Genomic DNA, 57671 nt, shown 5'->3' on the forward strand with positions numbered 1-57671 from the left:
TGCGCGGGGACCTCCGGCAGCCGTACCAGGTCGTGGTGGAACACCACCGGACCGTCGGCGGAGCCGTCGCCTCCGCCGGGTTCCGCCCGGGTGAACCCGCAGGACGGGTAGAAGTCCCGGGCGCGGTGGTTGCGGGCGGTGGGCACGTACCGGGCGCTCACCGAGGTCAGCCCGAGCTCCCGCGCCCGGGCCAGCAGCACCGCGAGGCAGGCCTGTTCCACGCCGCGGCCGAGCACCCGGCAGCTGAGCCACATGCCGTCCAGCCGGAGCACCCCCTCGGTGATGGTTGCGAGCACCGCGCCGACCAGGCCGTTGTCACCGAACCGGTCCGCGCTGCGCGCCACGAGCAGGAGCCGCCCCGGAGCGGCCGCCTGCAGGGCCAGCTCGTCCTCCGTGTGGCCTCCGCCGGTCAGGTTGAACTGGTTGGTCCGCAGGGTCAATTGGGACACGCGGGCGAATTCGTGACGGCGGGGCGGGCCGAGCCCCACGCTCACCTCCAGGGCCCGCAGGAACTCCTCGTACGAGCCCGAGCCCGCCCGCAGCGCGCCGCGCTCGCGCCGCCTGCGGTACTCGCCGGCCCGGGCACGGTCCTCGTCGGTCAGCCGCAGGGTGTCGAACCAGCCGTCGGCGAGCAGCCGGGTGACGTGCAGCGCGGGTTCCCCGTCGAGCGCCACGACGGCGACCTCGGGCGCGCCGAGCCGGACCTGGGCGCGCTCGGCCGGGGAGTCGTCGGCGAAGACGAGGGCGTCGGGGGCGAGGTCCAGGGTGCGGGCGATGTCGGCGAGATTGCGGTCCTTGGGCTGCCAGTTGGCGTTGACCGCGGCGAAGTCCGGCTCGCGCAGGACGAGGTCGGGGTGGGAGGCGAGCGCCTCCCGTACGGGGCCCTCGTCGTTCTTGCTGCTCACGGCGAGGAGCACGCCCTGGGAGGCGAGCTGTTTGACGCACTTCTGGAAGGCTCCGAACGCCTCCCCGCGCAGCGTGCCGGCCGCCGCGATCCCGTCGGGCCCGTCCTCGCCGAGCACCCCGTCCCACAGGGTGTTGTCGAGGTCCAGCACGAGGCATTTGCGGACCCGGCCGCGCAGGGCGCGGGCCAGGTGTCCGATCTCGCGGGCGTAGGCGGCGAGGAGTCCGCCGCCGAGCTGGACGTTGGCGTGGCGGGCCAGCCGGGGGTCGGTGACCGGCCCGCCCTCGGTGATCAGCGGTTCCAGGTCGATCACCACGAGCCGGGGGGCGGACTCGGTCAGCCGCAGCAGCCGGGCGTTGAACTCCCGCCACACGGCTCCCAGTCGGGCCCGCGAGCGGTGGTCGACGAGCTGGTGGCTGCAGGAGCGGGGCAGCGGGACGGTGTTGAGGACCAGGGTCCCGGGGACCTCGGCCGCGAGGGCGGCGCACCGGCCCAGCGCCTCCTCTCCCGCACGCTCGACGTCCTCGGGTCCCCACACCGCGGGTACCTGGGAGAAGAGGGTTTCGGCGTCCAGCAGGCACAGGGTGAGGTCCGGTGCGGCCGTCCGCAGCTCGCCGGCCGGGTCGGTGAGGTCGCGCAGGTAGGTGCCGTGCTCCCCGAGCACCGGGCGCAGCAGCATTCCGTGGCGGGCCAGTTCGCCCCTGAGGGGGTCGACGACGTGGCCGACGGTGGACTGGCCGGTGACCGCCACCGTCACCACGGGGGTGTGCGGGTGGTGCTCCAGTACGGCGTCGTGGTCGAGGCCGGCGAGCATCCGGCCCGCCGCCGCGGCGCCGGGTCCGTCCTCCTCGGCGAGCAGTGCCGGCACCTGGTCGTAGGCCTTCTCCAGCAGTCCTCGCCCGCGCAGTGCGCGCAAGCGGTCCGGTCCCTTCGTCATCGGGTTCCTCACACCTTCTCCAGGGCGAACCCGGCCCTGATCCACCGGCTGGACTCCACGCACAGGGCCAGCGCCCGGTCCCCGGGGGCGAACTCCGGAAGCAGGCGGTCGACTTGCAGGAAGGGCAGGGCGTTGCCCGTGTTGCCGGTCTCGGAGACGCAGGAGATCTCCCGGGCGGGTCCGGCCGGCAGCCGCTCGACGATGCGGGCGGTCATCCGCTCGGACAGCTGCGGCGGCAGCAGGAAGGCGAGGTCGTCCAGGCTCCACCCGAGCCCGCCGAGCAGCTCCCAGAGGATCTCCACGGAGATCGCGGGCACGTGCTCCTCGATGGCCTTGTAGTCCTCGGCCAGCATCCGCCGCGGCGAGTCCCGGTCGGTGGTGCCGTACCAGTCGAGGAGCTGGCCGGGCGGACGGCCGCGCCCCGCCCAGGAGTTGAGTACCGAGCGCAGGGCGATCCGCTCGCCCTCGGGTTCGTCCGTGAGGACGGCGGCGCCGGCCCCGTCCCCGAACAGGACGTGGTTGACCAGTTCCTCGGTGGGCATCCGGGCGGTGTCCCGGCGCGGCGACAGGAACCGGTGGGTGACGTCCCCGCCGAGGACCAGGCCGGCCCGCCGGCCCCCGAGGACCAGGGTGCGGCCGAGGTCGAGGGCCTGGACGGCGCCGGAGCAGCCGGCCTGGATCTGGTAGACCGGCAGGTGGTCGAGGCCGAGCCGGTCGGCCACCTCGCTCGCGGTGGTGGGCAGCAGGGTGTCGGGGGTCGCGGTCGCCAGGACCACGAACTCGACGTCGGCGGAGCCGAGTCCGGCGGCGTCCATGGCCCGGGCCCCGGCCTCGGCGCACAGGTCGGCGAGCGAGCCGCGGACCTCGCCCGTGACGGGGTCCCAGCCGAAGTGCCGGGTCCGCGTGCCGACGAAGAGGTCGATCCACTCCTCGCTGACGCCGAGCAGCCTGCCGAGCGCGGTGTTGTCCACCGGGTCGCCGGGCAGTGCCGTACCGGTCGAGGCGAGGTACACCGCTCCGCGGTCGCCCGCGGCGGGCGCCCGTGTCACGAGGACCTCGCCATGAGCACGTCCGAGAGGAAATCGGCCAGCGCCCCGACGGACCGCAGTGCGGGCAGCATCTGCTGCACGGACACCTCTCCGACCCGGGGCAGCCGGGCCTCCACCTGGTTCTTGAGCTGCATGATCATCACCGAGTCGAAGCCGAGGTCCTCGTAGAAGCGGGCCTCGCGCACGACGCGTTCCGGCGGGTGGCCGCCGACCTCGGCGACGGCCTGCACCACCGCGTGCAGCACCGGGTCGTCGCCGTCGCGGCCGTCCCCCGCGCCGCGGCCGGGGCGGGGGGCGTCGGGGACGGTCGCGGTGGCCGGCCGGGCCGGCTGTACGAAGGACTCCCGGTCCCAGGAGCGCCGCGCCGACGAGAAGACGTACGGGGCCAGCGGCTCGACGCCGCGGTGCCCGGGCGCGTACAGCTCCTCCCACCGCGGGTCGAGCCCGGCGCGGTACAGGGCCGCGACGGCCTCGGCGAGCTCCAGGCCGGTGGAAGCGGGGCCCGGCGCCGGGTGCAGGTACTCCACGCCGGGCGCCCGCCCGCCCCGGGCGGCGATCTGCAGGAGCACGCCGCGCGGGCCGATCTCGATCAGATGGGTGGGGGCGACCTCGGCGACGAGCGCCGCCAGCGCGCCGTCCATGAGGACCGGCTCCTCGATCTGGCCGGCCCAGTAGCCGGCGTCCATGAGGTCGTGGCGCAGCACCCGGCCGTGCCGGGTCGAGGCGAGCGGCACGGCGGGCGGGGCGCACCGCACCGTCCCGGTGCGCAGGCCGGCGGCGGCCGGGGCCATCAGGGGCGAGTGGAAGGCGTGGGTGACGGGCAGCCGTGCGACCCGTACGCCGCGGCCGGTGAGCTGCCGCGTGATCCGTTCCAGGGCGTCCAGGGGGCCGGAGACCACGGTGTCCGAGGGGCCGTTGAGGGCCGCCACGGCCGTGCCCGGCTCGGCCGCCAGGAGACCGGCGAGTTCCCCGGGGCCGGCGCCCGTGGCGATCATGCCGCCTCCGGCCGGCAGTTCGGCCGTCAGCGCGCCGCGGCGGGCGACGAGCCGGGCGGCCTCCTCCAGGCCGAGGGCGCCGGCGGTGACGGCCGCGGCGTACTCGCCCAGGCTGTGTCCGAGGACGGCGGCCGGGCCGACGCCGAGCGAGGTGAGCGTGCGCGCCAGGGCGTATCCGACGGCGAACAGGGCGGGTTGCGCGAACCGCGGCCGGTGCACCCGCTCGTCGCCGCCGAGGACGAGGTCGCGCACCGACTCGCCGAGGTGCGGGGCGAGCGCCTCGTCGGCCTCGGCGAGGTGGCGGCGGTAGAGCGGGGACTCGCGGTGCAGGCCCGCCGTCATGCCCGGGTACTCGCTGCCCTGGCCGGTGAAGAGGAAGGCCACGACGGGCCGGCCCCACGGACGTCCCTGCTCGGCGGCCGTGTCCGTGGGCGCCGCCGCCCGGCGCAGGGCGTCGACGAGTTCGCCGGTGTCGCGCACGGCGGCCGCGAAGCGGTGCGGCAGCCCGGTCTTGACGAGGTTGCTGCTCCGGCACAGGGCCGCCGCCGCGCCGCGCGGCCGTCCGGCGACCGCGTCGGCCTGTGCGGCGAGGTTGCGGCGCAAGGCCTCGGGGGTGTCGGCGCTGACGGTGAAGACGCCGACGGCGTCGCGTGCGGGGCGGCTGCGGGCGCCGTCGGTTCCCGCGCCGCGCGGGGTCCGCGGCGCCGAGCCGAGGACGGCGTGGGCGTTCGTCCCACCCATGCCGAAGCTGCTGACCCCGGCGAGGGTCTCCCCGCGGGGCAGCCGCATCGGCGCCTTCAGCAGCCGCAGGCCCCGCTCGCCGAGCCGCAGCTGCGGGTTCTCCCGGTCGGCGAAGAGGCTGGCGGGGACGATGCGGTGGTGCAGGGCCAGTGCGGTCTTGATGAGGCCGGCGATGCCCGCCGCGCCTTCGGTGTGGCCGAGGTTGCCCTTGACGGAGCCGATGGCGCACGGGGTGTCGCGGGGGACCGCGTGGACCGCGCCGAGCGCCGCGCACTCGATGGCGTCGCCCAGTACGGTCCCGGTGCCGTGCGCCTCCACGAACGCGACCCGGTCCGGGGCCACCCCGGCGCGCCGGTAGGCGGAGTTCAGGACGCGCTGCTGCGACCACCGGTTGGGGGCGATCACGCCGTTGCTGCGGCCGTCCTGGTTGACGGCGCTGCCGCGCAGCACGGCGTAGATCCGCTGGCCGTCGGCGAGGGCGTCCGCCAGCCGGCGCAGCACGACCAGGCCGACGCCGTCGCTGCGGCCGATCCCGTCGGCGTCCGCGCTGAAGGGCTTGCAGCGCCCGTCGGCGGCGGCCAGGCCGAGCTGTCCGTAGACCATGCCCAGCGACGGCGAGAGCACGACGTTGACGCCGCCGGCCAGGGCGGTGTCGCACTCCTCGGCCAGCAGGGAGCCCGCCGCGAGGTGGACGGCGACGAGCGAGGACGAGCAGGCCGTGTCGACGGCGAGGCTCGGTCCGGTGAAGTTGAAGTGGTAGGAGATCCGGTTGGCCGCCATGCCGGTGCTGCTGCCGGAGCCGAGCAGCGCGGTGGTGCGCGCGGGGTCGCTCATCGTGAGGCGGCCCCACTCGCCGCCCATCACCCCGACGAACACCCCGGTCTCGGTGCCCGCGAGGTCGCCGGGGGCCCGGCCGGAGTCCTCCAGGGCCCGCCAGGCGCAGGGCAGCAGGAGCCGGTGGTGCGGGTCCATCGCGGCGGCCTCGCGGGGGGTGACGGAGAAGAAGTCGCTGTCGAAGACGTCGGCGTCGTCGATGAAGCCGCCGCTGCCGCCGACGGCGGGGAAGTCCCGGGCCGCCCAGCGCTGCGCGGGGACCGGGGCGATACCGTCGCCGCCGCGCATGAGCAGGTCCCAGTAGGCCTGCACGCCCGCCGCCCCGGGGAACGCGCAGTCGATCCCGACGATGGCGACGTCCCCCATCAGTGCCCGTCCCGCGCGTGGGCCGGGGCGGCGGCCGGGAGCACCGAGGCGAGGTGGGCGAGGAGACTCTCGACGGTGGGGTGGTCCCACAGCAGCGTCGGTTCCACCTCCAGGCCGAACTCGTCCTCGAGGTCGCCGCACAGGCTCAGGGCCGCCACCGAGTCCATGCCGTACTCGGCGAAGGGCACGGTGGGGTCGATGGTCCCGGGTGCGCGCCGCAGGTACAGCGAGAGCCGGGCGTACAGCCACTCGTGCGGCAGGACGCCGTCGGCGGTGGCGGGCCGGCCGGTGTGAACGGTCATCGTGGGGCTCCTTCGGTGCGTGCGGCGCATCCGCCGGCCGGCCGGGTGCCGGTCAGCCGGGGATGGGAGTGGAGTAGAGGTCGTAGCTGATCTGCGTGCTGAAGCGGAGCTGGACCTCGTGCCGGATCCGGGTCTCGCACTCCGCCGGCAGATCGGCGACGCGCGTGCCCAGCCGGCGGGCGATGCGGTGCAGTGCCGCGGCCGCCCAGGACGGGTCGGCGAGGAACGGGTCGGGGCCGTAGCGGGCCTGGTCCCACAGGCCGAGCACGGCGGCGGCGGCGAGGAGCAGCGCGTACCGGTCCATGAGGGCGAACCTCGCGGGTCGGGCGGTACCGGCCGCACCCGCCGCCTCCAGTGCGAGCACCCGGCGGCGTACGTCGCGCAGCTCCTCGACGAGCCCGTCGGCGAGCGTGCGCAGGGCCCGCTCGACGGGGCCGGCGCCGTCGATGCCCGCGGCGACGGCGAGCATGGTCGCGCTGAGGGAGTCGCGTCCGCAGGCGAGGCTGAGCCGTTCGGTCCGCAGCGGCGGCAGGTCGCCGTGCAGCCGGAACAGGCCTGCGGGCGCCTCGTCCTCCACGAACCAGGAGGACCGGGCCAGGCGCGGCATCTGCGGGATGACCGTGGCCTGGCAGGCGACCGTCCCGGCATGGCCGAGGCTGAGGACCGGTACGTCCCTGACGTGTTTCTGGAAGATGCCCAGGGTGCCCTCGCGGGTGTAGAGGCCGGAGCCCAGCACGATGGACAGGTCGTACATGGTCTCGGTCAGCACGCGGGGCAGCAGGTACTTGAGGGCCGCCGAGTACACGCTGGTCTCGGCGGGCAGCAGGTGCAGGGCGCGGGTCGCGACGACGGCGAGGGCGTCGTACAGCAGCAGGTTGACGAAGGCGTTGGTGAGCGCCGCGCCGGTGCGGCCGCCGTCCCGGCCGCCGGTCTGCCATCCGCCGGAGCGCTCCCGGTCGAAGCGGACGGCGGTGCGCAGGCTGGTGTCGAGGGCCGCGACGGCTGTCGCGGCGATCACGGTCCGGCTGATCTGGAAGGACCGCAGGGCGGTCGTGATCCCGCTGCCCTGCGGCCCCAGCAGGGCCGAGCCGGGCACGGGGCAGTCGTCGAACTCCACCCCGGCGAACCGGCAGCCGCGCAGCCCGACGGGGGTCCGGCGGGCGGTCACCGCCGCCCGGGCGCCGGTCAGCTGGCCGGGCTCCAGCAGCAGCACCGAGTGGCTGCCGCTGCCCGGGGCGGGATCGGTACGGCAGAACAGGACCAGTGCGCCGGCCCGCTCCAGGTTGTTGACCATCGGCTTGCCGCCGCTGATCAGGTAGCCGCCGCCGCTGCGGCGGGCGGTGACCTGGCTGCGGACGAAGTCGTTGCTGTGGGCGGTCTCGTGCTGGGCGATGGCCGCCTTGCCGCCGTCGCGCAGCAGCCGGGCGAGCCAGTGGCGCTGCCGGGAGCTGCCTGCGGTCCAGACGTCGGAGGCCGCCATGAAGGTGGTCATGCCGTGGCCCATGGCCAGTCCCACGTCCCGGCGGAAGACCGGGCGCATGATCCTGACCAGGGTGTCCATCCCGTCCAGCCGCCCGCCGAGGGCGTGCGGCACGTATTCGTCGGCGATCCGGAAGTCGTCGAGCAGTGCCTCGCCCGCGGCGAAGGGCACCGCGGCCCGGTCGGCCTCCAGCAGGGCGGTGTAGCCGACCGGGTTGGCCGGGTCGGTGGGGTCGCCGAACCGTGCCTCCAGCTCGGCCACCCGGGCCCGGACGGCGTGCTCGCGCTGCTGCGTCGCGGCCGCCCGCTCGCCGAGGAGCGACGTCACCACCGTCTTCCTCCGTCGGCTCCCTCCGGACGCAGCAGGTCCTCGCCGAACAGCACGTCCTGCGGCCGTGCCAGCGCCCGTACGTCCGGGGTGAGGACCTCGTAGTCGCCGCGCAGCACGCCGTCGAGGAACAGCCCGCGCATCAGGGTGCGCTGGACCTTGCCGCTGCTGGTGCGGCGTACGGTGCCGGGGCGCACGAGCAGCACGTTGCCGGCGGGGATCTCGAACTCCTTGCCGATCAGGGCCTGGATGCGCTGGGCTACCGTGCGCAGCTCGGCGCCGCTCGCACCGCGGACCTCCTGGACGAGGACGAGCTGCTCGCCCCCGGCGTCCACGGAGAACGCGGCGCCCGCGCCGAAGGTCAGCGCGGGGCTGACCGTGCGGGCGGCCCATTCGACGTCCTGCGGGTAGACGTTGCGGCCGTTGACGATGACGACTTCCTTGAGCCGGCCGGTGACGAACAGCTCGCCGTCCTCCAGCATGCCCAGGTCGCCGGTGCGCAGGAAGTTGCTCTCCTCGTCGTTGAGGCTGGCGCGGAAGGTGTGGGCGGTCTCGGTGGGTCGGCGCCAGTAGCCGCGGGCCACGCTGTGGCCGCGCAGCCAGATCTCGCCGACGGCGCCCGCCGGGAGTTCGTGGTGGGTCAGCGGGTCGACGACGCGGACCTCCACGTCGACCGGGGTGCCGCAGCCGACCAGCGTCTGCGCGCGGCCGTCCGCCGCCGCGCGGAGCACCTGGTCGCGTTCCAGGGCGGTCCGGTCGAAGTCCTTGCGGACGTGAGGGGTGCCGGGGACGCCGCCGGAGACCACCAGGGTGGCCTCGGCCAGTCCGTAGCAGGGGTAGAGGGCCTCGGGGCGGAACCCGGCGGGGGCGAAGCGGCGGGCGAACTCGTCGAGGCTCCCGGGCCGTACGGGTTCGGCGCCGTTGAGGGCCAGGCGCCAGCGGGACAGGTCGAGTTCGGCGATCTGCTCGTCCTTGACGCGGCGTACGCACAGGTCGTAGCTGAAGTTGGGGCCGCCGCCCACGGTGACGCCGTAGCGGTCGACGGCCTGGAGCCAGCGCAGCGGCCGTTTGACGAAGGACAGCGGGGTGACCTGGACGCAGTGGCTGCCGAGCCAGACCGGGTGCAGCAGGTGGGCCACCAGTCCCATGTCGTGGAAGTAGGGCAGCCAGCTGCCGAAGCGGTCCTCGCGGGTGGTGCGCAGCACCTTCTGCAGGGCGGCCTGGTTGGCGAGGAGGTTGCGGTGCGAGACGGTCACGCCGCGCGGTTCGCTGACGGAGCCGGAGGTGTACTGGAGGAACACCAGGTCGTCCGGGCGGGCGGTGACGGGCTGCCACGCTTCGGCGTCGCCCACCTCGGGCACGTCGGTGACCAGGCAGGCGGCGTCGGGGCGGGAGTTGCGGGCGAGCCACAGCGCGACCTCGGGGGCGGCGGCCGTCTCGGTGAGCACGAGGCTCGCGCCGGTGTCCGCCAGGACCGCGGTGGTGCGGTTGAGCCGCTTGTCCCGGCCGGCCTCGCCGGGCATCGGTACGGGTACCGCGACCGCTCCGGCGTAGAGGCAGCCCGCGAAGGCCTTGAGGAACTCGACGGTCGAGGAGTAGGCGAGCAGTACGGGCCGGCCGGCCGCCCCGTACTCCTGGAGGCAGGCGGCGATGCGTCTCGCCTCGCGGTCCAGTGCCCCGTAGGTGAGGTGTTCGGCCTCCACCCCGTCCGCCGCCTCGCGGAGGAGGACGTGCACGTCCCCGTCGGCGAGTTCGGCCGCCCTGGCCCGGAGGAGTTCGGTGAAGGTGGCGAAGCGTGGCTCTGACATCCGCGGCGTCCCCTCGGGTCTGCGGGCCCGTGGAGTGGCGGACCTCGATTCCCCGGATCATGCGGGCGTCTGCTTAAGGGGCGCTTGCGCCCGCCCGCCCGGCGCGGCCGGCGCGGCCGGCGCGGCCGGCGGGTCACCCCGTGACCCCTATCCCGGTCAGGGGGTGGTCGCTGTTCTCGGCGCGCGCCGCCGGTGCCTTCAATGGCAGGCACTGTCCAGGGCCGCCGCGGGCGCCCCCCGACGGCCGAGGAAACGGGTGGAGCATGACAGGTGCCGATGTCGGTGTCCGAGTGGCCGAACTGAGAGCGATCAAGGAGTCCGTCGAGCTGGGGCCGTCGCCGGGCGCCTCCGAGGCGCAGCACTCCCGCGGCAAGCTGACCGTGCGCGAGCGGCTGGACCTGTTGTTCGATCCGGGTACCTTCCGTGAGATCGAGCAGTTGCGCCGGCACCGGGCCACGGGCTTCGGCCTGGAGGACCGCCGGCCGCACACGGACGGTGTCGTGACCGGCTGGGGCAAGGTGGACGGCCGCAGGGTGTTCGTGTACGCGCACGACTTCCGCATCTTCGGCGGTTCGCTCGGCGAGGCCCACGCCCAGAAGATCCACAAGGTGATGGACCTCGCGCTGGCGGCCGGAGCCCCGCTGGTGTCGCTCAGCGACGGCGCGGGCGCCCGGATCCAGGAGGGCGTCACCGCGCTCGCCGGCTACGGCGGCATCTTCCGCCGCAACGTCGCGGCGTCCGGGGTGATCCCGCAGATCAGCGTGATGCTCGGGCCGTGCGCCGGCGGGGCGGCGTACTCGCCCGCGCTGACGGACTACGTCTTCATGGTGCGCGACATCGCGCAGATGTACATCACCGGCCCCGACGTGGTGCAGGCGGTGACGGGCGAGCGGATCAGCCACGACGACCTGGGCGGCGCGCAGGTCCACTCCACGGTCTCCGGTGCCAGCGCCTTCCTGTACGACACCGAGGAGGAGTGCCTGGAGGAGGTGCGGCACCTGCTGTCGCTCCTGCCGTCCAACAACCGCGAGCTGCCGCCCGCGGTCGTCCCCTCGGACCCGGCCGGCCGGCGCACCGCGGCGCTGTCCGAGCTGGTCCCCGCCGACCCGGCCCGCTCGTACGACATGCACGCCGTGATCGAGGAGATCGTCGACGACGGCGACCTGTTCGAGGTCCACGCCCACTGGGCGACCAACATCATCTGCGGTCTGGGCCGGCTGGACGGCCACGTGGTCGGGATCGTCGCGAACCAGCCCGCCTCGCTCGCCGGGGTGCTCGACATCAACGCCTCGGAGAAGGCGGCCCGGTTCGTGCAGACCTGCGACGCCTTCAGCATCCCGCTGGTGACGCTGGTGGACGTGCCGGGCTTCCTGCCGGGCAGCGGCCAGGAGCACGACGGTGTCATCCGGCACGGCGCGAAACTGCTGTACGCGTACTGCGCGGCCACCGTGCCCCGGGTGCAGGTGATCCTGCGCAAGGCGTACGGCGGGGCCTACATCGTGATGGACTCCCGGTCGATCGGCGCGGACCTGTCCTTCGCCTGGCCCACCAACGAGATCGCCGTCATGGGCGCCGAGGGCGCGGCGAACGTGGTCTTCCGCCGGGAGATCGCCGCCTCGGACGACCCGGATGCGGCACGGGCGCAGCGCGTCAAGCAGTACCGCCAGGAACTCATGCACCCCTACTACGCCGCCGAACGCGGCCTGGTGGACGACGTCATCGACCCGGCCGGTACCCGGCAGGTGCTGGTGGACGCGCTGGAGGTGCTGCGGGCCAAGCACGTGGCGCTGCCCGAACGCAAGCACGGCAACCCGCCGTTCTGACCGTGCCCCCCACTCCCCCGCCCCTGAAGATCGTGCGCGGCGACCCGGACAGCACGGAACTGGCGGCCGCCCTCCTCGCCCTCCTCACCGTGGCCGGGCAGCCGGACGACGCCGGCGAGGACGCCGCGCCGGCTCCCCGCGCCCGCTGGCGTCCCGCGCACGGCTGGCGGCCGCCGGGCTCCTGGACCGCTCCGTGAGCGGCACCGCCCCACCGAAAGGACACCGACCGACGATGATCCGTACGACCCCCGCCCCCGCCTTCGCCCCGCCCGCGGCCGGCGACTGGCTGCGCCGTTTCCACCCCGCCGACGACGCCCCCGTACGGCTGTTCTGCTTCCCGCACGCGGGCGGCGCGGCCAGCTACTACTTCCCGATGTCCCGGGCCCTGTCCCCGTACGCCGACGTGGTGCCCGTGCAGTACCCGGGCCGCCAGGACCGCCGGGGCGAGAGGTGCGTCGACGACCTGATGGAGCTCGCGGACCGGGTCACCCGCGAGCTGCTGCCCCGGTGCGACCGGCCGGTGGCGCTGTTCGGGCACAGCCTGGGCGCGTCCCTGGCCTTCGAGGTGGCGCTGCGGCTCCAGGAGGCCGGCGAACCGGCTCCCGTGGCCCTGTTCGCCTCGGGCCGCCGGGCCCCCTCGCACCACCGTGAGAACCAGCTGGTCCATCTCGCCCCCGACGAGCAGCTGCTCGCCGAGATCAAGGGGCTCAGCGGCACCGACCCGGCGGTCCTGGCCGACGACGAGCTGCTGCGGTCGGTTCTCCCGGCGATCCGCGGCGACTACAAGGCCGCCGAGACCTACCGCTACCGGCCGGGGCCCGCCCTGACCTGCCCGATCACGGTCCTCACCGGGGACGCCGACCCGGCGGTGACGGCGGAGGAGGCCGCGGGCTGGGCCGACCACACCGAGGGCCCCTTCGCCCTCCACCGCTTCACCGGCGGCCACTTCTACCTCAACCAGCACGCCGCCGAGGTGAACGACCTGGTGCGACGGCAACTGTCGTAGGGCCGTCCGTCCCCACCGCCATTCGGAGGGTGGGGGCGCGCGCGTCGGCGCGTTGGGGCGCGCGCAGTGGTGAAACCCGATCGGCTTTGGGGCGTTAGGGAAGGTGGGCCGCCGTTCGCCCGTGGTGCACGCGAGAGTACGAGGAGCACGATGACAGACCCCAGGCCCGCCGGACGCGGCCGGATGAAACTGGCTGCCCGGTGCCGGGTGGCCACCGAGGCGCCCGCCTTCGGCATGGTCGTCTTCTGCGTCATCCTGCTCAACGCCGCGCTGATGGGTGTCGAGACGTACAGCGGGCTCGCCGCGGAGTACCAGCGACTGCTGCGGACCGCCGAGCAGTGCTGCCTGGCCCTGTTCAGCCTGGAGATGCTGCTGCGCGCCGGCGCCTTCGCGGACCGGCCGAAAGCATTCTTCCGCGACCCGTGGAACCTCTTCGACCTCGCGGTCGTCGCCTCGGCCTTCGTCCCGTTCGTCCGTGAGAACACCACCCTGCTGCGGCTGCTGCGGCTGGCCCGGGTGCTGCGCACCGCCCGTTTCCTCCCGCACCTGCGCATCCTGCTGATCGCGGTCGGCCGCAGCCTGCCCGGCACCGCCAGCTTCCTGTTCGTGGGCGGGCTGGTGCTGTACGTGTACGCCATGGTCGGCTGGGTCTGCTTCGCCGAGTCGGACCCGGGGCACTACGGCTCCGTGGGCCGCGCGATGCTCACGCTGTTCCTGCTGACCACCCTGGACGGGCTGACCGACGCCGTCCGCGCGGGACTGCAGATCTCCCGTCTCAGCATCGTCTACTACGCCTCCTACGCGCTGCTCGCCTCCTTCGTCCTGGTCAACGTCCTGATCGGGGTGGTGCTCAACTCCCTCGACGAGGCACGCGAGATCGAGGACGCGGCCAACCGCGACCGCAAGCAGCCGGGGCCGCCGCCGGCCGCGGGCCCCGACCCGGACGTCCGCGACCGCATCGCGACGGCACGCCGCGCCCTGGACGAGATCGAGGCGAGCCTGCCCGCCCCGGACGGCCGCCCCGCACGCCACCTGGAGACCTCCCGCAGCGGATCCTGAACGGCGGGCGCCGCCGGTTCACTGGTCCCCGATGCCCGGAAGTCGGATGTCCCAGGTGCCGTCCGGGCGCTGGTGGACGGCCCAGCGCCCGGACCGGTCCGCGAAGGCGGACCCGGGCGGCTCCTGGAGGCGCAGCTGCTCCAGCCGGACCCGGCCCCGGAACGTGGCTCCGCCGAAGTTCACCGGTCCTTCGAACACGGCACCGGTGGACACCAGTCCCAGTTCCCACGTCGTGGAGGCGAAGGAGACCGCTCCCGCGAAGGAAGCCCCGCTCAGCCCGGTCAGGCCGCAGAACACCGCGCGCGAGAAGTCCGCCGCCGCGGCCACCCGCATCCCGTTCAGGTCCGCCGAGGCCTCCAGCACGGCCCGGGCGAAGGACACGTCGTCCAGGAAGGCACTGTCCGAGAAGCCCGCCAGGCCCCGGAACTGCGCACGGCGGAAATCGGCCTCCCCGTGGAACCGGCTGTGGTCGAAGTCGCCGACGCCGAGGAACACCGCCCCGTCGAAGGACACCGGTCCGGCGAAGGTGGACTTCCCGAGCCTGGCCCGTCCGGCGAAGACGGCCCGGGTGAACGAGGCACCGGCCAGGAACTCGATGCCGCCCTCGTTCCAGTCGTCCACGAAGGTCGCGCGGTCGAAAGCGGCCTCGCCCAGGGTGACGGGCTGCGAGCGCGATGCCCGCAGGGCGTCCAGGAGCCGCTGGAGCAGTCCCTCCTTGAAGGTGGTGCCCCGGAGGTCCAGCGGGGAGCCGGGCCTGAGGGTCCGCAGGTACGCGTGCTCCTCGTCGGGCTCGAGATGGGCGAGGCACCGGTCGTGGCCCGGCAGCCGAGCCCCCGTGCACGGGGCGCGCGGGGGCTCGGCGGAACGACGGCCGCACGTCGGCCAGTCGACGCCCACGCCCCGGAGGTCGGCGGCCTCCGTCAGGGCCAGGCCCAGCTCGGCGCAGTCCCCGGTGCACAACCAGCCTTCCGTGTCACCGCCGAGCGGCACGAGCGTGCGCAGCGCCGTGGGACCGACCAGCGCGCCGAGTTCCTCGTACACGGGGTGGGCCAGGGCCACGGCGAGCGACCCCGGAGACGAGCGGCTCCGGTTCACCGTCCCGGGATGCCGGAGCAGCCGGCCGGCCTCGGACGCGGCCTGCCCGGTGACGCCGCGCCTCTCCGGGAGCGATTCCACGGGCCCCGCCGCCACGGCGACGTCGAGCGAGAAGGGTCCGTCCCCCATTCTCCGGTCCGCGAACAGTGCGGCTGTACGGGGGAGTTCGGACAGCAGCCGGCCCGCCTTGCGCAGGGCCCCGGGATCCTCCAGCAGCACCACCTGCACGGGCTGCTGGTCCTGCACACCCCCGGCCAGCCTCATGGCGACGTCCGTGTCCGCCATGAGGTTCATCAGGAGATTGACCACCTCCGCACCCGGCGAACTTCCGGTGGGGTGGACGCAGTCGTCACCGAACCGCACGGCCAGGCACACGGTGCCTCCCGCAGAACTGACCTGTCCGTGCTCGGCCATCGCCGCCCGGAAGCCCGGCTGTTCCATCAGGGCGCGGCCCGAGAGGAACACCATGCGGTCCGGCCAGACGCCGTGGACGACGCCCAGCAGCGCGCCCTCGTGGGAGACGGGGCCGCCCCGGAAGTGGGTCCAGGCCTCCGGTTCCGGGGAGAGCCGGACGAGCTCGCCGTTGCGGTCGCCCTCGCACGGGAGCGCCTCCCCCGTCAGCGCGACGCGGTGGCCCTGGTCCGTCGCGCCGTCGACCCGGACCCGGAGCACCTGGGGTTCCGCCTCCGCCCAGGGCAGGGGCGTCGCACCCGGCCAGCGGGCCGGGTCCACCAGGTCCTCGTGGGCCAGCAGGAGGAACACCCGGGGCAGCGCTTCGTCCGCCCACACCGCACGGCACGCGACCTCCCGGTCGCCGGCCCGCACCCAGGCGGCCGTCCCGGCGGGCAGCGGTGCGTCACCGACCGTGAGAACGAGGCGCGGCGTCAGCAGGGTGCCCACCTCCTGCGGCTCCGGCATCGGGTCGTAGCGAACGCGGACGATCCGGTCCGTGAGCCCCCGCTCCTGGGGCGGCTGCGTCGCGAACGGCAGGGTCCCCTCCGCCACCGGTCGGCGGCCCTCGCGCCCGTCGGTGACCCGGGTCGCGGAGAAGTCCGGCCCGGTGCCGCGGTTGCGGGACATGTACTCCCACACGCGCCGGCGGACCAGTTCCCGTACGGCGGCCACCTCCCCGCGCAGTTGCGAGCCGAGCAGCGCCTCCCGTACGCCCGGCAGGAACTCGAACTCCACCTCCTCGGCGTCCCGTTCGTGGTCCCACGGCGCGAACAGCCCGCCGAGGGCGACCTCCGCGAGGTGTCCGTGCTCGGAATCGCGCAGCAGGGAGCGCCGGACCAGGTTCATGACGGGCAGGGTCAGCGGTACGGCGGCCAGGTGGGCGGCGAGCTGCTGGGCGGTCGGGGAGGCGCTCGCGCGGAAGCGTTCCACCACCTCCAGCGCGCTGCGCACGCCGCCGGCCGGGGCTTCGCGGCCGCCCGCGCTCTCCGGCTCCGCGTCCAGCCGCAGACAGGCGAGGCGCCGCCAGCGGCCGTCCCCGGAGACCACCCGCACCAGCCGGGCCAGGCTGCCCGGGGCGACACCGACGACGGGGACGACATCGGCGGTGCGCAGACGCCCGGCGCGGGAGCGGCGGGCGGTCGCGGCCCGCTGCCAGGAGCGGGTGGCGGCGGCCGGACGGTCGGCGCGGACGGCGAAGGGCACGGGCCGCACGGCGCCGCGCGTCCAGAGCCGTTCGGGCAGGACGTTGAGCACGGCCACGGCGTTGTGCGTGCACCAGTGCCGGAGCACGCCCTGCACGGAGGCCTCGCGCCAGCCTCCCGCCACGGTGTCGGAGAGTACGAGGATCAGTCTGCGGCCGGCGGGGTCGGCCAGTTCCAGCGGGTTGCGGGGCGCGCCGGAGCGGCCGCGGGTGAGCATCGGGGTGGCGCCGGAGCCGGTGCCGGTCAGCTGCCAGGTGCGTACGTCGCGGAAGACGCCGCTGCGGGTCAGCACGCGGCGCAGTTCGTCCACGAGGTCCGCCCAGAGCAGCATCGAGTGGTGCGTGTCGACGACCAGCGCCAGGTCCAGCCAGCGGCTCTCGGCCGGCCGCAGGACGGGCGTGGGCACCATCCGCTCGATGCTGCGCTCGACGGTGAGCTGCTCGTCCAGTTCCTCCCCGGGGCCGCCGATGGAGCGCCGCCCGACGGGGCGCAGGGCCCGCATCAGGGCGAGCGGGTCGTCGAGGGAGGCGGCCCGGGGCAGCCGCACGGGCGAGCCCCGGCGGCCCGCGCCGTCGTCGGCCGGTTTCCCGGCGGGGGCGGCCACGGAGGCGGGCAGGAGCTTGACGGCCGGCTGCCCGTCGGCCGGGCCGCCGGAGACCGCCGCGGCCTCGGGTGCCGGCGGGTCGGCGACCGGTGGCGGCCCGGCTTCGGCGTCGCCGGGCGGCACCGGGGGCGGGCGGAGCCCGGCGGGGTCCACGCGGGCGGCCAGCCACAGGATGTCGGCGATCTCCTCCGCCCCGATGCCGGGACGCGGGCCCGCGTCCCGGGCGCCGTCGGCGAGGGCCGCGAGCAGGTCCTCGATCACGCCGTGGGCCCGGTCAGGTGCTGCATGACGGTCTTGAGGAAGCGGTCGCGGTCCGCGGGGGCGGACCAGGCTCCGGCGAGGCGGAGCTGGATGGCGTTGAGGAGCTGGTCGGTGGCGAGGTCACCGTCCCCGGAACGGTCGATGAAGTCCTGGACGAGTTCCTGGTACTCGCCGCCCGCCTCGACGTCGACGCCGAGCCGGCGGCGCACGATGCGGGCGAGCTTCTCCGGGCCGGGCGGCTCCAGGTGCAGGCGGACGCAGCGGCGCAGGAAGGCGGGCGGGAAGTCGCGTTCGCCGTTGCTGGTGAGGACGACGACGGGGAAGTACCGGCACTGCACGCGGCCTTGTGAGATGTGGACGGAGGCGTCGGGGTCGTCGTCGGTGCCGATGGCGACGGTGGGGTCCTCCTTGGCGAGGCGGGCGAGTTCGGGGACGACGAAGCCGCCGTCCTCGAAGACGGTGAGGAGGTCGCCGGGGAGGTCGATGTCGCTCTTGTCGATCTCGTCCACGAGCAGGACGCGGGGCCGGTCCTGCGGCAGCAGGGCGGTGCCGAGCGGCCCGAGGCGCAGGTAGCGGGAGATCGAGGGCGCGTGGGCGGCTTCGGTGTCGGGATCTGGTGCGGCCGCGGGTCGGGCGGCGGTTCCGGCCGCGGTTTCGGCCGTGCCGGCGGTCACGGTGGCCGGTGCCGCGGGGCCCGTCGGGCCGGCCGGCCGGCGCAGTTGCTCCAGGCCGGCCTCCTGGAGCCGGCCGATGGCGTCGTACAGGTAGAGCCCGTCGCGCAGCACCGTCCGGCTGGTGATGGGCCAGTGCAGTACGGGTCCCAGGCCCAGGTCCGAGGCGATGCTGTAGGCCAGGGTGGACTTCCCGACGCCGGGCTTCCCGGTGATCAGCAGCGGCCGGCGCAGGTGCAGGGCCGTGTTGACGACGTCCATCTCCTGCTCGTCGGGGACGTAGCCCTCGCCGCGCCGGCGGGTGCGCTCCCAGGCGGGCCCCTCGCAGCCGGGGGGCGCGTACCCCGGGTCGGGGCTGCCGGTGAAGTCCCGCCAGGGCGGCGGGGATCCGGTTTCCAGGCGGGCGCGCCGGTCCGCGCCCTCACCGGTCCCGTGGTACAGCCACCAGTCCTTCACCACTGCCTCTGCCTCCATCGTCGTGTCGCCGTCTGTCAGTGGTCGGGGTCAGGCCAGGGACCGGGAGCCCGGTATGTCGTCGGGATCGTCCCACAAGAGCACCAACTGGTCTGCCCCTGAGGGCCGTTGGCCGCCCCCCGGAGCGGCGCGCGCGGCTCCCGCGGCTGCGCCGGCGGCCGCCCGGCGCACCTCCCGCACGCGTGCGGGCAGGGCCAGTACGTCCAGTGCGCCGGGGTCCGGGCAGCCGTCGGGGCCGGCCGGTGCGAGCAGGTCGAGCAGCGGGGGCGCCGGCGTGCCGCCGCCGCGCCGCCACACCGCGACCGGGACACCTCCTTCGAGTACGGCTTCCAGCAGCCCGGTGTGCGGGGCGGAGGTGGTGTGCGCCAGGACGCACGCGGGTGCCGGCCGCTCGGCCAGTTCCATCCCCAGCACGTCCGTGACCTCGGCCTCCTCCACCACCCGGACCGCCTCGGGGTGCCGGCCGCCCCGGGTGCACAGCCAGCGCCAGCTGGTGTGCCACTCGGCCCGGGTGTCCCCGCGCTCCTGCGGGCAGCGCACCACGACCTGGTGGAGCAGGCCGAGGGCGCGGGGCCGGCCGGCCGGACCGCGCGGCACCGGCCACTGGTCGAAGTCGGCGTCGAGCAGCTCGTACGGCACGTGGAACTCGATGCGGTCGACGCCGCCCGGGGCCTGCGGCCCGGTCCCGCCGCCGTCCGCCGGCGCCGCGCCGATGAGGGCGAGCTGCCGCAGGAGTTCCTCCCGTACGGTGTCCAGCCGGACGGGCGGGCCCTGCGACTCCCATATGTGCTCGGTGCGTTCGCCGCGCAGCCACATCCGGGCGCGGAAGCCCGGCCCGCCGTCCGGCGGCGGTTCCAGCCCCACGTGTACGACGGTGGTGCGCGCGGGGGGCGGCGGCGGGGGCAGCACCGGCAGGGCGAGCCGCTCGCGGGTGGTGTCCACCCAGTCCTTCAGCAGTCCCGCCCATGCCGTGTCGCCCGCCCCGGCGGCCCGGTCCGCGAGGAACCGCACGAAGGGCACGGCCAGTGGCATCCCGCCGCGTCCGCCCTGGCGTTCGTCCAGGTCCTGGACCACGTCCAGGAGGCAGTCGCCCGGCAGTCCGCCGCCGACCGGGGTGGTGCAGCCGGCCGTCTTGAACGCCCAGGCGTAGGCCTCGTAGGCGCAGCGCGGCAGTGCGCGGCCCTCGAAGAGCGCGCCGAGTCCGTCCCAGGCCTGCTGGTCGAGCCGGGCGGCCCGGGGCAGCGCGACCGCGGTCAGGTCGTCGTCGAGGAAGGAGCAGGCGTCCCAGTCCCGGTCCACGAGGAACTGCGGGAGCTGCCAGCCCTCGCCGCGTTCGCGCAGCTCCCGGAAGGTGCGGTGGATGCTGCGGGCGGCGCCGGGGAGCCCGCTGACGCTTTCGCGTACGGAGCGTCCGCCGAGTTCCGTGAGGAGGGCCTCGGTGAAGCGGCCGGCGCCGCGCTCGGCGTCGTTCTGCGCGGCCTCGCCCTCGCGGGAGGCGTAGAGGCGGAACTGGCGGCGTCCCGGCACCGAGCTGCCGCCGCCGTAGTCGGTGCTGCCGAAGTTCCAGCGGGCGTCGCGGGGCGCGTCGACGCGGCAGGAGTCGACGAGTGCGGCCTGGAGCGGGAAGCTGCGCTGTTTGACCAGGTCGGTGCGCCACCAGCGGAGTGCCGAATCGAGGTTGAGGTGGCGGATCTGGCTGGGGCGGGCGTCGGCGCAGGGCAGCATGAGCTCCTGGCGGGGCCCGAGGTAGCCGTGTCCGGCCCAGAAGATCCACAGCAGGTCGCCGTCGCACTGCGGGAGTTCGTCGAGCAGCGCCGCCTTCACGTTCTCCTCGGTCGCCGGCCGGTACGCCGTGCGCAGGGCGGCCATGGCCGGGGAGTCCGGCCATTCGAGGGCTTCGGGTTCGTCGAGCGGGGACAGCAGGAGCCGGAGGTTGCCGGGTGGCACCTGGGCGGGGCCGGTCAGCCAGTGCGCGAAGCGCAGGGCGTCTCGGGCCGGGCCGCGCAGGTTCCAGCGGTGGCTGATGTCGTAGCGCTCGACACCGGCGACGAGCGCGAAGGTGCGCTGCGGGCCGAGGGCCGGGGGCAGGAAGTCGGTGGGGATCACCCGATCTCCGCTTCGGCCACCGCCTGTTCGATCCGTTCGTAGAGGGAGTCCTGTTTCCAGTAGGCGCTGTGGCAGGCGGGGAAGGGCTGGCGGCTGCCGATCTCGTGGTCGGTGATGCGCGGGTCGCCGGGGAAGACGGGCCCGGCGAGGTAGGACAGCACGTCCTGGCGGTCATAGACGTTGAGCCAGCGCGGGAAGCCGTACGGGAGCTTCGCGCCCGGTTCGAGCGCGGTCAGGGCGCCGAGCTCGTAGAGGAAGGGCGCCTGGGATCCGACGGTGACGAGCAGTTCCGTGCCGGGGACGGCCTCGCCGCGGGCGGCGGCGAGGGCGAGGAGGTCCACGAGCGCGATCCCGCCGAGGCTGTGGCCGATGAGTACGGTCGGCCCCGGGGCGGCGGCGATCCGGGCGTGCAGGAATTCCCGCAGGTCATGGCCGCGGGCCTGGTAGCGCAGGATGTCGCCGAGCGCGGGGGTGGCGCCGACGGTGAGGGAACCGCGCCAGGCGTTGAGCAGGGGCTGGGTGGTGACCCGCATCGCGAGGCGGCCGAGGACGGCGGCCGCGCGGGCGCCGGGGACGCGGGCGTCGCCGCCGAGGCGGGTGGTGAGCAGTTCGACGAGGCGGTCCCGTTCGGCGCCGGTGCAGTCGGCGTCGGCTCCGGCGGCGGCGAGCGCGCCGGCGGTCACGGCCCGGGCGAGGGCGGTGGCCAGCTCCCGTGCCTGTGGTTCGCCGGTGGCCCGGTCCGCGGCGCGGGCCGCCTCGGCGGAGTCGGCGGCGCCGGTCAGGGCGGCGGGGAAGCCGGCGGCGAGCCCGGTGCCGTGCAGGAGGGCGCCGAGTTCGTCCCCGGGGTGGGGCGGCGCGGGCGGTAAGCCGGCCAGCAGCGCGAGCACCCGGACCCCGGCGGGCTGGACGCCGGGCATCGCGAAGGCGTCGTCGTCCCCGCCCCCGGGTCCGTCCGGGTCCGGGCCGCCGTCGGCCCAGCCGGCCTCGGCGAGGACCCGGAGTTCGCACAGCGGGTCGGCGAGCAGCAGGGCCCACTCGGCGGTCTCCTCGTCGACGGCGTCCGGTGCGGCTCCGGCCGCGGGCCGCAGCCCGGGCACGGACCGGCCTCCGGCGCCGAGGGTCGCGCCGAACCGGTCGCCCCAGTAGCAGGAGTCCACGCGGGCTTCGGGGAATCTGGCCGTCAGCCGCCCGCGCACCAGGGCGAAGAGCCGGTCGTGCCGCTCACGCCGTACTCCCGTGCCGTGGACAAAGAGAAAACGCATCGCGGCCCCGCCCCCCTCGTACCGTTCGCCCCTGGGTCGTGTCGTCAAAGTAGCGCCGACCGCCCGGCAGGGGGTAGGGAACGCCCGGTTCGGGGGGTGTCCGGCAGATCGGTGTCGGACGGCCCGGGCGCGGCCGTGGTCCGCCGGACACCCGTGTGCGTCAGCGGGCCCAGGCGGAGCCGAAGGCGTGCTCGGTGAAGCGCTCGCCGATGCGGCGGTGCCCGGCGGCATCGGGGTGGAGGTCGTCGGGCAGCGGGAACTCGGCGAAGTCGGCCTCCCCGTACAGGGCGCGGCCGTCGAGGTGGTGCAGGTGGGGGTCGTCGGTGGCGCGCGCCGCGGTGATGCGGGCGAGTTCGTCGCGCACGACGCGCAGGGTCAGCTTCCCCTGGGCGGCCTCCGCCGGGTCGCCGAGGGCGCGGAAGCGCAGCCGGCCGTCGCCGAGGTCGGCCGCGGCCGGGCCCGGGGTGTCCTCGTGGATCGGGCAGTAGAGGGGGGAGACGACCAGGACGGGGGTGGTGGGGTGTCCTTCGCGGAGGGTGTCGAGGAAGCCGTGGACGGCGGCGGTGAAGGCGCGCAGGCGCATCACGTCGTGGTTGACGAGGTTGATGCCGATCTTGAGGCTGATCAGGTCGGCGGGGGTGTCGCGCATGGTCCGTGCGGTGAACGGGTCGAGCAGGGCGTTGCCGCTGAAGCCGAGGTTGACCAGTTCCACGCCGGCGCCGGCGGCTGCCAGCGCGGGCCAGGTCCCGGTCGGGCCGTCTGCGGTCGAGCCGTGGCTGATCGAACTGCCGTGGTGCAGCCAGACGCGGCGGCCGGGGTCGGGCGCCGGTTCCACGGGGGCGTCGGTGCGCAGGGCGATGAGTTCGTGGATCCCCCGGTACGGCAGCCAGATCTCGACGTCCTTGGTCCCGTCGGCCAGTCCGGCGAACCGGACGGTGCCGGGCGGGCCGGGGGTGAGGACCGCGGCCCAGGTGGTGGTGTCGACCGTACGGACGTTTCCGCCGTCGGCGGTGGCCCGGCCGGCCGGGCGGCCGTCGACCACGAGGTCGTAGACGGCGTCCGGGGGCGTGGGCGCGCCGCGGTAGACGGTCGTCGTGGCGAGGACGTCCAGTTCGACGGCGGTGGCCCGGGTGCGGAAGGCCAGCCGCACGCCGGCGGGCTGGGCCTCGACCTCCGCGAGGTCGCCGGGGGCCTGGCGGCGGGCCCAGGCGGGCAGCCGGTGGGGCAGGACGCCGCGGGCGGTGCGTTCCGCCTCCAGTGCGCCGCGCAGGAGTTCCGGCCCGACGGGCGTGGTGATCCAGCCGGGTGCGCCGTGGGGGGCCGTGTCGTGTTCGAGGTCGTCCATTGCCTCACCCTTTCAACCGGACGCGGTTCCCGCATCCGGTTTCGGGGCGGGTCCGGTCACCGGCCGCGCGGGACGACGGTGGCCAGGACCTGGGGCAGCGGGTACCAGTCGGCGGAGACGACGGTGGCGTGGCGGCCGGCGAGGAGTGCGAGGCGGTCGCGGGCCTGGGTTTCGGTGGGGCGGGTGGAGTCGATGGCCGGGGCGACGGCATGGGCGTCCGTGGCGATCAGGAGGTAGTGGTTGCGGTCGTACCAGCCGGTGTCGATGGAGCCGCCGGCGTAGGCGCTCGCGTCCCCGTCGAAGATCACGAACCAGGGCCGCAGGGATGCGTCGGCGTAGCGGGTGCGCGGGTCGCCCGGCTCGGCCCGGTGCACGGCGGGGAAGGCCGCGGCCCGGTCGAGCAGGCCCTGGGCGGCGAGGGAGCGCAGGTGGACGGCGTACTCCCGGTCGGTCCACAGGGTGTCGGAGCTGTTGCCCTCCTCCAGGGTGCCGGGGATCAGCTCGACGATGAACTTTCCGGCGAGGGCGGCCCGGTCGGGCCAGGCTCCGGCGCGGGCGGCGGTGTCGAGGTCGGGGTGCCCGGCGGCCAGCAGGCCGGGGCGGTAGACGGCGTCGCCGAGGGCGCCGGTCAGCAGCGCGTCCAGTTCGGCGGGGCCGCGTCCGAGGTTCGCGGCGAAGCCGTCCTTGAGTTCCAGCTTCAGGACGACCGGCCGGTGGCCCGGGTGGGCGTCGTGCCAGCTGCGGATGTCGGCGAGGCAGCCGGCCAGGGGCTGGTTGCGCGCCTTGGTGCGCAGCTGGCCCGGGGTGGTGGCGTTCTCGCAGTTGTTGTCGTTGCCGAAGGGGTTGCTGTGGGCCACCCGCCACGAGCTGCCGAAGAAGTTGGTCCACACGTCGAGTTCGAGCATGGCGGCGCCGGAGTCCAACGCGTCGGCGAAGTAGGGGTACTTGGCCTTCTCGTAGGCGTTGTGCACACCGACGCCGGTGGAACCCGCGTACGGCAGGCCGTCGGTGGACCGGGGCGCGGGTGCGGCGCCGGACGCGCCGGCCGGTGTCGCGCCCAGCGCGAGGGTCGTGGCGGCGAGTGCGGCGCACACCGCGGCCCCCGTCCGGCTCCGCAGTCCCATGGCAGGCTCCCGTCGCTTCGCGTGCGGCTCAAGTCGGCTGGAGCGTAGGGCGGTCGGGTGACGACCGGAAGGCCCATGCATGGCATGCGCACGACGATAAGCCCGGCTGTGAGAACGGACACGTCCCGACCTCGGAACCCGGCCCGCCCTCCCCCCATCGAACCGAGAGTCGGACGCGTACGCGGGCGGGAGGGGGCCACATGTCCAGCAGGGTTCAGGGGCGGGAGCGGGGACGGACCGCGGCGCGGGGTTCCGTGGCCGTCGGCCTGCTGTGCACCCTGGTCCTCGCGGGGGCCGGGTACGTCGCCTGGGAGCTGCGCGGCATCGCCGCCAACCGGGCGGACGGCGATCCGGCCCGGGGCGTCTACCAGCAGGACCCCGAACGTGCCGACCGGACGGCGTCGGCCGTGCTCGACGGGATCGTCCGCGAGGACCCGGACCCGCCGACCGACGGCAAGGCCTTCGCCGACGGCGGCGCGGTGAACTGGCGCTCCGGCGGATGGGAGCCCTCCGACCCGCTGGAGGCCAGACCCGCCCCCGCCGAACCGGCGATCGGCGCGCTCTTCTCCCCCGGCAACGACGGCGACCCCGACCACCACTGCTCGGGCGTCGTGGTCCACTCCCCCGCCGGTGACCTCGTCGCCACGGCCGCCCACTGCGTGTACGGCGGCGGCTTCCGCACCAACCTCGCCTTCGCGCCGGGGTACCGGGACGGGATCGCACCGTACGGCGTCTGGGTGCCCACCCGGATCGACGTGGACCCGCGCTGGACCGCGGACCAGGACCCCGACCACGACATCGCCTTCCTCCGGCTGCGCCGGCCCGGATACCCGGGTCAGCGCCTGGAGGACGTCACCGGCGCCGAGACCATCGCCTTCGGGCGCGAACTGCCCACGCCCGCACGGCTCGTGGGCTATCCGAACTTCTCCGAGCAGCCCCTGGACTGCCGGACCACCGCCCGCCCGGCCGGCCCGACGCAACTGCGGCTGGACTGCGCGGACGTGCCCAACGGCACCAGCGGCGGCCCGGTGCTCACCGACGGGCACACCCTGATCGGCGTGATCGGCGGCCGCGACGGCGGCGGCGACGACGAGACCTCGTACAGCATCCACTTCGGCGACGGCGTGCGCGCCCTCTACGAGCGCTCCACCCACTCCTGACCCGGTCCCTCGCCGGACAGGGACCGGCCACTACTGTTCTGAGCGATCCACCGAGCCACGCGAACGACAGGTACCGCTTGATGAGCACGGCAGAGCCGGCAGAAGCCCGCATCGAGGACGCGGACACCATCATGGTCGCGCCCTCGGCGTTGCGGGACCACGACGTGGTCAGGGACTTCTTCGGGTCCGTGATCACGCCGGAGGACTTCGCCTCCGGGGCGACCGACCTCGCACGCAAGACCGTCTACCTGTGCGGCGACCTGTCCGGGAGCGGGACCGGCGGCCGCCGACCGGACGCGGCTGCAAGGGTGTTCGTCGTACGGGAGCTGTCACACGGCTACGACGAGGACGCCGGCGGACGGTGGGACCTCATCGGCCTCGGCCGCGTTCCCCTGCGCGTACACGGCGTCGGCGTGTACTACCGCCGCTTCTTCGAACCCGGCGCCGATCACTTCGGCCGGATCAGTGCCGAGCACGCCTTCCAGTCCCTGACGGAGTCCGACAAGCCCGCAACGGCCCACCGCAGCGGGATCTATCTGACGCCCGTCACGCGGCACGGCGACGAACTGCACTTCCGCCTGCTGCGGTGCTCGACGAATCTCTCGGGGCCGACGGAGGACTTCGGTCCCACCGACACCCGCATCGTCGAGGCTCTGAACCGGGAGGCCGCCACCGTCTTCCGCAACCACGCACCGCTCAATCACGTACTCGCCCAGATCTACCACAACACCCTTGCCACGGAGGGGCGCAAACAGTCCAAGGCCAAGATCTCGGCCCATGCCGACAAGACCAAGGACATGCCCGCCCACGGCATCATGGCCTTCTGCACCTTCTACGACCGGCTCGACGGGCTGCGGCCCCTGGCCGAGGACGCCTTCGACTTCGGGGTGAAGGGTGCCAGCGGGCTGACCAGGCTCCACTTCCGCCTCAAGGAGCCGAGCGCACAGCACGACGGGGGCGCGCTGCCGGCGCAGTTCACCCTGACCCTGCACCCCGGCTCCGTCTTCCTCATGCCGCTGTCCACCAACCGCCTGTACACGCACGCGATCCGGCCCTCGCCGCTGGACGCCGAGTCGCTCCCGACCCGTCTGGGATACGTGGTGCGCTGTTCGAGCGCCGAAGCCGTGCACAAGAACGGCCGCACGTTTCTCAAGACGGCCGGAGACCCGGCACCGCTGGAGCAGCCCACACCGGCGGGCATGGACGAGCTGCGCAGGCTGTACGCCGAGGAGAACAGGACCTCGTCCTTCATCGACTACGGCGACCGGTTCCCCTTCAGCATGAACACGGGAGATTATCTTGCCCCCGCAGTCCACGATCTTGGATGAGATCCTCTCGTGCGAGGTGCCGACCGACGAGGACCTCTTCGCGGAGCTGTCGGCGTCGGTCCGCTGGGAAGAGGTGGGCAAGGGCCGGCGGGGCGCCACGCTCGTCAGGACCGACGAGGCCGGCGGGGTGCCCCTCGTACGCACCACCACCCGGTACGGCGGCCCGGCGCAGCGTTTCCGGACGGTGCACGAACGGCTGGCGCGGCGCGTCCGGGAACGCGCGGCGCTCCCGGTCGGCTTCAACAACGCCCTCATCGAGCGCTACACGAACGCCTACACCACCATGGGCGGTCACTGCGACCAGGCCCTCGACCTGGCCGACGAGTCGTTCATCGCCGTGTTCTCCTGCTACCAGCATCCCGACGCGGGGCCGCCGAGAAAGCTGATCTTCGAATCGAAGGAGCCGGGTGGCGAGAGGGCCGAGATCCCCCTCGCCCACCACGGCGTCGTCGCGTTCTCCGTCGACACGAACCGCCGGCTCAGGCACCGGATCGTCCTGGACACGCCCGCCGGAGCGGCCGACAACACATGGCTGGGCGTGACGTTCCGAACGTCGAAGACCTTCGTCCGGTTTCACGACGGACAGGCGTACCTCCCTCAGGGCGCCCGCCTCGTGGCGGCCGACGAAGAACAGGCGAGCGAGTTCTACCGGCTGCGGCGCCGTGAGAACAAGGAAACGGACTTCAGCTACCCCCCGCTGACCTACACCGTCAGCGAGAGCGATCTGATGCCGCCGCTCTGACCCGCCCGGTGCCGGTGAAGGCCCCGGATCAGCGCGGCAGGGACGCGTAGGAGACGCCCGTCAGCTTCTCGGAGGCGGCCCAGAGCCGTTCGCCCGCGGTGTCGTCGAGGGTCCACCCCGCCCGCCAGGACGGCGCGGGCGCGCCGCGCCAGCCGAACCGCGGGCCGATGAACGCGTCCTGCCCGATCCCGGGCGCTGTGGCCGCGTACAGGGTGGGCAGCGCGCCCGAGGCGGTCGGCTGTGCGAGGACCGCGTTGCCGAAGGCCGCCGCGCGCGAGATCAGGGTGGGGCCCTCCAGCGCGGCCGCTCCGGCGTGGAGGTTGCTGGCGGCGTAGCCCGGGTGGGCCGCGGCCGCGGTGATCGTGGAGCCGGCCGCTGCGAAGCGGCGGCCCAGCTCGTGGGTGAAGAGCAGGTTGGCGGTCTTGGAACGGCCGTAGGCGACCCAGCGGCGGTAGCCGTGCTCGGCGCCCGGGCCGCCGAAGCCGCCCGTCTCCAAGGGGCCGTCCACACCGAAGCCGACCTTCCCCAGGACGTGGAAACCGCTGGAGACGTTGACGATCCGGGCCCCGGCGCCGGCGGCCCGCAGCCTCGGCAGGAGCAGCCCGGTCAGGGCGAAGTGCCCGAGGTGGTTGACCCCGAACTGGGTCTCGAACCCGTCGGCGGTCCGCCCGTACGGCAGCGCCATCACACCGGCGTTGTTGACCAGCAGGTCCAGCGAGGGGTGCCGCTCCCCGCAGGCGGTGGCGAACTCCCGCACCGAGGTCAGATCGGCGAGGTCGAGCGGTATGAACTCCACCTCCGCTCGCGGGACTTCCGCCCGCAGCCGGACCACGGCGGCCCGCCCGCGGGCCGCACTGCGGCAGGCCAGGACCACCGAGGCACCGCGCCGCGCGAGCTCGCGGGCCGTGACGTGGCCGATGCCGCTGTTGGCTCCGGTCACGACGGCGGTCCGGCCGCTCTGGTCGGGAATGTGCGTGGCGTTCCAGCCGGGCATGGCAGCTCCCTCGATCGCGGTGGGTCACCGAGGGTAGACCCAGGCGGTCCCGCCCGGGTTCGCGAGGGTGGGCGGGGCGTCGCATCCGCAGGCCAGTAGGCTGCGGGTCCACCCTCTTTCCCCTTCCGGCCCCGAGGTACAGCGCAGTGAGCTCCGCACCGCCCCCCATACCCGTGACGGTCGTCGGCCTCGGCGCCGACGGGTGGGCCGGGCTCACCGCCGCCGCGCGGTCGTCGCTGTCCTCGGCGGAGGTCCTCATCGGCGGGCCGCGCCAGCTGGACCTGCTGCCCGCCGCCGAGTGCCCCGGGCAGCGGGTGGCGTGGCCGAGCCCGCTGCGGCCGGCGGTACCGAAGCTGATGGCCGAGCACGCCGGACGCCGGATCGCGGTGCTGGCCAGCGGCGATCCGATGTTCTACGGGATCGGCCGCGCCCTCGCCGAGGAGCTCGGGCCGCGGTCCCTGCTGGTCCGCCCGCACCCCTCGTCCGTGTCCTACGCCTGCGCCCGCCTGGGCTGGCCGGTGGAGGACACCGAGGTGGTCACCGTGGTGGGCCGCCCGGTCGCCCGGCTCGCCGCCGCGCTGTACGACGGGCGCCGCGTGCTCGTCCTCAGCGCCGGCGCCGCGTCCCCGGGCGAGATCGCCGCTCTGCTGCGTGAGCGGGGCTTCGGCCCGAGCCGGATGCGGGTCCTGGAACAGCTCGGCTCCGAGCGCGAGGACGCGTACGAGGGCACGGCCGACACCTGGGACCACGCGCCCGGCGACCCCCTGAACGTGGTGGCCGTCGACTGCCGCCGGGACCCCGCCCACGGCGCGCCTCGCCTCGGCGCGACCCCCGGCCTGCCGGACGCCGCCTACGAGCACGACGGCCAGCTCACCAAGCGCCACGTCCGCGCCGCGACCCTGTGCGCGCTCGCCCCGGCCCCCGGCGAGCTGCTGTGGGACATCGGCGGCGGCTCCGGCTCCATCGGCATCGAGTGGTTGCGCACGCACCCCTCGTGCCGGGCGGTGGCCGTGGAGCGCGTCCCTGAGCGGGCCGCGCGGATCACCCGTAACGCGGCGGCGCTCGGCGTGCCCGGCCTGCGCGTGGTCGTCGGAGCCGCTCCGGAGGCGCTCGCCGGGCTCCCGGCCCCCGACGCGGTCTTCATCGGCGGCGGACTGACCGCGCCGGGCCTGCTGGACGCGGCCTGGGCCGCGCTGGCCCCGGGCGGCCGGCTGGTGGTCAACACGGTCACCCTGGAGTCGGAGGCGGTCCTCACCGACCGCTACCGGCGCCACGGCGGCGACCTGGTGAAACTGGCGGTCGCGCACGCCGTGCCCGTCGGCGGTTTCACGGGCTGGCGGCAGGCCATGCCGGTCACCCAGTGGTCGGTGACGAAGCGGCCGGCCGCCCGGCAGGCGGACGCCGAGGACACGCACACCAAGGAGAAGGATCAGACATGACCGTGTACTTCATCGGTGCGGGCCCCGGCGCCGCCGACCTGATCACGGTGCGCGGTGCCCGGACCCTCGCCGCCGCCCCGGTCTGCCTGTACGCGGGCAGCCTCGTGCCGCGCGAGCTGCTCGCCGAGTGCCCGGCGGACGCCCGCCTCGTGGACACCTCGCAGCTGAACCTGGACGAGATCGTCGCCGAGTGCGTACGGGCCCACGAGGCGGGCCAGGACGTGGCGCGCCTGCACTCGGGAGACCCGTCGATCTTCAGCGCCGTCGCCGAACAGATGCGACGGCTGGACGCGGAAGGCATCCCCTACGAGGTCGTCCCGGGCGTGCCGGCCTTCGCCGCCGCGGCCGCGGCCCTCAAGCGGGAGCTGACGGTGCCCACCGTCGGGCAGACCGTGATCCTCACCCGGATCGCCCAGCAGGCGACCCCGATGCCGCCCGGCGAGGACCTGGCCACCCTGGGACGCAGCGGCGCGCTGCTCGTCCTGCACCTGGCCACCCGCTACGTGGACCGGGTGGTCGACGAGCTGCTGCCGCACTACGGGGCCGAGTGCCCGGTGGCGGTGGTGGCGATGGCCAGCCGCCCCGACGAGCTGATCCTGCGCGGCACCCTGGCCGACATCGCCGGCCGGGTGAAGGAGGCGGGCCTGGTCCGCACCGCCGTCATCGTGGTGGGCCGCACCCTGGGCGCCGAGCAGTTCCGCGACAGCCACCTGTACTCCCCCGAGCGCGACCGGCATGTCTGCTGAACCGGCGCCCCTCCCGGCTGAACCGGCGCCCCTCCCACCTGAACCGGCGCCCCTCCCGGCCCACCACGTCCTGATCCTGGGCGGCACCACGGAGGCCCGCCGTCTCGCGGAGGCGCTGGCCCCCGACCCCTCCTGCCACGTGACCACGTCGCTGGCGGGCCGGGTCACCTCGCCCGTGCTCCCGCCGGGCGACACCCGGATCGGCGGCTTCGGCGGTGTCGCGGGCCTCGCGGCCTGGATCGTCGCCCACGACGTCACCCGTGTCGTCGACGCCACCCACCCGTTCGCGGAGCGGATGAGTTTCCACGCAGCCGAGGCGCAGGCGCTCACGGGGGTCCCGCTGGTGGCGCTGAGGCGCCCCGGCTGGACGCCGGAGCCGGGCGACGACTGGACCTTCGTGGACTCGCTCGACGAGGCGGCCGACCGGCTGCCCGGGCTGGGCTCCCGCGCGTTCCTGACCACCGGACGGATGGGCCTGCACGCCTTCGCGCGCCTCACCGGCACCTGGTTCCTGGTGCGTTCGGTGGACCCTCCGCAGGCGCCGGTGCCGCCTCACCTGGAAGTCCTGCTCGCCCGGGGCCCGTTCACCCTGGACGACGAGCGGGAGCTGATCGCCCGGCACCGCATCGACGTCCTGGTGACGAAGGACAGCGGCGGTTCGGCCACCGCCCCCAAGCTCGCGGCGGCCCGCGAGGCCGGCATCCCGGTCCTCGTGGTGCGCCGCCCCGCGGTCCCGGAGGGCGTACCGGAGACGGACTCGGTCGAGGTCGTCCTGGACTGGCTGGGCACGGTCCGCCAGGGCGTGTCCGGAAGGTAGCGCCGACCGCCCGAAGGGCGGGCGCCGCGGCGCGGGGGGGGGGACTCTGCGGACACGGCCGAGGGGGCGTCCTGCAGATCGGGCCGGGCCCGGCCCGAGGACGACGGCGTCCGGACGTGCCGTTCCGCCGGACGGGCGAAGGCCCGGTGCGCTCGTCGCACCGGGCCTTCGCCGCGTACCGCTCCGCCCCGGCCCGTCACGGGTAGCGGCGCGGCGTCCACGTGATCCGCGAGCCGTCGGCCCGCTCGGTGACCTGCGTCTGCGAGGAGCCGATCAGCAGGATCGTGCGCATGTCGACCTCGGACGGCTCCAGTTCGGCGAGCGTGACGATCCGTACCGACTGCCCGGGGCCGCCCACGTCGCGGGCGACGACCACCGGGGTCTGCGGCGAGCGCAGCTCCAGCAGCAGCTCGCGGGCCTGCGCCACCTGCCAGGTCCGGCTGCGGGAGCCGGGGTTGTAGAGGGCGAGCACCAGGTCGGCCGAGGCGGCGGCGCGCAGCCGCTCCGCGATGACCTCCCACGGCTTGAGCCGGTCGGACAGCGAGATCGTCGCGTAGTCGTGGCCGAGCGGGGCGCCGGCCGCGGCGGCCGCCGCGTTGGCCGCGGTCACGCCCGGCAGGACCCGTACGGGCACGTCCTTGTACTCCGCCTGCCCGGCGACCTCCAGGACGGCGGTGGCCATGGCGAAGACGCCCGGGTCGCCGCCGGACACCACGGCCACCCGCTTGCCGCGGCGGGCGAGGTCGAGGGCGAACTCGGCGCGCTCCGACTCCACCTTGTTGTCGGAGCCGTGCCGGACCTGGCCCGGCTTGACGGGCACCCGGTCCAGGTACGTCGTGTACCCGACGAGCACCTCGGCGTCCGCGAGGGCGCGCCGGGTCTGCGGGGTGAGCCACAGCGGGCCGGCCGGGCCGGTGCCGACGACGACGACCTCGCCGGGGCCGGACGGCACGCTGCCCGGGTTGCCGATCCGGCTGGGCACCACGGCGACGGCGAAGTACGGCACGCTGCCGGGGTCGGTGTCGGCGAGGACGCCCGTGCGCTCGCCCTCCATCGTGGCGCGCTCGACGTAGCGGGCCTCGGCGAGCCGGCCGCTGTTCTCCATCGCGCCGCGCACGGCGGGGAAGGTCCGGCCGAGCTTCATCACGACCGCCGAGTCGGTGGCGGCGAGGCGGGCGGTGAGCTCCTCCTCCGGCAGCGTGCCGGGGAGGATGGTCAGGACCTCCTCGCCCTCCACGAGCGGGGTGCCGAGCCGGGCGGCGGCGGCGCTGACCGAGGTGACTCCGGGGACGACCTCGGTGTCATAGCGGTCCGCGAGCCGCTTGTGCATGTGCATGTAGGAGCTGTAGAAGAGCGGGTCGCCCTCCGCGAGCACGGCGACGGTCCGGCCGGCGTCCAGGTGGGCGGCCAGCCGGGCTGCGGCCGACTCGTAGAACTCCTCCATGGCGCCCTGGTAGCCGCCGGGGTGGTCGGTGGTCTCGGTGGTGACCGGGTAGACCAGCGGCTCCTCGATGTGGCGCTCGCGCAGGTGTTTCGCGGCGATCGAGCGGGCGATGGAGCGGCCGTGGCGGGCGCTGTGGTAGGCGACGACGTCAGCCTCGCCGATCACCTCGACGGCCCTCAGCGTCATCAGGTTCGGGTCGCCGGGGCCGAGCCCGACCCCGTAGAGGCGGCCCTTGGGCTGTGCGTCGGCGCTCATTCGGCCACGCTCGCGATGGCGTTGAGGGCGGCCGCGGCGATGGCGCTGCCGCCGCGGCGGCCGCGTACGACGAGGTGGTCGAGGCCGGAGGGGTGGGCGGCGAGGGCGTCCTTGGACTCGGCGGCGCCGATGAAGCCGACGGGCACGCCGATGACGGCGGCGGGGCGCGGGGCGCCCTCCTCGATCATCTCCAGCAGCCGGAACAGCGCGGTCGGGGCGTTGCCGACGGCGACCACCGAACCCTCCAACAGGCCGCGGTCGCGCCACACTTCGAGGGCGGCGGCGCTGCGCGTGGTGCCCATCTTCGCGGCCAGGTCCGGGACGGCCGGGTCGGAGAGCGTGCAGATCACGTCGTTGTCGGCGGGCAGCCGCTTGCGGGTGACGCCGCTGGCGACCATCTGGACGTCGCACAGGATCGGCGCGCCCGCCTCCAGCGCGGCGCGGGCGCGCAGCACCACCTCGGGGGTGTACCCCAGGTCCTGCGGGAGGTCGGTCATCCCGCAGGCGTGAATCATGCGCACCGCGACCTGGGCGACCGAGGCGGGCAGCCCGGAGAGGTCCGCCTCGGCGCGGATCGTGGCAAAGGACTGGCGGTAGATCGCGGCGCCGTCCTTCTCGTACTCAAACACGGTGTACTCGCTCATTTCTTCACTGCGTCTTCGGACTCTGGGGTGATGAGGTGTTCTCGCGTGCGGCCGTGAGGGCGGCCGCCAGGTCTGGCCGGTTCGGCAGGGTGCGCCCGTCCACGGAGAGCCGGTATCCGTCCGCGGTGGCGAGCGCGTCCACCCACTGCGTGCCCCTCGGGTGGCCGCACCGGCGCTCGCAGCCGGACCAGTGCACGGGCAGCGGCCCCCGCGCCCGGTCCACCAGGGCGCGCGCGTCGGCGCGTACGTCTGTGACGGACTTGGCACAACCGGGGCGCCCCGTACAGGCGGTGACGGACAGCCAGGGGCTGTCCGGGGAGACGACGAGCCCGGCGTCGGCCGGCAGGGCCGGGTCCGGTGCGCCCGGCAGGACGACGGTGCGCCACGGGGTGATGCGCAACCCGTCCCCGCGTTCGGCCACTTGTACGAGGATCCGCCACTGGTCGGTGCTCAGCCGGCCGAACGGGGGCAGCACGCACAGGGGATCGTGCGGGCCGGGCAGGGGCGGGGCGCAGTACGGCCAGTCCACGGCGGGCACGCGCACCGCGTCGATGCCGGCGGCGGTCAGCCGGGCCGCGAACTCCCCGTCGTCCAGGGCGTGTCCGGCGGGGAGTTCGGCGACCCGCCAGGCGCGGGTGCCGGCCGCGTCCGCGGCGTCGAGGAAGTGCTCGGCGGCGAGCAGCGCGGCCCGCGGGGCCTCCCGCGCGGCGACGGCCACCGCGCCGGCGGCGGCCCCGAGGCGCACCAGGGCCCCTTCGCCGGGCCGCCCGAGCACGGTGACGTCGGGTTCCAGGGCGGCCACGTCCCCGCGCCCGTCGTCGAGGGCGAAGAGGAAGCGGCCGGACAGCGCGGTGACGCGGGTGTTCGCGCACAGCAGCCGGTCCAGTTCGCGCACCCAGGGCAGGACGTCCTGCGAGGTCGGGGTGGCCACGATGTTGCGTACGCGTTCGTGGGCGGGCGCGGGCAGCAGCCCGGCGGTGTCGAGCAGCTCCGCGAGGCCGGCGCCGCAGCCGTCGGCGAGGCCGCGCAGCTGGACGTTGCCGCGGGAGGTGAGCTCCAGGTGCCCGTCGCCGAACCGGTCGGCGGCCGACGCGAGGAGCGAGGCCTGGTGCGCTGTCAGCGCCCCGCCGGGGATCCGGACGCGTGCGAGGTACCCGTCGTCCGCCGCGTGCAGCCGGAGTGCACCGGGGCAGGCGTCACCGCGGTCCCGTATGACGGGTTCGTCCCGCGGTACGGCGGAGGGGGGCTGGGGCATGGCGGCGAGCATACCCACGATTCCCCTCCCCGGAACTGTGTCCACCGCCACCCTCCGTCACCCGCCGCACTCCCAGCGCCATCCCGGCCCCGCCGCACACTTCCAGCCCCGCCGGCGTTTGAGGCGCGGAGCCCGCAGGCAGAGCCCGCGCACTTCCCTGCCCGCGCGGAGCCCGGAGGCAGAGCCCGCGCGCACTTCCAGCCCCGCCGGCGTTTGAGGCGCGGGGGTCCGGGGGCAGAGCCCCCGCAGCGGCGCCGCACCGGTACACCGCAGCCGCTCCAGCCGGCGGAGCCCACCGCACCCGACACGACCACCCCGCCCCAGCCGGCGGGGCCACCGGCCACCCCCACTCCCGACCACCGCAAACGCCACCTAGGATGACCACCGGCGGCCCGCACGGTCCGCCGTCGCCGAGGACGGCGACATGGGAGGAAGCCCGGTGCGAATCCGGCGCGGTCCCGCCACTGTGAACCCGGCAGAGCCACACGGCCGGGTGAGTCAGGAACTCCCGCTGTCCTCACTGCCCGGGGCGCGGAAACCCCGAGGAAGGCCTGCCGCCGCATGATCCTGCTGCTGTCGACGTCCGACACCGATCTGCTCAGCGCTCGCGCAGCGAACACGGCGGACGCCCCCGTCCCGTACCGGTTCGCGAACCCCTCCCGCCTTCCCCTCGACGACCTCCCCGGCCTCCTCGACGGGGCCGACCTGGTCGTCGTACGCCTCCTCGGCGGCCTGCGCGCCTGGCAGGACGGCCTGGACCTGCTGCTGGCCCCCGGCCAGACCCGCCCGGTCGTGGTCCTGACCGGCGAACAGGCCCCGGACGCCCAGCTGATGGAGGCCTCCACGGTCCCGATCGGCATCGCGGCCGAGGCGCACGCCTACCTCGCGCACGGCGGCCCGGCCAACCTCGGGCAGCTGGCCCGGTTCCTCTCCGACACCGTCCTGCTCACCGGTCACGGCTTCGAGCCGCCCGCCGCCGCCCCCACCTGGGGCCCCCTGGAGCGCACCGCGCAGCGCACCGACGGCCCCGAGGTGGCCGTGCTCTACTACCGCGCCCACCAGATGAGCGGCAACACCGGCTTCGTGCACACCCTCTGCGAGGCCATCGAGGCCCACGGCGCCCGGCCGGTCCCCCTCTACGTCTCCTCCCTGCGCAGCCCGGAGCCGGGGCTCGTCGAAGCCCTGGGGTCCGCGGACGCGGTCGTCACCACCGTCCTCGCGGCCGGCGGCACCAAGCCCGCCACCGCCTCCGCGGGCGGGGACGACGAGTCCTGGGACGCGGGCGCGCTCGCCGCGCTCGGCGTGCCGATCCTCCAGGCCCTGTGCCTGACCGGCTCCCGCGCCGCCTGGGAGGAGAACGACGAGGGCCTCTCGCCGCTGGACGCCGCGACCCAGGTCGCCGTGCCCGAGTTCGACGGCCGCCTGATCACCGTCCCGTTCTCCTTCAAGGAGTTCGACGAGGACGGCCTGCCCGCCTACGTGGCCGACCCCGAGCGGGCCGCCCGGGTCGCGGGCATCGCCGTACGCCACGCCCGGCTGCGGCACATCGAGCGCCGCGACAAGAAGATCGCCCTCGTCCTCTCGGCGTACCCGACCAAGCACTCCCGCATCGGCAACGCGGTCGGCCTGGACACCCCGGCCAGCGCGGTGGAGCTGCTGCGCACCCTGATCGCCGAGGGCTACGACTTCGGCCCGGTCCCCGAGATCCCCGGTCTGGTCTCGGGCGACGGCGACGAGCTGATCCGCGCCCTGATCGAGGCCGGCGGCCACGACCAGGACTGGCTCACCGAGGAGCAGCTGGCCCGCAACCCGGTCCGCATCCCCGCCGCCGACTACAGGCGCTGGTTCGCCGAGCTCCCGGCCGAGCTGCGGGAGAGCGTCGAGGAGCACTGGGGCGAGGCCCCGGGCAACATGTTCGTGGACCGCTCCGCGAACCCCGAGGGCGACATCGTCCTGGCCGCCCTGCGCCGCGGGAACCTCCTCATCCTCATCCAGCCGCCGCGCGGCTTCGGCGAGAACCCGATCGCGATCTACCACGACCCCGACCTGCCGCCGTCGCACCACTACCTGGCCGCGTACCGGTGGATCCAGGCGCGCGCGGAGGACGGCGGCTTCGGCGCCGACGCGATGATCCACCTGGGCAAGCACGGCAACCTGGAGTGGCTGCCCGGCAAGAACGCGGGCCTGTCCGCGGCCTGCGCCCCGGACGCCGCCCTCGGCGACCTGCCCCTCGTCTACCCGTTCCTGGTCAACGACCCGGGCGAGGGCACCCAGGCCAAGCGCCGCGTGCACGCCACCCTGGTCGACCACCTGGTGCCGCCGATGGCGCGCGCGGAGTCGTACGGCGACATCGCGCGGCTGGAGCAGCACCTGGACGAGTACGCCCAGATCTCCGCGATGGACCCGGCGAAGCTGCCGGCCATCCGCGCGCAGATCTGGACGCTGATCCAGGCGGCGAAGCTCGACCACGACCTGGGTCTGCAGGAGCGTCCGGACGACGACGGCTTCGACGACTTCCTGCTGCACGTCGACGGCTGGCTGTGCGAGGTCAAGGACGCCCAGATCCGCGACGGCCTGCACGTGCTGGGCGGCGCGCCGACGGGTGAGGCCCGGGTCAACCTGGTCCTCGCCATCCTGCGCGCCCGGCAGATCTGGGGCGGCACCGCGGCCCTTCCGGGTCTGCGCGAGGCGCTCGGCCTGGACGAGTCCGCGGCCACCCGTACCTCGGCGGACGCCGTCGAGGAGACGGCCCGCGCCCTGGTGCAGGCGATGGAGGACGCGCACTGGGACCCCGCAGCGGTCTCCGCGGTCGCCGCGGACCATTCCGCGGAGGTGGCGGCGGTCCTGACGTTCGCCGCGAACGAGGTCGTGCCCCGGCTCGCGGGCACCACGGACGAGATCGCCCACGTGGTCGCGGCCCTGGACGGCCGGTTCGTCCCGGCCGGCCCCTCGGGCTCGCCGCTGCGCGGCCTGGTCAACGTCCTGCCGACGGGCCGCAACTTCTACTCGGTCGACCCCAAGGCCGTTCCGTCCCGGCTCGCGTGGGAGACGGGCCAGGCCCTGGCCGACTCCCTGCTGACGCGCTACCGCACCGACAACGGCGAGTGGCCGGCCTCGGTCGGCCTGTCCCTGTGGGGCACGAGCGCGATGCGCACGGCGGGCGACGACGTCGCCGAGGCCCTCGCGCTGCTCGGCGTCCGACCGGTCTGGGACGAGGCCTCGCGCCGTGTGACCGGGCTGGAGCCGATCCCGCTCGTGGAGCTGGGCCGGCCGCGCATCGACGTGACGCTGCGCATCTCGGGCTTCTTCCGCGACGCGTTCCCGCACGTGATCGGCCTGCTGGACGACGCGGTGCGGCTCGCGGCCTCGCTGGACGAGCCGGAGTCCGAGAACTACGTCCGCGCGCACGCCCAGGCGGACCTGGCCCTGCACGGTGACGAGCGCCGCGCGACGACCCGTATCTTCGGATCGCGCCCGGGTACGTACGGGGCGGGCATCCTGCAGCTGATCGACTCCCGCGACTGGCGCACGGACGCCGACCTGGCGGAGGTCTACACGGTGTGGGGCGGCTACGCCTACGGCCGCGGCCTCGAAGGACGCCCCGCCCGGGACGAGATGGAGACGGCCTACAAGCGGATCACGGTCGCGGCGAAGAACACCGACACGCGCGAGCACGACATCGCGGACTCGGACGACTACTTCCAGTACCACGGCGGCATGGTGGCCACGGTCCGCGCGCTGCGCGGCACGGCCCCGGAGGCGTACATCGGCGACTCCACCCGCCCGGAGACGGTCAAGACCCGCACCCTGGTCGAGGAGACCAGCCGCGTCTTCCGCGCCCGCGTCGTGAACCCGAAGTGGATCGAGGCGATGCGCCGCCACGGCTACAAGGGCGCCTTCGAGCTGGCGGCCACGGTGGACTACCTCTTCGGCTACGACGCCACGACGGGCGTGGTCGCGGACTGGATGTACGACAAGCTGACCGAGACGTACGTCCTGGACCCGGTCAACCGCGCCTTCCTGGAGGAGGCCAACCCGTGGGCCCTGCACGGCATCGCGGAACGCCTCCTCGAAGCCGAGTCGCGCGGCATGTGGGAGAAGCCGGACGCGCAGATCCTCGAAGCGCTGCGCCAGGTGTACCTGGACACCGAGGGCAACCTGGAGGGTGAGGCGGAGTAGGTCCGCCGCTCGCCGGCCGCACGACGAAGGCCGTCCTCCTCACCCGTCAGCGGGTGGGGAGGACGGCCTTCTCGCCGTCGGACCCGCGTACCCCGAGTACGCGCACCGCCGGCCGGCTACACCCTGACGGTCTGGTTCAGCGCGACGAGGGCCTGCGCCCAGCGCACGTACTTCAGCTGCCCGAAATCGGCGACGGTCTTGACGCCGAACGCCTCGTGGAGCAGTTCGCCGTCCTTCTCGCTGACGCCCTTGAGCGCGGCCACGGGCGCTGCCAGCACATCGGCCAGCGGCTTGTCGGCCCACGCCTTGTCGAGCACCTTGTCCAGATCGATCGCCATGAAAGTCCCTCCGGGAACATCGGCACATCGGCACCTCGTACGCGGGCAAACCTAACTCAATCGGACAATCACCCCGCGCTGCGGCACGCCGCCGGTGTGTCAGGAGATGTGCTCGACCCGCTTGCCGTCGACGAGGTACCGGGGCAGGTAGGGCAGCTCGGGGTCGAGGGGGAAGCCGAGGTCGTGGGCGAGGCAGGCCATGGCGAGCACGCCGAGCGCCACCCGGGCGCGGGGCGCCCCGGACTCCCCCCAGTAGCCGCCGTGTTCCGCGAGGGCCTCGGTGAGCGCCGCGCCGAAGGCCTCGTGGTCCCGGGTGAAGAGGCGGTGGAAGAGCGCGACCGGCTGGTAGTCGACGCGGTTCACGAACCCGTCCGGGGAGTGGGTGAGCGTCTCGGGGAGGGACGCCTGCATGGTGGCGAGCAGCTTCTCCACGACCGCGTCGCCGGCGCCGCCGGAGAGGTAGGTCCGCAGGGTGTCGACCCAGTGCAGGACGTAGGCGTCGACGGTGTCGTCCTGCCGCAGCGTCTCCAGCGGGACCTGGCACAGCCGGGCCACCCGGTCGTGCGCGCGGCAGGCGAGCGCGAGGTAGACGGCGTCGAGCCAGGCACGGGCATCGGCGGGCGGGGCGGCGGGCGCGGCGGGCAACCGGAGGGTGTTCTCCTCGCCCAGGTACCACTGCTCCGACTCGGATCCGGTGAACAGCGCGGAGCCGAGCCGCACGGCCGTCTCCCAGGCGTCCCACGTGACGAGCTCGGACACGTGCGGATCGGCGATGCAGCGCACATGGGCGAGCGCAAGGGCAGAGGCGAAGGCGTCCCCCAGCCCCGACGGATCCTGCGCGACCCGCGCCACCGACTCGACGGTCGCGCCGGTCAGTGCGACCGGATCCGGGGCGGCTCGCTCCCCGGCGGGGGTGGCGATCCGGCCGGCACGGTCGAGGCGGACCAGGCCCTTCATCAGGGCGAGCAGCTCCTGCGGCGGCTGCAGCGACAGCGTGCGCGTATCCTCGTCGACGACCGTGAGGGAGGTCAGGCCGCCCCGGTGCCACCAGTACACCCGCGGCGACAGGCTTCCGGGCCCGTCCTCGTAGGCGCCCAGGGCGTACATGGCCAGGTCGTTGAGGGCGTCCACCACCGAGCCGTCGGCTATCGGGTGGAAGGCCAGCAGGTGCCGGGTGGGGAGGACGACGAGGGCGCCGGCGGACGGCAGCGACGCACCGGTGACCTGCCGCGCCAGCTCCCCGAGGTACAGCGCCTTGGAGGCCACGAAGTGCGAGTCGCCGAAGACGGACTGCAGCGTGGCATGCCCCTCCAGGGAGATCTCCTCGTGCGTGACGGGTACCCGCATCAGGTTGGAGTACGCCGCCTGCCCCAACTCCTCGATCCCGACGCGCTCCACGTCCTTGTCGGTGAGGGAGCGCACGCTGGTGGGCCCGTCGTAGGCGTAGGCGAAGACCAGCTCGTCGGCCACGACCCGGGCGTACCGCATGCCACCGGCGACCTCGGGCGTGATCAACCCGACGGGCAGCAGCCGCGCGTGCACCCCACGCAGCAACTCCTCGACGCTCTCGCCGCCGTGCCCGGCGCTGGATTCAGATGAGTTGTCTCGATTCACCCCCGAACCCTACGAGACACCGCCGACATCACGGCGCCCAGGCCTCGGGAGGTCCCGTTCCCGTTCCGGATCCTCCGTCAGGCTCCGAGCGGTACAGGCTGACGGACAGACAACGCACGAAGCCGCGCGGCCCCTTGCCGACCGACGGGACGAACAGGCGGCTCGGCCCACATCGGCGCCGGAATCCGGGTCGGCGTCCGGTTCCTCGTTGAGGGACAGTTCGCCTCCACTCCACACCGGGGGCAACCTCATCTCCAGAACACCGCGGAACTCGACGTCCAATGCACCGAGTCCAGGCAGACCGCCCCAGCTGCGCAGCACCAGTTGCGGCCTGCCGGCCACCAGCTTGGTGCGGTTGCCGATCTGGTCGTACTCGTACTGCTGCCAGTACGGGGCCGGCCCGCCCACGCTCGGCTTGCCGCTGCCGTCGACCGCGGGCGCCGCGCTGTTGGTGCAGCCGCCGATGCCGCGGACGCTGGGCTGCGGCGCGGTCGTGGTGGTACCGGTGTCGGTCCACGCCTGGGTCAGGCGGCCCGGACTCCGCGCCTGTGACGGCAGCGCGCCGAGCCAGAAGTTCCTCCCGCGCGCGGACGGGACCATTTACAACCCCGTCTCGGGCCGCTGCCTCGACCTCGGCAACGCCGACACCACGCCGGGCAGGCAGCTCTGGCTCTGGGACTGCAGCGGTTCCGACGCGCAGCGCTGGAGCGTTCCCGTCCTCGGCACGGCGCCGCTGCCCGTACCCGCCGCGTAGCTCCCTCGGCGCACAACGGAGGCCGTCTCCCCGCCTCGGGGGGCGGCCTCCCGGCATCCGGGCGGCGGGGCGGGCGCAATCCCTCGAAGGGGGGGCATCGACACCTCCGGGTGGTTCGAACGCCCGGTGACCGCGCGGCCCTTGGGGTCCGGGCGGGCGTCGCAACTGTGTGCGGACGTTCGTTCCCCGCGGGCCGTGACGCCGCTCTGAGCAGCCACGTTCTTCCGGCGTCAGTTCGCAGCCGCAGCGCCTCGGGAGGAATCTTGCGATCCGTGCACGTTCATGTGGTGTTCGACCCGGCACCGGGCGGAGGTGACCTCGCATGAGGCTCCTCAAGCGGCCCACGGCCCTCCAGCCCGCCGTCTCGGCGAGCGAGCGGCGACTCTTCGGCGGGCCCCTGCGCTACGACGCCGGCTGGTCCAACCACGACTACGCCCGCCTCGAAGGGCGGCTCCTGTCCACCCTGCGCTCCATGCCCCGCATGGTCGCCGGGACCCTGCGCCTGGCGTGGGACACCGACCGGCCGGCCCTGCTCACCGTCGCCGCCTCCGAGGCCGGGCAGGGGGTCACCTCCGCCGTCGGGCTGCTCGTCCTGAGCGAGGTGCTCCGTACGCTGCTCGGCGCCGGCAGTCCCGCCGAGCGGCTGCACGCCGCGATGCCCGCCCTGGCCGCCGGGGCACTGGTCGCCGTACTGGGCGCCGTACTGGCCTCCCGGTCCACGGCGGCCGCCGGACGGCTGGAGCCGAAGATCGAACGGGCCGCGCACGAGCAGTACTTGAAGGCCGCCGTCGAGGTGGAGCTCGAAGCCATCGAGGACGGGGAGTTCCGGCGGCTGCTGGACAGCGCCCAGTGGGGACCGCCCTCGGCCCGCCGCACCGTCGGCGCCTGCGTGGCCACCCTCGGCGGGATCATCTCCCTCGTCGCCACCGCCGGGGTCCTGACCGTGCTGCACCCGCTGCTGCTGCCCATGCTGCTGCTGATCGCCGCCCCGCGCGGCTGGGGCGCGATGCGCGTGGCGCAGCGCCGCTACCTGTCGGTCATCACCTGGGTCGAGCACGTACGGGCCGCCCGGCTCATCGGCCAGCTGCTGATCTCCCGTACGTCGGCCCCCGAGGTGCGGGTGCACGGCGTCGGCCGCTACCTGCTGGGCCACTACCGCAACATGGCCGAGGTCGCCGAGACCGAGGCCACCCGCCTGGCCAAGGACAAGGCGGCCACCGAGTTGCTCGCCGCCGCGCTCTCCGGCGCCGCGGCGCTGATCACGTACGGGGCGATGATCGTGCTCATCGTCACCGGGCGGATGGACCTCGCGGTCGCCGGCACCGCCGTGATCGCGGTGCGCACCGGGTCGGCGAGTCTCGGCGCGCTGGTGGCCACCACCAACACCCTGCACGAGGAGTCCCTCTACGTACGGGACCTGGAACGGTTCGTCGCCGAGGCCGGTCGGCGGGCCATCCCCGGCGGCGGGCTGCCACTGCCCGAGCGGCTGGGAACGCTGCGGCTGGAGGACGTCCGCTTCAGCTATCCGGACCGGGGCGAGCCCGCGCTCGACGGGGTCTCCCTCACCATCGGGGCGGGTACCGTCGTCGCGCTGGTCGGCGAGAACGGCTCCGGCAAGAGCACCCTGGTCAAACTGCTCGCAGGCCTGCACCTGCCCGACTCCGGCTCGCTGACCTGGGACGGCGTCGATGTACGGGACGCCGACCGGGAGCAGGTCTTCGACCGGGTCGCGCTCCTCACCCAGGACTTCGAGCGGTGGCCGGTGACCGCTCGCACCAACATCGCCATCGGCCGGCCCGGGCAGGACGGGGCCGAGGAGGCGGTGGAGCGGGCGGCGGACGTGGTCGCCGCGGCCCGGTACGCGGGGGCCGACCGCGTGGTCGAGAAGCTCCCGAACGGCTACGAGACCCTCCTGGCACGGGTGTTCAGGGGTGCCTCGGAGCTCTCCGGGGGCCAGTGGCAGAAGTTCGGGCTGGCCCGTACGCGCTACCGGGACGCCCGGGTCATCGTCGTCGACGAGCCCACCTCCGCGCTGGACCCGGAGGCCGAGATCGCCGCCTTCGACAGCATCCGGGGGCTCGCCGGGCCGCAGCGCGCCGTCGTCCTCGTCACGCACCGGATGTCCGGCGTGCGGTACGCCGACGTCATCTACGTGCTGCACGAGGGGCGGCTCGTCGAACAGGGCGGCCACGAGGAACTGCTGGCGCTCGGCGGCCGGTACGCGTCGATGTTCCGGATGCAGGCCGAGCAGTTCGCCCAGCACCCCCAGCCGCACCCCCAGCCGCAGCCCCAGCCGCAGCCCGAGCCCCAGCCGCAGCCCGAGCCCCAGCCCGAGCCGCAGCCCGGCCCCGGTCCCCACCTCCGGCCCCGCCGGTCCGCCCCCTCCCCCATCCCCCGCCAGACCGGCGCGTCGCCCACCGACACCTCCGTCACCTGATGCGGTGAACTCCCCCTTATCCCGCTGACACCGCGGGTAGCGCACTGCTGATCTCTTGCGGGGGCCGGGTCACCGGCCCCCGCACCTTTGACGAAGGGCCTGTACCGCCGTGACGCAGCCGTTCCAACTGCCGGACTTCTACGTGCCGTATCCGGCGCGACTGAACCCCCACCTGGAGGAGGCGAGGACGCACAGCAAGCAGTGGGCCCGCGACTTCGCGATGCTGGAGGGTTCCGGCGTCTGGGAGGAGAGCGACCTCGACTCGCACGACTACGCGCTGCTGTGCTCGTACACCCACCCCGACTGCGACGCCGAGGCGTTGTCGCTGGTCACCGACTGGTACGTGTGGGTGTTCTTCTTCGACGACCACTTCCTGGAGACCTTCAAGCGCTCGCAGGACCGCGACGGCGCCAAGGCCTACCTCGACCGGCTGGCCGCCTTCATGCCGATGGACCTGGCCCGCGGCTTCCCCGAGCCCACCAACCCCGTGGAAGCCGGCCTCGCCGACCTGTGGCGGCGAACCGTTCCCTCGATGTCCGCCAACTGGCGGGAACGCTTCTCCTTGTCCACGAAGAACCTCCTCGACGAGTCGATGTGGGAGCTCGCCAACATCGACATCGGGCGGGTGGCCAACCCCCTCGAATACATCGAGATGCGCCGCAAGGTGGGCGGTGCCCCCTGGTCCGCCGGCCTGGTCGAGTACGTGGCCGCCGAGGTCCCCGCGCGCGTCGCGCACGCGCGCCCGCTCGGCGTGCTGCGGGACGCCTTCTCGGACGCGGTCCACATCAGGAACGACCTCTTCTCCTACGAACGGGAGGTCACGGACGAGGGTGAACTCTCCAACGCGGTCCTGGTCCTGGAGACGTTCCTCGGCTGCACCACCCAGGAGGCCGCGGAGGTCTCAAACGACCTGCTGACCTCCCGCCTCCAGCAGTTCGAGCAGACCGCCCTGTGCGAACTCCCGCAACTCTTCGCCGACTTCGCCCTGGAGCCCGCCGAGATCGCGGCCGTCCTCGCTTACACCAAGGGCCTGCAGGACTGGCAGTCCGGCGGCCACGAATGGCACATGGTCTCCAGCCGCTACATGAACAAGGAGGCCAGGGCCACCGCCCCGCTCACCCTGCCCTTCATGCCGTCCGGGCCGGGCACCAGCGCCCTCGACCTGCGGTCCGTGTTCACCCGGCGCTCGCTGGAGCTGCGCCGCCGCTCCTTCACCCACGTCCCCTTCGAGCGCACCGGGCCCTCCGTGATCCCGGAGATCTACATGCCCCATCCGCTTCGCCTGAGCCCTCATCTGGCTCACGCGCGCGAGGAGTCGGTGGCCTGGGCCCGCCGGACGGGCCTGCTGGAGCCGCAGCCGGGCGATCCCGGTTCCGCGATCTGGACCGAGGAGAAGCTGCGCGGCTACGACTTCGCCCTCTGCTCGGCAGGACTCGACCCGGACGCCACCCCCGCCGAACTCGCGCTCAACGCCTGCTGGCTGACCTGGGGCACCTACGGCGACGACTACTACCCGGTGGTCTTCGCACGGACCAAGGACCTGGCGGCGGCCAAGGCGGCCACGGCCCGGCTGATCGCCCTGCTCCCCGTCGACCACGCCGAGCAGCCGCAGCCGGTCACCGCGATGGAGCGGGGGCTCGCCGACCTGTGGGTGCGCACCAGCGCCGCCATGCCGGCGGAGCAGCGCACCGAGTTCCGGGCGACGGTGGTGGAGATGTTGGAGAGCTGGCTCTGGGAGGTGGACAACGCCGTCCACGACCGCATCCCGGACCCCGTGGACTACGCGGAGATGCGGCGGCGCACCTTCGGCAGCCACCTCACCATGTACCTGTGCCGGATCGGACACCGGGGCCGGGGCGTTCCCGAGGAGATCTACGCCTCGGGGACCATCCGCTCACTGGAGAACGCGGTCGCCGACGCGGCCTGCCTGATCAACGACATCTACTCCTACCAGAAGGAGGTGGAGTTCGAGGGTGAGGTCCACAACCACATCCTGGTCACGCGGAACTTCTTCGACATCGGCTACCCGCAGGCCCTGCACATCTGCCACTCGCTGATGACCCGGCGCACCGAGGAGTTCGAGCACATCGTGGCGACCCAGCTGCCGGTGCTCTACGCCGACTGGAAGCTCGACGCCGAGGCCCGGGCCGCCCTGGACACCTACGTGCAGGAGCTGCGGGACTGGCACGCCGGCGTCCTCAACTGGCATGCGAAGTGCCGTCGTTACCGGCCGGAGGACCTGCGCCGGGCCGACGGCGGCCTGGCCGCAGCAGTCCTCGGCGCCGGCTTCGGCATGGCGGCCGCACGGCTCTCCCCGATCCGGCCGCCCGATCGGCAGGACATCCCCTGGGGAGTGCCCGCAAAGTAGCGTCGGCCGCCCGCGGGGCGGCCGCGCAGGCGGGACTTTGCTGACACGACCTAGAACTCGTCACCGGTGTGCGGCAGTACGGGCGTGCGCAGGGCGTCGTCCAGGGCCGCCGCCGCCCCGGGGGTGTGCTCCTGCACCAGCCCGGCGGCGACGAGGTCGGTGACCCTGGTCCCGCCCAGGTAGCAGGCGGCCAGTTCGCGCACGTCGAGGGCCAGGTCGGCGGCGCCGTCCGCGTGAGCGTACGTCGCCCCGTCCGGCCCGGCCTTGAGCCGGAAGCGCCCGGCGTTGTCGGACAGCCGTGCGTCGTGCACCTCCAGCACCAGTTCCACCGGCGCGGCCCAGGACCGCGCGGTCAGCGCCGCGCCCACGTCGACCAGGCGCAGCCAGAGCGCCGGGAACTGGGCGGTGACCCGCACCTGGTCCCGGTCGGCGGCGAAGTGCAGCAGCGGGTCGTCGGCCGGGCGGCCCCACGCGGAGACCTTGCCGGTGAGGTCGACGGCGGCCACGCACTCCCACAGGGCGGCGGCGACCGCCGGGGTGTCCGCTTCCAGCTCGTCGACCCGTACCAGGCCGGTGGTGCGGGCGGCGGCGCCCGTGGTGTCTCCGGCGGACTCGGGCTTGGTGCGGTAGAGGACGTATCCGGCGACGGGTTCGCCCGGTTCCCCCAGGACGATGATCCGGGGCGGGCTCAACTCCTCGTCCTCCTCGTCCTGTTCGGCCAGCCACTCCTCGCGCCAGCGCTCCGGGCTGCGGCTGGGCCGGCCGGCCCGTCCGGCGCGGGCCGCCTCGTGGTGGGGGCCGATCACGTCGACGGCCTCGTCCGGGTCGACGAGCCGCAGCGGGCGGGGGTCCGGGTCGATGCGCAGGGCCAGCGGCCGGGTCGAGTCGATCTCGATGGTGGCGCCGGTGGTGGCGCCGCCGTAGCCGAAGCGGCCGTAGATGGCGGCCTCGGAGGCCCACAGGGCGGCGATGGGGCGGCCGGTGTCGGTGGCGCGCCGCATCATCTGCGTCATCAGCCCGGTGAGCACGCCGCGGCGCCGGTGGGTGGGCGCGACGCAGACGAAGGTGAGCCCGGGGCAGGGCAGGTCCGCCCCGGGCACCGAGAGCCGGAAGTCGTGCGCGGCCATGAAGCCGACCAGGGCGTCCCCGTCGTAGGCGCCGATCCGGTCGCAGCGCGTGAGCAGCGCGTGGTGCCGCTCGCGGGCCTCCTTCTCGGGCCGGTCGTGGAAGACCAGGTAGGCGAGCTCCAGGGCGCGGTCGATGTCGGCCTCGGGTACCTCACGGATGTCCACCATGATCGGGAGACTAATCGGTCATCGAGGACCAGTCATCCCATATTGGCTTGATCTGCAGCTTCGGCCGGTTTCCGTACCTTCGTCCGGGGAACGACGGCCGGCCCGACTCCGGCCTGATCGGCGAGACACCCCCTACGGACACGCCCTAGCGGCCGGCCGGACCGGTCCAGGAGGCCGGGACGTGGCCGAGCCGGACGCGCTGGGGGTGGTCCCCGACGGGTACGGACACCCGCTTGGCGCCGGTGGCGAAGTCGATGGCCGTCACCTGGTCGGTGCCGCTCTCGGAGATCACGCAGGCGGTCCCGTCACCGCTGACGGTGGCCCAGTAGGGCTTGGAAGCGGGAACGAGCGGCCCCTCGGCGAGGGTGGTCCGGTCCACGACCGTCGCGTAGTCGTCCATGGTGCCCGCGATGCACAGCTTCGCCCCGTCGGGACTCATCGACATGCCGTGGTGCCGGGAGTCGTTGACCCAGGTGGTGCGGTCGGTGCTGGTGGCCGGGTTGGCGGGGAGGTCCTTGAGGCGGGTGATCCGGTCCGAGGCCACGTCGTACTCCAGGAAGCCGCCGAAGAACGACACCTGGAAGTACAGCTTCGACTCGTCGGGGCTGAAGGACACGGGGCGAACGGAGTCGGACAGGTCCTTGCGGCCGAAGGCGTCCAGCCGCTCCCGCATGTCGATCACCCGGACCGTGCGGAAGGTCTGCGCGTCGACCACGGTGATCTTCCGGTCGCCCTTCGTCCAGTCGAGCCAGGGAGCGTCGAGGGCGGTGTTCACCTCGCCGATGGAGCTGTTCCACAGGTAACGGCCGTCACGGGTGAAGGTGTTCTCGTGCGGCTTGTCGCCGGTACGGAAGGAGCCGGCCTGCCGCCCGGTGGCGATGTCCAGGACGTGCACGGTGTTGGAGGTGGAGGCCGAGACGGCGATGCGGGTCCCGTCCGGGGAGACCGCCATGTGGTCGGAGCGGAAACCGGAGACCGGGAAGCGCCAGTTGATCCGTCCGGAGGCCAGGTCGATGGAGACGACGTCGGCGAAGCTGGGGCGGGAGACGACGACCGCCGAGCCGTCCGGGGTGGTGAACATGTCGTCGACGAACTGGTCGTGGCCCTCGCCGGCGCTCTCCCGGATGCCGAGGAAGAAGGCGAGCCTGACCGGGTTGAGGTAGATCTCGTGGAGGCGCTCGCTCTTGTCGGGGATCACGTTGATGCGGCCGACCTTGGCGAGATCACCGGTGGAGGCGAGGACGTCGGCCGTCCCCTCCCAGTTGTTGCCCACGAAGAGCACCTCGCGCAGGCCCTGGGCCGCGGCGGGCGGAGCGGACGCGGTGGCCGTAGTGGCCGGGGCGGGCGTGAAGGCGGTCAGGAGGGTGGCCGCCGCCAGCACGCCCAGGGTTCGCACGGTACGCAACATCCGCTCAACTCCGTTGTGAGGAAGGGACGGAGAGGGGACCCTCCGATTACCGGCGGGTAAAATAGGGGGAGCGGCGAAAGGGCGCAACCCCCACGGGGTGCGCCCTTTTCTCACCTTCCGCCGTCACTCCTTCAAGCGACGGAGCCGATCCTGTCGATCACCGTGTTGGCCACGTCCGGGTGGATCGGGATGTGCGCGCCCGTGAGGGCGACGCCACTGCCGCCGCGGCGGTTCGCGACGATCTCGGCGGCGATGGACAGCGCGGTCTCCTCCGGGGAGCGGGCGCCGAGGTCCAGGCCGATCGGGGAGCGCAGCCGGGCCAGCTCGATCTCGGTGACGCCGACGTCGCGCAGCCGCTTGTTGCGGTCCTCGTGGGTGCGGCGGGAGCCCATGGCGCCGACGTAGGCGACGGGCAGCCTGAGGGCCAGCTCCAGGAGCGGGACGTCGAACTTGGCGTCGTGGGTGAGCACGCACAGGACGGTCCGGCCGTCCACCTCGGTGCTCTCCAGGTAGCGGTGCGGCCAGTCCACGACGATCTCGTCCGCCTCGGGGAAACGGTTCTTCGTCGCGAAGACCGGACGCGCGTCGCAGACGGTCACCCGGTAGCCGAGGAACTTGCCGATCCGCACGAGCGCGGACGCGAAGTCGATGGCGCCGAAGACGATCATCCGCGGCGGCGGGACGCTGGACTCGACCAGCACCTTGAGCGGCTCTCCGCAGAGCCTGCCGTCGGCGCCGATCTCCAGCACGCCGGTCCGGCCGGCGTCGAGCATGGCGCGGGCCTCCTCGGCGATGGTGCGGTCCAGCTCCGGGTGTCCGCCGAGGGCGCCCTCGAAGGGGCCCTCCGTACGGACGAGCACGGCGCGACCCATCAGCTCGGCCGGTCCCTCGGCGATCCGGGCCAGCGCGGCGGCCTCCCCACGGGAGGCGGCGGCCAGCGCGGCCTCGAAGACCGCTCGCGCCGGGGAGCCCACGGGGACCGGGGTGACGAGGATGTCGATGATCCCGCCGCAGGTCAGACCCACGGCGAAAGCATCGTCGTCGCTGTAGCCGAAGCGCTCGCGGACGGTCTCGCCGTCCTCCAGCGCCTGCCGGCACAGCTCGTACACCGCACCCTCCACGCATCCGCCGGAGACCGAGCCGATGGCCGTGCCCTCGCTGTCGACGGCGAGAGCGGCCCCGGGCTGCCGGGGCGCGCTGCCGCCCACCGCCACGACCGTGGCGACGGCGAAGTCACGTCCCTGCTCGACCCACCGGTTCAGCTCTTCGGCGATGTCCAGCATGTACGGCCTCCTCGGAGGATTCGGTTCCAGTATGGGATACGTGGAGGGTGCGGGTGGTGCCGTGTACGGCCGGCGGCGCCGGACCGTACGGGCGGTGCTACGGGGGTCAGCCGACCCCGAGCCAGCCCTCGATCGGGTGGAGCGCGAAGAAGATCAGGAAGATTCCCGTCAGCGCCCACATGAAGCCGCCGATCTCCCGGGCCTTGCCCTGAGCGATCTTGATGGCGACGTAGGAGATGACACCTGCGGCGACGCCTGCGGTGATCGAGTAGGTGAACGGCATGATCACGACCGTCAGGAAGACGGGGATCGAGGTGGAGGTGTCCGCCCAGTCCACGTGGCGGGCGTTCTGCATCATCATCGCGCCGATGACGACCAGGGCCGCGGAGGCGACCTCACCCGGGACGATCTGCGTGATCGGGGTGAAGAAGAGGCAGGCGGCGAAGAACAGGCCGGTGACGACGGAGGCGAGACCCGTACGGGCACCCTCGCCGACGCCCGTGGCGGACTCGACGAAGACGGTCTGGCCGGAGCCACCCGTGACGCCACCGATGGCGCCACCGGCGCCGTCGATGAACAGAGCCTTGGACAGACCCGGCATCCGGCCCTTGTCGTCGGCGAGCTTGGCCTCGGTACCGACACCGATGATGGTGGCCATCGCGTCGAAGAAGCCGGCGAGCACGAGGGTGAAGACGATCATGCCGACCGTCATGTAGCCGACGTCGCCCCAGCCGCCGAAGGACACGTCACCGAAGAGCGAGAAGTTCGGCATCGAGACCGCGGAGCCGTCCAGCTCCGGCGGGCCGTTCTTCCAGGCCTTGGGGTCGATGTCCACGATGGCGTTGAGGATCGCGGCCAGGACGGTGCCGCCCACGATGCCGATCAGGATCGCGCCGGGCACCTTGCGGGCCTGGAGCATGAAGATGGCGATCAGGGTGATGGCGAAGAGCAGGACGGGCCAGCCGGACAGCTCACCGGTGGCGCCGAGCTGGACGGGCGGCATGAACTCGCCGCCGTTGCCGACGAAGCCCGCCTTGACGAAGCCGATCAGGGCGACGAAGAGGCCGATGCCCATGGTGATGGCGTGCTTGAGCGCGAGGGGGATCGCGTTCATGATCATCTCTCGGAGGCCGGTGACGACCAGGAGACAGATCACGACGCCGTAGACCACACACATGCCCATGGCCTGCGGCCAGGTCATCTGCGGGGCCACCTGCGAGGCGAGCACACCGGACACGGAGAGTCCGGCGGCGAGCGCCAGCGGTACCTTGCCGACGAAGCCCATGAGGAGCGTGGTCACGGCGGCGGCGAAGGCCGTCGCGGTGATGATCGCCGAACCGTCCATGGTGGTTCCGGCGACGTCCTTGCCCGACAGGAGCAGGGGGTTGAGCAGGAGGATGTACGCCATGGCCATGAAGGTCGTGATACCGCCACGAACCTCGTTGCCGACGTTGGATCCTCTGTGGGTTATATGAAAGTAGCGGTCGAGCCAAGACTTGCCGGCGGGGTTCAGAGAGCCGTCGCCGGCTTCTTCCGCGGTGGTCTTGGGCTCCACAGACGACTGGGTCATGGTGCCTAACTCCCAAGGTTCAAAGGGGCACCCGCTTGGGGATTGGAGATTGCGGGATTTGGGATGCTGCGTTTGGCTGCACGACCCGGGGTGACGGCCCGAGGCGACGCGAATGTTCACTGCGTGTACTGCGGGTAGTGCGGGGTGACCGCTTGTACTACATGGGGGTTTTCGCAGGGGTACTGCCGTCCGAAGGTGACCGCGAGCGGTGCGGTGCCTCTTCGTGTACTCCGGGCGGTGCGGCGGTGAAGTGTGACGTTCCCAAGTCACACCGCCCGGAGAGTCCGAGGGGGTCCGGGGGCCTCACGGCCCCCGGACCGGGTCCGTCCTAGAGGGTTCCGGTAAGGGCTTCCGGACGGATCGGGGTCTTGTTGAGCTCCAGCCCGGTCGCCTGCCGGATCGCCGCGAGGACGGCCGGGGTGGACGACAGGGTCGGCGCCTCGCCCAGACCGCGAAGGCCGTACGGCGCGTTCGGGTCGGCGAGCTCCAGGACGTCGACCGGGATGGTCGGGGTGTCGAGGATGGTCGGGATCAGGTAGTCCGTGAAGGAGGGGTTGCGCACCTTCGCGGTCTTCGGGTCCACGATGATCTCCTCCATGACCGCCACGCCGAGACCCTGGGTGGTACCACCCTGGATCTGGCCGACCACGGAGAGCATGTTGAGGGCCTTGCCCACGTCCTGGGCGGTCGCCAGCTCGACGACCTTGACCAGGCCGAGCTCGGTGTCCACCTCGACGACCGCGCGGTGCGCGGCGAAGGTGTACTGGACGTGGCCGTCGCCCTGGCCGGTCTTCAGGTCGAAGGCGACCGTCGGACGGTGGCGGAACTCGAGCTCGAGGTCGATCGCCTCGTTCTCCAGGATGTCGGCGATGTCCGCGAGGACCTCGCCGCCGTCGGTGACGACCTTGCCGCCCTCCAGGAGCAGTTCGGCGTGGGCCCAGGCCGGGTGGTAGGAGCCGTTCTTGCGGCGGCCCATCTCCAGCAGCGCCTCGCGGACGTGCTCGCAGGTGTTCTTCACGGCGCCACCGGTCATGTACGTCTGCCGCGAGGCGGACGTGGAACCGGCGGAGCCGACCTGCGTGTCGGCCGGGTGGATGGTCACCTGCGTGACGCCCAGCTCGGTACGGGCGATCTGCGCGTGGACGGTGACACCGCCCTGGCCGACCTCCGCCATGGCCGTGTGGACCATCGCGACGGGCTCGCCGTTGATGACCTCCAGGCGCACGCGGGCGGTGGAGTAGTCGTCGAAGCCCTCGGAGAAGCCGACGTTCTTGATGCCGACCGCGTAACCGACGCCGCGGACGACGCCCTCGCCGTGGGTGGTGTTCGACAGGCCGCCGGGCAGCGCGCGGACGTCCGCGCCCTCGCCGGCGGTCTCCCACTGGCGCTCCGGCGGCAGCGGGCGGGCCTTGACCCGGCGCAGCAGCTCGGCGACCGGCGCCGGGGAGTCCACGACCTGGCCGGTGGGCATGATCGTGCCCATCTCCATGGCGTTGAGCTGGCGGAACTCGACCGGGTCCATGCCCAGCTTCGCCGCGAGCTTGTCCATCTGGGCCTCGTAGGCGAAGCAGGCCTGGACGGCGCCGAAGCCGCGCATCGCGCCACAGGGCGGGTTGTTCGTGTAGAGCGCGATCGCCTCGATGTCGACGTCGTCGATGACGTACGGGCCGACGGAGAGGGAGGACGCGTTGCCGACGACGGCCGGGGAGGCCGAGGCGTAGGCACCGCCGTCGAGCACGATCCTGCACTTCATGTGCGTGATCTTGCCGTCCTTGGTGGCGCCGTGCTCGTACCAGAGCTTCGCCGGGTGGCGGTGCACGTGGCCGAAGAAGGACTCGAAGCGGTTGTAGACGATCTTGACCGGCTTGTTGGTCGCGAGGGCCAGCAGGCAGGCGTGGATCTGCATCGAGATGTCCTCGCGGCCACCGAAGGCGCCGCCGACGCCGGAGAGCGTCATGCGCACCTTCTCCGGCGGGAGGCCCAGGACCGGGGCGATCTGCTGCAGGTCCGAGTGCAGCCACTGCGTGGCGACGTAGAGGTCGACGCCGCCGTCCTCGGACGGCACGGCGAGACCGGACTCCGGGCCGAGGAAGGCCTGGTCCTGCATGCCGAAGGTGTACTCGCCCTCGACGATGACGTCGGCGCGCTTGCGGGCCTCCTCCACGTTGCCGCGGATGATCGGCTGGCGGTGCACGATGTTCGGGTGCGGGACGTGACCGGAGTGGTGGTCGTCGCGGCCCTCGTGGATCAGCGGCGCGTCGGCGGCCAGGGCCGAGGCCTCGTCCGTGACGAGCGGCAGCTCCCGGTAATCGATCTTGATCTTGGCGGCCGCGCGACGGGCGGTCTCCGGGTGGTCGGCGGCCACGAGGGCGACCGGCTCACCGTGGTGACGTACCCGGCCGTTGGCGAGGACCGGGGTGTCCTGGATCTCCAGGCCGTAGTTCTTCATCTCGGCCGGCAGGTCGTCGTAGGTGAGGACCGAGTAGACGCCCGGCAGGGCCAGCGCCTCGGAGATGTCGATGGAGACGATCTCGGCGTGGGCGACGGTGCTGCGCAGGGTCTGGCCCCACAGCATGTCCTCGTGCCACATGTCCGAGGAGTACGCGAACTCGCCGGTGACCTTGAGGGTGCCGTCCGGGCGGAGCGTGGACTCGCCGATGCCGCCCTTGGTGTGCTTCTGGGTGACGTTCGTCGGCGTACCCACGGTGCGGGTGTTCTGGGCCATGGTCAGACCGCCTCTCCCTGACGGGCGGCCGCGAGGCGGACCGCGTCGAGGATCTTCTCGTAGCCCGTGCAGCGGCAGAGGTTGCCGGACAGGGCCTCACGGATGTCCTGGTCGGACGGGTCGGCGTTCTGCTCCAGGAGAGCGTCGGCCTGGACCAGCAGACCCGGGGTGCAGAAACCGCACTGGACCGCGCCGGCGTCGATGAACGCCTGCTGGATGTTGGAGAGCTGGGCGCCCTCACCGGTCTGCGAGTCGGTGCCCTTGGCGGACCACTGCTTGGCCTCGTCCGTGGACACGCCCTTGCCACCGCCGCACGCGCCGGTGCCGCAGCCGTGGCCGTGCTCCTCGCGCTGCTTTGCGAAGTCGGCCAGGCCCTCGACGGTCACGACGTCGCGGCCCTCGACCTGACCGGCGGCCACCAGACAGGAGCAGACCGGCACGCCGTCGAGGCGGACGGTGCAGGAACCGCACTCGCCCTGCTCGCACGCGTTCTTGGAGCCGGGCAGGCCCAGGCGCTCACGCAGCACGTAGAGAAGGGACTCGCCCTCCCAGACGTCGTCGGCTTCCTGCGGACGACCGTTGACGGTGAAATTGACGCGCATGATTACGCAGCCCCTTCAAGCGAGCGGCCGTTCGTGCCGCGGTACTGCTCCCAGGTCCAGACGAGCTGGCGGCGAGCGAGGATGCCAACCGCGTGACGGCGGTACTTCGCCGTGCCACGGACGTCGTCGATCGGGTTGCACGCGGCGGAGGCGAGCTCACCGAACTGCTTGGCGATCGACGGGGTGATGACCTTGCCGTTGTCCCAGAAGCCGCCCTCTTCGAGCGCGGCGTTCAGGAACTCCTCGGCGGCCTTGGCCCGGACCGGGGTCGGGGCGGCCGAACCGATGCCCGTACGCACGGTGCGGGTGTCGGGGTGCAGGGCGAGGCCGAAGCCGCACACCGCGATGACCATCGCGTTGCGGGTGCCGACCTTCGAGTACTGCTGGGGGCCGGTGGCGTTCTTGATGTGCACCGACTTGATGAGCTCGTCGGCGGCCAGCGCGTTGCGCTTGACGCCGGTGTAGAACTCGTCGATCGGGATCATGCGCGAGCCGCGTACGGACTCGACCTCGACCTCGCATCCCGCGGCCAGCAGGGCGGGGTGGGAGTCACCGGCGGGCGAGGCGCAACCGAGGTTGCCGCCGACACCGCCGCGGTTGCGGATCTGCGGGGACGCGACCGTGTGCGAGGCGAGTGCGAGACCCGGCAGCGTGGTGCGCAGGTTCTCCATGATCTGGGTGTACGGGACGGAGGCGCCGAGCTTGGTGACCTCCTCGCCTACCTCCCACTCCCGCAGCAGCTCGATGCGGTTGAGGTCGAGGAGGTACTCCGGACGGCGGTGGTCGAAGTTGATCTCGACCATGATGTCGGTGCCACCCGCAATCGGCACAGCTGTGGGGAACTCGGCCTTAGCGGCGAGCGCCTCCTCCCAGCTGGCGGGGCGAAGGAAGTCCATGTCGGCTCTCTTCTTCTTAATCGGGTCGTTCACTTCAAGCCAGGAGGCCTAAGGGCCCTCGACTGGTCGTTCACGTGCTGTTAACGCGGTGTGGACTCAGTACACAAGCCGCCCGTCCCTCGGGTGCAGTCACCGAAACCATGAAGGAGTTGGCTGACGGCCTCCCTCGTCTTGTAGATTCGTATGAAAGGCAGGATGCGACGACCTGCCCGATTTCCAACGGCAACATTCGAGACAGATCGGCGGCGACATCATGCGGCTGCGCGCACTGCTGGAGACCGAGGCGCTGGGGCTGCGGCTGCTCGGCGGCGAGGACGAACTCGACCGTACGGTCCGCGGGGTCATGACGACCGACCTGCGTGATCCCAGCCGGTACCTGTCCGGGGGCGAACTCGTCCTCACTGGCCTGGCCTGGAGGCGAAATTCAGCCGACTCCGAGCCGTTCGTACGAATCCTCGCGAGCGCCGGCGTCGCGGGGCTCGCCGCGGGCGAGGCGGAGCTGGGTGACATCCCGGACGACCTCGTATCGGCCTGTGTGCGCAACCGGCTGCCGCTGTTCGCCGTGAACGAGGACGTTGCATTCGCCACGATCACCGAGTACGTCGTACGGCAGGTCTCGGGCGAGCGCGCCGGGGATCTGGCGGCCGTCGTGGACCGGCACCGCCGCCTGATGACATCGGGTCCGGCGGGTGGCGGCCCCGACGTGGTGCTGGATCTCCTCACCACCGACCTCGACCTCCGGGCCTGGGTGCTGTCCCCCACCGGCCGGCAGATCGCCGGGGCGGGCGAGCCACTGGCGCCGGGCATCTGTGCGGCGCTGGCGGGCGAGCACCTAGGGGCGGTCCGGACGGGCCGCAGAGGGCCGCACCGGATCTCCATCCAGGGTATTACCTACTCGCTCTTCCCGATCAGGGGACACGGGCGCGGCGCGGCCGGCCCGGCCGCCCGCGACGTGCGCGAGACCGTGCTCTCCGACTGGCTGCTGGCCGTCGAGGCCGACGCCGGCGACTGGCCGGCCGAGCGCCTTGACCTGCTGCAGGGCGTCACCCAGCTGATCGCCGTGGAGCGCGACCGGCGCGACGCCGCCCGTACCGTGCGCCGCCGCCTCGCACAGGAGGTCCTGGAGCTGGTCCAGACGGGTGCCCCGCCC

At 73.6% G+C, this 57671-nt stretch carries 40 protein-coding genes and 1 riboswitch (2 of these 41 cut by a window edge); of the genes, 15 read left to right on the forward strand and 25 right to left on the reverse strand.

Features of this window, described 5'->3' with window-relative positions; genetic code table 11:
* The 6 genes in view from IG86_RS0121385 to IG86_RS0121410 are tightly spaced (at most 52 nt apart) and all read right to left on the reverse strand, a layout consistent with a single transcriptional unit that may run on beyond the window.
* On the reverse strand, positions 1 to 1841 hold the 5' portion of the coding sequence (locus IG86_RS0121385; protein ID WP_030898766.1) for an HAD-IIIC family phosphatase. 52 nt of this gene lie to the left of the window's left edge; the window shows 1841 of its 1893 coding nt (coding positions 1–1841); the start codon lies at positions 1839 to 1841; its stop codon lies beyond the left edge, outside the window.
* Positions 1842 to 1849: 8 nt separating this feature from the next.
* A complete protein-coding gene (locus tag IG86_RS0121390) occupies positions 1850 to 2890 on the reverse strand; it encodes a 3-oxoacyl-ACP synthase III family protein (RefSeq protein WP_037942808.1) in 1041 nt (346 codons plus the stop codon).
* Positions 2887 to 5826, reverse strand: a complete 2940-nt coding sequence (locus IG86_RS0121395) for a type I polyketide synthase (RefSeq protein WP_030898771.1) — start codon at positions 5824 to 5826, stop codon at positions 2887 to 2889. Before IG86_RS0121395 ends, IG86_RS0121390 begins: the two co-directional genes overlap by 4 nt.
* The gene (locus tag IG86_RS0121400) at positions 5826 to 6128 is read right to left on the reverse strand and encodes an acyl carrier protein (protein WP_030898773.1); all 303 of its coding nucleotides are present in this window, start codon (positions 6126 to 6128) and stop codon (positions 5826 to 5828) included. The genes IG86_RS0121395 and IG86_RS0121400 overlap by 1 nt, the downstream gene beginning before the upstream one ends.
* Before the next feature lie 52 nt (positions 6129 to 6180).
* Complete coding sequence (locus IG86_RS0121405) at positions 6181 to 7935, reverse strand: acyl-CoA dehydrogenase family protein (protein WP_030826200.1); 1755 nt, start codon at positions 7933 to 7935, stop codon at positions 6181 to 6183.
* On the reverse strand, positions 7932 to 9743 hold the full coding sequence (locus IG86_RS0121410) for a fatty acyl-AMP ligase (RefSeq protein ID WP_030898776.1): 1812 nt from the start codon (positions 9741 to 9743) through the stop codon (positions 7932 to 7934). The genes IG86_RS0121405 and IG86_RS0121410 overlap by 4 nt, the downstream gene beginning before the upstream one ends.
* 263 nt (positions 9744 to 10006) lie before the next feature.
* Here IG86_RS0121410 and IG86_RS0121415 point away from each other — a divergent pair, with 263 nt between their 5' ends.
* The 4 genes from IG86_RS0121415 (at position 10007) to IG86_RS0121430 (ending at position 13631) form a co-directional block, all read left to right on the forward strand.
* Positions 10007 to 11566: an acyl-CoA carboxylase subunit beta gene (locus IG86_RS0121415; protein ID WP_030826205.1), complete on the forward strand. Its 1560-nt coding sequence runs from the start codon at positions 10007 to 10009 to the stop codon at positions 11564 to 11566.
* 2 nt (positions 11567 to 11568) lie between these two features.
* Positions 11569 to 11763 (forward strand): acyl-CoA carboxylase epsilon subunit, encoded by a 195-nt coding sequence (locus IG86_RS0121420; RefSeq protein WP_030898778.1) that lies wholly within the window; start codon positions 11569 to 11571, stop codon positions 11761 to 11763.
* A 35-nt stretch (positions 11764 to 11798) separates the two neighbouring features.
* Positions 11799 to 12572, forward strand: a complete 774-nt coding sequence (locus IG86_RS0121425; protein WP_051785312.1) for a thioesterase II family protein — start codon at positions 11799 to 11801, stop codon at positions 12570 to 12572.
* Positions 12573 to 12722: 150 nt separating this feature from the next.
* Positions 12723 to 13631: an ion transporter gene (locus IG86_RS0121430; protein ID WP_051785313.1), complete on the forward strand. Its 909-nt coding sequence runs from the start codon at positions 12723 to 12725 to the stop codon at positions 13629 to 13631.
* A gap of 18 nt (positions 13632 to 13649) precedes the next feature.
* Here the strand turns inward: IG86_RS0121430 and IG86_RS45080 are convergent, their stop codons facing one another.
* The 6 genes from IG86_RS45080 to IG86_RS0121460 form a co-directional block, all read right to left on the reverse strand.
* Entirely contained in the window at positions 13650 to 17246 is a 3597-nt protein-coding gene (locus IG86_RS45080; RefSeq protein ID WP_030898785.1) for an SAV_2336 N-terminal domain-related protein, read from the reverse strand.
* A complete protein-coding gene (locus IG86_RS0121440; protein WP_030898788.1) occupies positions 17243 to 18391 on the reverse strand; it encodes an AAA family ATPase in 1149 nt (382 codons plus the stop codon). Before IG86_RS0121440 ends, IG86_RS45080 begins: the two co-directional genes overlap by 4 nt.
* A gap of 30 nt (positions 18392 to 18421) precedes the next feature.
* A complete protein-coding gene (locus IG86_RS40055) occupies positions 18422 to 20497 on the reverse strand; it encodes a VMAP-C domain-containing protein (protein WP_030826223.1) in 2076 nt (691 codons plus the stop codon).
* Positions 20494 to 21759, reverse strand: a complete 1266-nt coding sequence (locus IG86_RS0121450) for a hypothetical protein (protein WP_030826226.1) — start codon at positions 21757 to 21759, stop codon at positions 20494 to 20496. The genes IG86_RS40055 and IG86_RS0121450 overlap by 4 nt, the downstream gene beginning before the upstream one ends.
* A gap of 160 nt (positions 21760 to 21919) precedes the next feature.
* Positions 21920 to 23104, reverse strand: a complete 1185-nt coding sequence (locus IG86_RS0121455) for a GDSL-type esterase/lipase family protein (protein WP_051785315.1) — start codon at positions 23102 to 23104, stop codon at positions 21920 to 21922.
* Positions 23105 to 23160: 56 nt separating this feature from the next.
* Complete coding sequence (locus IG86_RS0121460) at positions 23161 to 24228, reverse strand: phosphatidylinositol-specific phospholipase C domain-containing protein (protein WP_030826232.1); 1068 nt, start codon at positions 24226 to 24228, stop codon at positions 23161 to 23163.
* Positions 24229 to 24428: 200 nt separating this feature from the next.
* Here IG86_RS0121460 and IG86_RS38940 point away from each other — a divergent pair, with 200 nt between their 5' ends.
* From IG86_RS38940 to IG86_RS0121475, 3 genes are all read left to right on the forward strand, one after another.
* Entirely contained in the window at positions 24429 to 25388 is a 960-nt protein-coding gene (locus IG86_RS38940; protein WP_078848219.1) for a trypsin-like serine peptidase, read from the forward strand.
* 80 nt (positions 25389 to 25468) lie between these two features.
* Positions 25469 to 26716 carry a hypothetical protein gene (locus IG86_RS0121470; RefSeq protein ID WP_030898794.1) on the forward strand — a complete coding sequence of 416 codons (1248 nt, stop codon included), beginning with the start codon at positions 25469 to 25471 and terminating at the stop codon, positions 26714 to 26716.
* Positions 26688 to 27458 (forward strand): hypothetical protein, encoded by a 771-nt coding sequence (locus IG86_RS0121475; RefSeq protein WP_030898796.1) that lies wholly within the window; start codon positions 26688 to 26690, stop codon positions 27456 to 27458. Before IG86_RS0121470 ends, IG86_RS0121475 begins: the two co-directional genes overlap by 29 nt.
* 28 nt (positions 27459 to 27486) lie before the next feature.
* On the opposite strand, the gene IG86_RS0121480 is transcribed toward IG86_RS0121475, so the two are convergent.
* Entirely contained in the window at positions 27487 to 28452 is a 966-nt protein-coding gene (locus tag IG86_RS0121480) for an oxidoreductase (protein WP_030898799.1), read from the reverse strand.
* 146 nt (positions 28453 to 28598) lie between these two features.
* Here IG86_RS0121480 and IG86_RS0121485 point away from each other — a divergent pair, with 146 nt between their 5' ends.
* From IG86_RS0121485 to IG86_RS0121495, 3 genes are read left to right on the forward strand one after another with little or no spacing between them, the layout of a single operon-like run.
* The gene (locus IG86_RS0121485) at positions 28599 to 29891 is read left to right on the forward strand and encodes a bifunctional cobalt-precorrin-7 (C(5))-methyltransferase/cobalt-precorrin-6B (C(15))-methyltransferase (protein ID WP_051785317.1); all 1293 of its coding nucleotides are present in this window, start codon (positions 28599 to 28601) and stop codon (positions 29889 to 29891) included.
* The gene (gene cobM, locus IG86_RS0121490; RefSeq protein WP_030826245.1) at positions 29888 to 30637 is read left to right on the forward strand and encodes a precorrin-4 C(11)-methyltransferase; all 750 of its coding nucleotides are present in this window, start codon (positions 29888 to 29890) and stop codon (positions 30635 to 30637) included. The genes IG86_RS0121485 and cobM overlap by 4 nt, the downstream gene beginning before the upstream one ends.
* Positions 30627 to 31454, forward strand: a complete 828-nt coding sequence (locus IG86_RS0121495; protein ID WP_078905986.1) for a cobalt-precorrin-6A reductase — start codon at positions 30627 to 30629, stop codon at positions 31452 to 31454. The genes cobM and IG86_RS0121495 overlap by 11 nt, the downstream gene beginning before the upstream one ends.
* Positions 31455 to 31650: 196 nt before the next feature.
* On the opposite strand, the gene IG86_RS0121500 is transcribed toward IG86_RS0121495, so the two are convergent.
* The 3 genes from IG86_RS0121500 to IG86_RS0121510 are packed head-to-tail and all read right to left on the reverse strand — an operon-like array spanning position 31651 to position 35052.
* Positions 31651 to 33153, reverse strand: coding sequence for a precorrin-2 C(20)-methyltransferase (locus tag IG86_RS0121500; protein ID WP_030898808.1), 1503 nt, complete (start codon positions 33151 to 33153; stop codon positions 31651 to 31653).
* Positions 33150 to 33797, reverse strand: coding sequence for a precorrin-8X methylmutase (locus IG86_RS0121505; protein ID WP_030898811.1), 648 nt, complete (start codon positions 33795 to 33797; stop codon positions 33150 to 33152). The genes IG86_RS0121500 and IG86_RS0121505 overlap by 4 nt, the downstream gene beginning before the upstream one ends.
* 4 nt (positions 33798 to 33801) lie before the next feature.
* The gene (locus IG86_RS0121510; protein WP_420894108.1) at positions 33802 to 35052 is read right to left on the reverse strand and encodes a cobalamin biosynthesis protein CobG; all 1251 of its coding nucleotides are present in this window, start codon (positions 35050 to 35052) and stop codon (positions 33802 to 33804) included.
* 396 nt (positions 35053 to 35448) lie between these two features.
* Positions 35449 to 35567, forward strand: a riboswitch (cobalamin riboswitch).
* A 46-nt stretch (positions 35568 to 35613) separates the two neighbouring features.
* On the opposite strand from IG86_RS0121510, the gene cobN reads away from it, so the two are divergent.
* Positions 35614 to 39231: a cobaltochelatase subunit CobN gene (cobN, locus tag IG86_RS0121515; protein WP_030826260.1), complete on the forward strand. Its 3618-nt coding sequence runs from the start codon at positions 35614 to 35616 to the stop codon at positions 39229 to 39231.
* Positions 39232 to 39347: 116 nt separating this feature from the next.
* On the opposite strand, the gene IG86_RS0121520 is transcribed toward cobN, so the two are convergent.
* Both IG86_RS0121520 and IG86_RS0121525 read right to left on the reverse strand, forming a co-directional pair.
* A complete protein-coding gene (locus IG86_RS0121520; RefSeq protein ID WP_030898817.1) occupies positions 39348 to 39569 on the reverse strand; it encodes a hypothetical protein in 222 nt (73 codons plus the stop codon).
* 99 nt (positions 39570 to 39668) lie between these two features.
* Complete coding sequence (locus IG86_RS0121525) at positions 39669 to 41183, reverse strand: immunity 49 family protein (protein WP_030898820.1); 1515 nt, start codon at positions 41181 to 41183, stop codon at positions 39669 to 39671.
* Between the two features lie 355 nt (positions 41184 to 41538).
* Here IG86_RS0121525 and IG86_RS0121530 point away from each other — a divergent pair, with 355 nt between their 5' ends.
* The 3 genes from IG86_RS0121530 (at position 41539) to IG86_RS0121540 (ending at position 46742) form a co-directional block, all read left to right on the forward strand.
* Positions 41539 to 41937: an RICIN domain-containing protein gene (locus IG86_RS0121530; protein WP_030898823.1), complete on the forward strand. Its 399-nt coding sequence runs from the start codon at positions 41539 to 41541 to the stop codon at positions 41935 to 41937.
* Between the two features lie 322 nt (positions 41938 to 42259).
* Positions 42260 to 44374: an ATP-binding cassette domain-containing protein gene (locus IG86_RS0121535; protein WP_107056262.1), complete on the forward strand. Its 2115-nt coding sequence runs from the start codon at positions 42260 to 42262 to the stop codon at positions 44372 to 44374.
* A 109-nt stretch (positions 44375 to 44483) separates the two neighbouring features.
* Positions 44484 to 46742 (forward strand): terpene synthase family protein, encoded by a 2259-nt coding sequence (locus IG86_RS0121540; RefSeq protein WP_051785318.1) that lies wholly within the window; start codon positions 44484 to 44486, stop codon positions 46740 to 46742.
* A gap of 50 nt (positions 46743 to 46792) precedes the next feature.
* On the opposite strand, the gene IG86_RS0121545 is transcribed toward IG86_RS0121540, so the two are convergent.
* From IG86_RS0121545 to IG86_RS0121575, 7 genes are all read right to left on the reverse strand, one after another.
* A complete protein-coding gene (locus tag IG86_RS0121545; RefSeq protein WP_030826288.1) occupies positions 46793 to 48037 on the reverse strand; it encodes a GNAT family N-acetyltransferase in 1245 nt (414 codons plus the stop codon).
* 145 nt (positions 48038 to 48182) lie between these two features.
* Complete coding sequence (locus IG86_RS0121550) at positions 48183 to 49445, reverse strand: YncE family protein (RefSeq protein ID WP_030898830.1); 1263 nt, start codon at positions 49443 to 49445, stop codon at positions 48183 to 48185.
* A gap of 131 nt (positions 49446 to 49576) precedes the next feature.
* Entirely contained in the window at positions 49577 to 50728 is a 1152-nt protein-coding gene (locus tag IG86_RS0121555) for an XdhC family protein (protein WP_030826309.1), read from the reverse strand.
* Between the two features lie 106 nt (positions 50729 to 50834).
* The gene (locus tag IG86_RS0121560) at positions 50835 to 52298 is read right to left on the reverse strand and encodes an NCS2 family permease (protein ID WP_030665364.1); all 1464 of its coding nucleotides are present in this window, start codon (positions 52296 to 52298) and stop codon (positions 50835 to 50837) included.
* Between the two features lie 328 nt (positions 52299 to 52626).
* Complete coding sequence (gene pucD / locus IG86_RS0121565; protein WP_030826312.1) at positions 52627 to 55023, reverse strand: xanthine dehydrogenase subunit D; 2397 nt, start codon at positions 55021 to 55023, stop codon at positions 52627 to 52629.
* 2 nt (positions 55024 to 55025) lie between these two features.
* Positions 55026 to 55625: a (2Fe-2S)-binding protein gene (locus IG86_RS0121570; protein WP_030826315.1), complete on the reverse strand. Its 600-nt coding sequence runs from the start codon at positions 55623 to 55625 to the stop codon at positions 55026 to 55028.
* A 2-nt stretch (positions 55626 to 55627) separates the two neighbouring features.
* Entirely contained in the window at positions 55628 to 56521 is an 894-nt protein-coding gene (locus IG86_RS0121575; RefSeq protein ID WP_030826327.1) for an FAD binding domain-containing protein, read from the reverse strand.
* 253 nt (positions 56522 to 56774) lie between these two features.
* On the opposite strand from IG86_RS0121575, the gene IG86_RS0121580 reads away from it, so the two are divergent.
* Positions 56775 to 57671 carry the 5' portion of a PucR family transcriptional regulator gene (locus tag IG86_RS0121580; protein ID WP_030898833.1) on the forward strand. Its footprint extends 783 nt past the window's final position, so the window shows 897 of its 1680 coding nt (coding positions 1–897); the start codon lies at positions 56775 to 56777; its stop codon lies beyond the right edge, outside the window.

It is taken from the genome of Streptomyces virginiae (genome assembly GCF_000720455.1).
In the GTDB taxonomy this organism is placed as follows: Bacteria; Actinomycetota; Actinomycetes; order Streptomycetales; family Streptomycetaceae; genus Streptomyces; species Streptomyces virginiae.

Bases quoted from the DNA above. Each gene is read 5' to 3' on its own strand.
- IG86_RS0121415 (WP_030826205.1), top strand. From the start codon at position 10,007: ATGACAGGTGCCGATGTCGGTGTCCGAGTGGCCGAACTGAGAGCGATC.
- IG86_RS0121480 (WP_030898799.1), bottom strand. From the start codon at position 28,452: ATGCCCGGCTGGAACGCCACGCACATTCCCGACCAGAGCGGCCGGACC.
- IG86_RS0121505 (WP_030898811.1), bottom strand. From the start codon at position 33,797: ATGAGCGAGTACACCGTGTTTGAGTACGAGAAGGACGGCGCCGCGATC.
- IG86_RS0121500 (WP_030898808.1), bottom strand. From the start codon at position 33,153: ATGAGCGCCGACGCACAGCCCAAGGGCCGCCTCTACGGGGTCGGGCTC.
- IG86_RS0121510 (WP_420894108.1), bottom strand. From the start codon at position 35,052: ATGCCCCAGCCCCCCTCCGCCGTACCGCGGGACGAACCCGTCATACGG.
- IG86_RS0121455 (WP_051785315.1), bottom strand. From the start codon at position 23,104: ATGGACGACCTCGAACACGACACGGCCCCCCACGGCGCACCCGGCTGG.
- IG86_RS0121410 (WP_030898776.1), bottom strand. From the start codon at position 9,743: ATGTCAGAGCCACGCTTCGCCACCTTCACCGAACTCCTCCGGGCCAGG.
- cobN (WP_030826260.1), top strand. From the start codon at position 35,614: ATGATCCTGCTGCTGTCGACGTCCGACACCGATCTGCTCAGCGCTCGC.
- IG86_RS0121545 (WP_030826288.1), bottom strand. From the start codon at position 48,037: ATGGTGGACATCCGTGAGGTACCCGAGGCCGACATCGACCGCGCCCTG.
- IG86_RS0121450 (WP_030826226.1), bottom strand. From the start codon at position 21,759: ATGCGTTTTCTCTTTGTCCACGGCACGGGAGTACGGCGTGAGCGGCAC.
- IG86_RS0121425 (WP_051785312.1), top strand. From the start codon at position 11,799: ATGATCCGTACGACCCCCGCCCCCGCCTTCGCCCCGCCCGCGGCCGGC.
- IG86_RS38940 (WP_078848219.1), top strand. From the start codon at position 24,429: ATGTCCAGCAGGGTTCAGGGGCGGGAGCGGGGACGGACCGCGGCGCGG.
- IG86_RS0121400 (WP_030898773.1), bottom strand. From the start codon at position 6,128: ATGACCGTTCACACCGGCCGGCCCGCCACCGCCGACGGCGTCCTGCCG.
- pucD (WP_030826312.1), bottom strand. From the start codon at position 55,023: ATGGCCCAGAACACCCGCACCGTGGGTACGCCGACGAACGTCACCCAG.
- IG86_RS0121460 (WP_030826232.1), bottom strand. From the start codon at position 24,228: ATGGGACTGCGGAGCCGGACGGGGGCCGCGGTGTGCGCCGCACTCGCC.
- IG86_RS0121440 (WP_030898788.1), bottom strand. From the start codon at position 18,391: ATGGAGGCAGAGGCAGTGGTGAAGGACTGGTGGCTGTACCACGGGACC.
- IG86_RS0121520 (WP_030898817.1), bottom strand. From the start codon at position 39,569: ATGGCGATCGATCTGGACAAGGTGCTCGACAAGGCGTGGGCCGACAAG.
- IG86_RS0121430 (WP_051785313.1), top strand. From the start codon at position 12,723: ATGACAGACCCCAGGCCCGCCGGACGCGGCCGGATGAAACTGGCTGCC.
- IG86_RS0121570 (WP_030826315.1), bottom strand. From the start codon at position 55,625: ATGCGCGTCAATTTCACCGTCAACGGTCGTCCGCAGGAAGCCGACGAC.
- cobM (WP_030826245.1), top strand. From the start codon at position 29,888: ATGACCGTGTACTTCATCGGTGCGGGCCCCGGCGCCGCCGACCTGATC.
- IG86_RS0121395 (WP_030898771.1), bottom strand. From the start codon at position 5,826: ATGGGGGACGTCGCCATCGTCGGGATCGACTGCGCGTTCCCCGGGGCG.
- IG86_RS0121555 (WP_030826309.1), bottom strand. From the start codon at position 50,728: ATGCTGGACATCGCCGAAGAGCTGAACCGGTGGGTCGAGCAGGGACGT.
- IG86_RS0121495 (WP_078905986.1), top strand. From the start codon at position 30,627: ATGTCTGCTGAACCGGCGCCCCTCCCGGCTGAACCGGCGCCCCTCCCA.
- IG86_RS0121535 (WP_107056262.1), top strand. From the start codon at position 42,260: ATGAGGCTCCTCAAGCGGCCCACGGCCCTCCAGCCCGCCGTCTCGGCG.
- IG86_RS0121470 (WP_030898794.1), top strand. From the start codon at position 25,469: ATGAGCACGGCAGAGCCGGCAGAAGCCCGCATCGAGGACGCGGACACC.
- IG86_RS0121575 (WP_030826327.1), bottom strand. From the start codon at position 56,521: ATGGACTTCCTTCGCCCCGCCAGCTGGGAGGAGGCGCTCGCCGCTAAG.
- IG86_RS0121550 (WP_030898830.1), bottom strand. From the start codon at position 49,445: ATGTTGCGTACCGTGCGAACCCTGGGCGTGCTGGCGGCGGCCACCCTC.
- IG86_RS0121560 (WP_030665364.1), bottom strand. From the start codon at position 52,298: ATGACCCAGTCGTCTGTGGAGCCCAAGACCACCGCGGAAGAAGCCGGC.